Raw genomic sequence first — 57,671 nt, 5'->3', positions numbered from 1 at the left:
TCGGATTCCTGCAACTTGCCGCTCGCCACTTCGCCCTCCGCTTTAATGACGGCGCGGTTATAGGTGCTGCCGTACCAGGCCTCCCCTTCGTAGGCCGCCCATTCTTCGCCTCGCGCCCTGACGTACTCCAACCGGTCGAAGTAGACCGAACCGAAGTTGTGCATGTCCGACATGATCAGCGTATCTGAGGGTGGTAATGCATACTTGCCCGCGTTACGCACATAGCCATCGGAGTAAGCATCCGGATCGCGGGCATCGGGTGGCGCCGATCCGCCTTGCATCTGCATATCGCCGTGGTCCATTTCGCCACCGCTCGTATTCATTGCTCCCATATCGTGAGCAGTGGCCGTTGGCGCTGTGTTGGCTTCTCCATGGTTCATACCGGGCATGGCCTCTGCTGGCTTAGGCGAGGTAGTTGACTTCATTTTCATCGTGTCATGGTCCATGCCAGGCATATTCATTTTGCTGTGATCCATGCCAGGCATGCTTGCTGCATCGGCAGGAGCCGAGCTGGCCGGCGTGGCAGTATGGCCACTATGGGCGTCATGTGCTTGGGCGTAGGCAAAAAGCGGAGTGGCGCCGAGCGTTGCGATGGCGACTCCAAGAATGCGTTTTTTTATATGGGTATTCACGGTCAAGATTCCCTTTTTCTCGTTTATTGAGCTCATGCCACCACCACTTCGCGAAACATCCCCGCATCCATATGCAGCATCAGATGGCAGTGCCAAGCCCAGCGACCCAGTGCATCGGCGGTCACGAGAAAGCTGATGCGTTGCGCTGGCTGCACCGGAATCGTATGGCGCCGGGCCTGGAAGCTGCCGTTAGGCGCCTCCAACTCACTCCACATGCCATGCAAGTGCATGGGGTGTGTCATCATGGTGTCGTTGTGCAAAATAACCCTGACCCGCTCGCCGTAGCGAAAATGCACAGGTGTCGATTTTCCATATTCAACGCCGTCGAACGACCAGGCATAGCGTTCCATGTTTCCGGTCAGATGGAGCTCGATTTCACGCTCTGCACCGCGCGGATCCATCGCACCTCCCACAGTGTGCAAGTCCGACAGCGTCAATACGCGGCGGCCGTTGTTGCGCAGCCCAATGCCGGGATCGTCCAGATTGGTGCGCGGCATGTCGACCCGCATATCGATACTTGGGCCATACTCGGTCTTGGCGTGGCGCACTTGGGTGCTGGCGCCAGCCGCTGCCATTGCGCCATGATCCATGCCAGCCATGCCAGCCATGCCAGCCATTCCAGCGTGATTCATGCCCTGCATGCTGCCATGGTTCATCCCTGCCATATTGCCGTGGTCCATACCTCCCATGGACGATTGGCCGGGCGCGCCATGATTCATTCCTGCCATGCCCCCACCCATTGAGCCCATCATGTCCGCCATGGTGAGCCATTCTGCAGGGTCCAGCGCCGGCACGGGCGCTTCGAGACCGGCACGCGTAGCCAGGGTGCCGCGGGCATATCCCGTGCGGTCCATGGCTTGCGCATATACGGTGTAAACGTCGTCTTTAGGCTGTACCAGCACGTCATAGGTCTCCCCAGGTCCGAACCTGAACTCATCGACCGTTACAGGCTCTACGTTCACGCCGTCAGCCTGGACCACGGTCAACTGAAGGCCGGGAATGCGTATATCGTAAAAGGTATTGGCTGCACCGTTGATAAAGCGCAGGCGGACCCGTTCTCCGGCTCGAAACAGCCCCGTCCAGTTGCCCGCCGGTGTCGTGCCGTTCATCAGGTAGGTCAGTACGTTCGCGGACAGGTCAGCCAAATCGGTCGGGCTCATGCGCATCTCGTTCCACATCTTGCGCTTGTCGATAGCAGCTTTCAGGCCATCTCGCGAGGCATCCTGGAAGAAATCAATGGCGGTGGGTTGGTTGTAGTTGTAGTAGTCGCCTTGCATCTTGAGTTTGGCCAGGACTCGCATCGGATCCTCGTCGGTCCAGTCAGAGAGCTGAACGACGTACTCCCGATCCGCCCGTATGGGGTCGGTTTGTGCCGGGTCGATAATGATCGCCCCGTAAACGCCGGTCGCCTCCTGCATGCCAGAATGGGAGTGATACCAGTACGTGCCGCTTTGTTCGACTTTAAATCGGTAGGTAAACGTTTCCCCTGGGGCGATGCCCGCAAAGCTAATGCCTGGCACGCCATCCATTTGGAAGGGCAGGATGATGCCGTGCCAATGGATGGAGGTGGCTTCCTTCAGGCGGTTCTTGACGCGAATAGTGATCGTATCGCCTTCGCGCCAACGCAACGTTGGGGCAGGAAGCGAGCCATTCACCGTCGTCGCCATGCGAGGGTTGCCGGTGAAGTTGACGGGTGATTCACCGATCTCCAGGTTGAACTCGGTCCCCGTCAGCACAGCGGCTGAGCCGGTACTCGTCTTGGCGGACGGACTTCCAGCAGCTCGGGCAAAGGGCGATAAGCCCAACAATACGCCGCCGGCCGCTAGGCCCTGAACGAATCGGCGACGGGGCAGTATAGGTAGTGCAAGCGAGGACGGTAGCAGGTGTTTCACGTGAGCGTATCCCAAAGTCGAAAGAGGTAGACATCAATCATCCTTCGATGATCAAAGCCTCAAATTAAATTGATGACTAGCACTTTAACGAAATGCGCATGTCGTCCCAATGACGCTGGCATTACATTTTTGTAATGCAAAGATATTCTTGAATTTAAATTGGGTTGTGTGATTGCATTCACGATGTTGGGGAGAATAGGGTGGCCATTAATAATCGTGTCACGTTCACATCAAGTGCCCATCATCCAAAACATCATGGCTCCCATGCCGACAAGAGCAAAAACGGCTATGAGTCCAATCGCCGCCAGCGCGATCACAATGATTTTTATCAGTTTATTGCTCATGGAATTGTTCAAGCCATTTGATGAGAGGGGGATGCTAAAAATTAGAATGTCGGACCTTACTTATCGCGCGTCGTGCCACCGTTAGCGATTTGTGTCCACGTTACACCTCTATTTTGTGTGACATAAGCGCTACCTTTGAAGGTCGCGATAGCAAGTTCTTCGTGGCGGGCAGGGTTTTGAGCAATAAAGGCTACCGCGTCTTCGTCCAGTGCTGGAAGCTCGACCCTTTCTATAACTTCGTCGTTCTTCAGGCCCATGCGACTCAGCTCGGGGGCATTTGCATAACTGCTAACCCAAAGATGCTCGCCATCCAGATCGAACCACTGCGCGAGTACCTGCGTGCTCCGAATCAGTGGCTCAAAATGGTTGCCTGTGTCATGAGACAAATACAACCCGTCAGCAGCGCCCACGGCAACGACGTTGACATCGTGCGGGTGCACCGCCAAGCTGTTAGCTTTGGCCTTCAGGCCGTTAGCTGTTACTCGCGTCCACGCTAGGCCGTCTGTTTGAGTCATATACAGCCCCGGTTGAGGCATCCGGCTATTAGGCCCATAATTCAGGACGTACACTGCACCTGTTTCATAGCTTGTGGCCAAGGTATGAAAATCGGACTCTCCTCCCAGGCCCAGTTGTCGCCAGGTTTTTCCGATATCCGTACTTTTGATGAGACCGAACGGATTAATTAGGTTCGAGTCAGCTGCGGGATGTCCGCTGCTGTAAAACGCCTCGCGGGTGGTGGCAAACCCCATGTAATCATGCTCAGGTCCGGCCATCCTTGTCCATTGACCATTCGTATACGCCGCGATGCCATGATGACTCGGGATAAGCAACTGTTTACCGTCTGTGCTATAGGCAAGGCCGTGCACGTGCGTGAGTTCAATCGGCGCGGCCTGTGCCAAAGTCTTTATGGCTTGTGTATTGGCTACGGATGGATCTGTACTTGCTACGCCGTTTCCGCCGAACATCAATAAGGTGGCAACGCTTGTTGCCGCCAGGGTAGTAAAAATTGCTTTAGAACTCATCACGTGATATCCGTAAATCTAAGTGCTACCCAATCATGAGTCCGCTATGGGTAGGGTGCGACGGCTGCGAGCCGGCTAGTCTTTGAGCGGCGAGTGTCCGACCGATGGTGTGGAGGGAGCTTTGTCGGCTTGGGCTTTTTCCGCCCTTTGGTCCTTGTCGCAGGAGTGCATACCTTTCATCATGAAAAACATCATCAAGGGACAAATTAGAAAGAACAAAAATGGGGCGCTGGCGGCAAGCCATTCACGGGCGGCGGGCAAAGTTGCGTACGCCACGGCAATGGCGACAGCTAGGCCAAGAGCCGCCTTCAGCATGGTTTTCATATCACATTTCATCTTCTTATCCTTCAAATAGGCGGGTTGATCCATATCCGCTCGGTAGCGCTGAGTGACGGTAGCGAATTCACTGTAGCGAAGTCATGCTGTCAGTCCGATTACGTCGTGATTACATTTATGTCATGCACGCGTTGCGTTTCCCGGTAGTCAAGCAACATATTGTTATTTAAAGGCAAAAAGAATAGCGACGGCGGTCACTCGCGAGGTGCAAACGTGTGAACTGATTGCCGAGGAAACCGGTAAATGGCGCGTTGGACCAGCTTGACATTGCCGTAATGGCAAGGTTTAGTATTGTTATGCTGCATTACCTAAGGAGACAGCACTATGATTGAGTTTGAAGTGATGGATATGACTTGCAGCCATTGCGTGGATACGATTACGCGCGTGGTCAAAGAAACGGCACCGACGGCCAGCGTTAGGATTGATCTTCCCGCGCATTTGGTTCGAATCGATGGAGAGTCCAATGCAGACGTTATCGAACGTGCCATTCGAGAAGTTGGCTATACGCCGGTGCTCAAACTTTAGGGTCGGACGCTGTTAAGCCGCAGAGCGCTAGGCGTTTTCCATGCTTTAGCGCGTTTTCGGCACCATGCTCCTAGTAACTCATCTGAGGCGAGCCACATTCTTGGCGAAATGGCTCGCAGATGCTCGCAATTATCTGATAAAACGTTTGGGTAAGTTCACTGCAGTCTTCAATGTACCTGGCCCCGCAGACGAAATGCTTGTGCGTAATCGATGTCGAGCTTAATGAAAAGTTCCATGTTTTTATATCTTGTTTTTGGGCAGGATACTTCGCAGTGACCACAAGGGCGTCTAAAAATGAGCTCGTCGGAAATATCGTTGTATTACAGTTTTGTAATCTGATCGTCATCGTGCTGTCAGTTTGACGCGTGTAGAGTCTTACTATGAGTTCTGACGCTTCTACGTCAGGGGTGGTCCCTTAAGTCAGACACAAAACTGAAGTACATCGCAGGAGCGATCCCATGAAATTGCTCGTCGTCGAAGATGAGATAAAAACTGGCGAATATATACGCCAAGGGCTCGTCGAGTCCGGCTTTATAGTCGATCTGGCCCGCACGGGTCTGGACGGGCACCACCTCGCCCTGACAGAGGATTATGATTTGATCATCTTGGATGTCATGCTGCCAGATGTTGACGGCTGGCGTATTGTTCAAGCGTTGCGCGAAGCGAAGTCGGCTACTCCAGTATTGTTTTTGACGGCACGCGATAGCGTGGAGGATCGCGTTAAGGGCCTGGAACTAGGCGCCGATGATTATTTGATTAAACCTTTTGCTTTTTCGGAACTGCTTGCACGAGTCCGTACGTTACTGCGTCGAGGAACCGCGCCGGTCTTTAATGATCAGTTGCAGGTGGCCGACCTGGTGCTGGACATTCCGCGTCGGCGGGCGAAGCGACAAGAGGTACGTATTAACCTGACAAACAAAGAGTTCGCACTTCTGGAGCTTTTGGTGCGCCGCCAAGGCGAGGTGTTACCACGTTCTCTGATTGCCTCCCAAGTGTGGGATATGAATTTTGACAGCGATACCAACGTCATTGATGTGGCGATTCGGCGCCTGCGTGCCAAAATCGACGACGCCTTTGAGCCCAAGCTAATTCATACCGTTCGCGGCATGGGTTATATGCTTGATGTCAGCAGCGTGAGCTAAAAAGAATGGCACGCCGCCCCGCGTCCTTGGCCCTGCGCCTGACCGTATCCATTGGAGCAGTCATAACAGTGGTGCTTCTTACGTTTGGATGGATGGTCCAACGATCCATTAATAGTCACTTCGTTCAGCAGGATGTCGATGAGCTTAATGCTGTTGTTCAATCGCTGACGCAGTCGCTCTCAGAGCCGCCAGCTGCTCAGGAACCGGATGCATTGAAGCGTCGATTAGCGGCTGCGATTTCAGGTCATCGTAATGCGCAGTTTCGAGTATCGGATAGCCATGGAAGTGTGATTTACGCTACGCCTAATTCGGATTTGGATGGTTTTGCGCGGTTGACTCCCTCTACGGGCGTGATCACCATCGACTCGGTAAAAAACTGGCGGGATAAGGGAGAGACCTATAGAGGAGCTGTTGTGCAGCTAATAAACAAAGGTCTTCCAGGTGGCGAGCCTTTAACTTTAGCTGTGGCCACTGGCATCAATTTTCACCTGCACTATCTTGAAAGCTTTCGCAGTTACCTGAGAATTATTACGGTCGCGGCCTGTCTGATTGCCATTCTGGCGACATGGTTTGCTGTGTATCAAGGGCATGCGCCGATACGGCGCATCAGCCGAGAGATTCGTCGAATCAAATCTGACCAGCTTTTTATTCGGCTTGTTCCTGATACGGTTCCAGTGGAGCTAACTGAGCTGGCCGTGTCATTCAACGACATGCTGGATCGTATTGAAGATGGTTTTCATCGCCTCTCGAATTTTTCGGCTGATATTGCTCATGAGTTGCGTACGCCCATAACTAATTTGAAGACGCAGACTGAAGTCGCTCTCTCTCAATCGCGCGATATTGGGCAGTATCGAGAAATTCTATATTCCAATTTGGAAGAATACGAACGTATGGCCAAAATGGTCGGTGATATGCTGTTTTTGGCACAAGCCGATAATAACCAGCTCAAACCGGAGCTGGTCAGCGTGAACTTGGTCACGGAAGTGCAGGCGCTATTTGATTACTTCGAAGCGTGGGCCGAAGAACGCTCTGTTGCTTTGATACGCAAAGGTCCCGTTGTATGTGTTCAGGGTGATAGATTGATGATGCGCCGCGCGCTAAGCAATCTTTTGTCCAATGCCATACGTTATACCCCTCCGGGGCGAGCAGTCACCGTCTCACTAGCGGCTAACAGCAATGACACGGTGGTTATACGTGTTGCGAACCCGGGGTTAGCAATCAATCCCGAGCATCTTCCAAGGTTGTTTGACCGGTTTTATCGCGCGGATCCTTCACGCCAACGCAAGGGCGACGGAGCCGGTTTAGGTCTAGCCATTGTCAAATCGATTATTGACACACATGGCGGCACCATTGCTGCAAAAGATGAGGATGGACAAATGGTTTTTGAGATCACGCTTCCTAACGCCACGCTTTAATTGAATATTAATTATCACGAATACCAATACGGTTGCGAGCGAGCTTTTGTTCCAACGTGAATCACGTATTGCTCGCCTAGGCAATGATGACGGCTTTATAGCCACCGATAAGTTCGACTGCTCCGACGGTCGATGTGCATGCCTACAGTTCCCGACCAGACGTTCGTGCAGAAGGCTTACCAAAAGCTTGATGAAACAGATCGCATGAAACCATCCTCATCCAATGATTGTGTTATCGATGTAATGGAAGAGTTATTCCCTCGTAGCTAAGATCTAGCATTTCCGGTCTGTCCTAATTCAGACCGGAGTGAACCATTTCGGCGTGGGAGTCACTTATGCATTTCAGAGCGAAAGAGGAAGGCAGCGAGGATCCCGAGGAGGATAGCGCCAGCGCCGAACACGTGGAGTGCCGTTTCGATGCCAAACGGCAGCATCGCACCAAAAAGTAGACTCCCGCTCCCGAAGCCGACGAACAGGGTGAACACGTTCAAGCCCATCGCTTGCCCGCGGTTTGGCCCCAAGTCGGTCACGATGCCGGCCAGCAGCGGTTGAGTTAGGTCGTAGCCGACCGACAGCAGTGTTACTAAGATGGGCGCCCCGATCAGGGGCATGTCGAGTGAGAGCGCGGCGGCGCTGGCGCCGGCGATGAGCAATCCTACGGGGATCAGTTGGCTTCTGCCGTAGCGGTCGGCGAGCCGCCCGATAACTGGGCCGAGTAGGAAGCCGGGAATACCGTAGCCCAGAAGTGCAAGGCCGATCCCGACGTCGCCTAAGCCATATTTGCGCGAAAAATACACGCCGAGCCAAGTGAACACGCCGGAATGAAACACCGCATTGAGCGCAACGTAGGCATAGGTGCGCTGACCACGTGAGCTGCCCAGCAAGGTACGATAGCCGGCAAACAGGGTGCCAAGCGTTGGCCTCGCGGCGCCGCTTTTGTTGCCCAACAGATCACGATAAGGCAACAGAAAGGCGAGGACCATTGTAGCGGCTGCGGCCACGCCAAAAAATAGGCCGCGCCACGTGATGAACGGCTCGAGCATCACACCCGCGACCGCGCCGACCGCCATGCCGCCGGCCATGGCACCAAATAGCCAGCCAAGCGGGCGGCCCCGTTCACGGTAGGGGAACAAGTCGCCAATCAGTGCGAGAGCGAGCGGTACGACGCCGCTGGCCCCAAGGCCGGTCAGTAGACGCACGGTCGTTAATTGCTCAGCTGATTGGGAAAATCCCGTCAGAACGGTCAGAAGAATAAACGCCGATAGCGAAGCGATCATGATCGGACGTCGTCCGATCCTGTCAGATAGCAATCCGTAAAACAACGTCGCAACGCCATAGGCAATGAGATAGGCGGGCACCATCAAACCAGCCATTTCCACAGACACATGAAATACAGCGGCCAAACGCGGCAGCAGTGGTGCCACCATATATGCCTGGAAAAAGATAAGAAATGTGGCGCCGGTGAGAATCCATAGCAATCGTTCACTGCGCGCATTACCTCCCCGGTAGTGAGCGCTCCACTAGTGCTTGTGGTCATGTTTAATTGCCTCTCATTGGATTTTGATGTCGTTAGGATGGACTTTCCAATTGTGGCAAGGTCAAGCACTTGTTGACGCTGGAAAGCACAGAGACGATTAAGTCCAGTTGCTCGTTCTTCGTTGTTACCAGTGTAGAAGCCACGATATTGTCTGAAGCTACATCAAGGTTTGATACAGAGAAATACGGAGCCCCCATAACGTGTATTCCGGAAGTCATCAAGTTTTAAATTACCTCCATTACAGATTTGTAATCATGCCGTCACCACTGTGTCATCGTCGTGTAGGTAGAGTTTTGAGGTGGCGTTCATCGCCGCCATCCTCGCGGCACAGAGGCTTGGTCTAACAATATGCGACAGTGTCGGAGAGGTTAACGAGACACTTGTGGTGTGGGGATGCGTTATTTACATAATTTCATTGTGTTCGATGAGGAGCAGAACTTTCATTAGACGGCGGATCGGGCGCACATCGAACATCATCTTGAGCAAGACGACGAGCGCGGAAATTGGCCGCGTTTGTGACTTGTTACTGTCGAAGGCTGAGAATTGAATAGACGTGGCCAAGCGTAGTATGGGTGAGGCCCTTTGGGCTAATGCTTTGGTTGTTAATGAGCAGTACATAAGTTCGAGGCTGAAAGAGAATGGTTTTAACGTTTCGATCTTCAAATTGTGCCCGCAGTTCGACATTCTCCGGCGCATCGTATATTACAAGCCGATCAAGAGCATGATCAAGCAGTCGTCATTCTTTGGCTGCCGGACGGTGGCGATTTAGCATGGAACTACGCCATCTACGTGCCTTCATCGTACTGGCTGAGGAGCTGCACTTCGCCCGTGCCGCTGAGCGGCTGAACATTGAGCAGTCACCGCTGTCGCGCACCATCAAGCACCTAGAGGGCGAATTGGGCGTGCTGCTGTTTAAGCGCGATCGACGTGGTACGCATCTGACCCTCGCTGGTGAAGTCTTTCTGCAGAACGTGCGTCGGGTATTTACCAGTCTCGACCAAGCTACGGCGAGTGCTAAGGCAGCGGCAGCGGGTTATCGCGGCACGCTGCGTATTGCCGTCTCTGATGGAGCTGCGGAACCTAGACTGGCAGCGCTGTTGGCGCGCTGCCGTGAGGAAGATCCTGAAGTGGAGATCCGCCTGTTCGACGTACCACTAGCCGAGCAGTTGCGAGGGTTACGAAAAGGCGCGTTTGATGCCGGGTTCGCTCGCTCCTCCGAAACGGGAGACGATATCGTTGCTTATTCTGCCTGGAGTGATCCACTAGTAATAGCCATGGCCGCACGCCATCCTTTGCTGATGCATGCACAGATCCCGGTGGAGGAGTTGTTGCGCTACCCGTTGGTGATGTGTCATCCCCATGAGTGCGAAGGCTACCTGCAGCAGATCGTCAAACTACTGCGTGGGGTGAATGTCGAGCCCATTGTGATCGCACAAGCTAGTTCCTTAAGCATCGCTTTGACGCTGGTGGCCGCTGGCTATGGTCTGTGCTTTGCCACTGCCACCCAGATCGGCATGTACAGACACCCGGATGTGGTGGCTCGGGCTCTGGAAGGGCCGCAAGGAGAAGCGACATTGATGACCTACCTGCTATATCCTCGGGCTGGAGTTTCTGAACCATTGAGTCGATTTATCGAGCGAATTCAACTTGGAGAGGCTGACGGCATGTCATTGCTGTAGCAATATTACCCGTCGTTTTCGTTGGCTTCAGTCTGTAGGTTTTTCTCAGTGGCCGCTATCAGTTCACTCGCGCTTTTGTTCAGTGCCCTGGCGATACGCAGAATAATCGCCAGGTTCGGCATATGTTCGCCACGCTCAATCTTCCCCATATGCGAACGTTCGATGCCTGCTAGGTGGGCGAGCGTTTCTTGGGCGATGCCCAACTCTGTTCTTGCTGCCCGAACGGCCATGCCAAACGCAATGGCTGGCCCTGCTTCATAGGTGGTGGTGCCGGTCGGCCGGCCTCGTTGGATAGTACGCTTCTGCATCAGCAAAAGCTTCGTACGACACCGTAAATCAAACCACGTTAAATTTAACTCATGGTAAGATTTAAGCCTTATTTTTTGACTTAGGCTGTCGTTCTCCGCTAATTCCTGGACTGTCGCCGTTAAACGTGGGCTCGTCCATTAAATCCCGGACTCGGAAATGAAGCGTAGAGGATGTGAACGAAGTGTTGAACTAGCTTCTTGTTTTGAGGAGAAGACATTAGGCGGTAGTTGGAGGCATGAGCTGCCCCTCATCCAGATGTCGGCCGTCCGGCTAGTTCAGCTTTAGCGAAGACTTTGGCACTATTCCGGCTTTTAACGAAGAACGACAGTCCTCTGCGAATAAGGAGAACAATATGCCCTCCAACGCTGATCGGCGACCTTTGCGAATCGCCGTATCGTTTGGCGCGATCCACGCACAGCTGGCAACGCTTCTAGCTCGCCAGCGCGTAGAGGAGCCTGAAACGCCCGTCGCACTGTTTGAGGTTGCCCTGGCAGAGCAAATCGAGGGTCTGAAAGGCGGCCGCTACGAACTCGGATTTACCCTTGATGGTGGGGGCGAACACGGCCTGAAGATGCAGCCGCTCTGGCATGACGAACTGGCGGTCCTGGTGCCAGCGCGCTCACCACTACTGACCTATGCAGCCATCCCGTTGTCTACACTTGCGGACTATCCGGTGGTGATGTGGCATTCCGAGGTCTGCGCGGCCATGCACTATTACGTGCAAGCCTTGTTCGTGAAGGCTGAAATGACACCACACGTTGCAGCTCAGGCGCGCAGTTTTGAGTTCATGGCAACTGTGGTAGCGGCCGGCTATGGTGTCGGGCTGGCCGCATGCTCCCGGATTGATGCGGCGCGAGACGCCGGTATCGTTGCGAGACCTCTTCACGCAGACGATCACACGATTACAACGTTCCTGCTTTATTGCGACGGCGCTTCGGAGAGGGCCAAGCGGTTTATCGAACGGGCGCGGCGCTGTGCTGGCACGGCCTCGCTTCGTGGCGTGGTGGGTTAAAGCGGCAGTTCTCGCCGTTTGCTCCGAGATTGACTACGAACTTATCCCCGCTCTATAACGCTCAATAATACTGTGCGTCGCTCTGGCATTGGTCTACATGTTTTCGATAGCGTTGTGTAGAACTCGACGGCGCTCTATGGCCTTCGCCAGACTTCGCGTATTATAGTGGTCGTGGATGGGTACGTTATTGGGTACATCCGCACTATTCGAACTGAATAAAACCTTTGTTAATCAAGGGGGTAGGCGGGCTTTACTGTTTCCTTCACCCGCTCCACACTGGCTCCACTGTGCTGCGTGACCACGGCATTGCTCAGCTTGCGCCCTTGTAATCATCGAATATCTTCATACTTGGGGCCGAACTCCAAATGGCCCGCGCAGACGTCTACCCGATGACCTCTGCAGCCGCCGACTACAGCGTGCTCCGCAGGCTCGCCTGCGTAACGCTGGCACCAGGCGCCACGTCTTCGGTGATCCAAACGTTCCCACCAATAACCGCGCCTTTGCCCAGCGTGACTCGTCCCAGAATCGTCGCACCCGCGTAAATGATGACGTCGTCTTCGACGATAGGGTGACGAGGCAGTCCTTTTTCGAGATTGCCTTCGGCATCGGTACTGAAGCGCTTTGCACCTAGGGTTACGGCTTGGTAGAGCCTGACTCGTGCACCGATCCGTGCCGTTTCGCCAATAACAACCCCGGTGCCGTGGTCGATAAAAAAGCTGGCTCCGATTTGTGCTCCTGGGTGAATGTCGATGCCCGTTTCGCTATGTGCAAGCTCGGTAACGATGCGCGCCAGTAAGGGTAATCCGAGCAGGTAGAGTTCATGCCCCAGGCGGTAATGGATTAATGCCAACATACCCGGGTAGCACAACAGGACTTCGTCGACGCTGCGTGCGGCAGGATCGCCTTGGTAGGCGGCGAGGACATCGCTATCGAGCAGGCGGCGAATACCGGGCAAGGCTGCAGAAAACTCACGCACCGCAGCCAATGCCTGTGCTTCTATTCGGGAGCAGTCGGGCGGGGCATGACGGGCACCGTAGTGAAGTTCGAGTTTGGCCTGCGTCAGCAAACCATGCAGCGCCGCATCCAGGGTGTAACCAACGTAGAATTTTTCATTTTCGTGCCGCAGGTCTTGTGGGCCCAGGCGCATGGGGAAGAGCGCGCCTTTCAGCTTCTCCATGATGCCTTCCAGCGCAGTGCGGGAGGGAAACTCACGTGCACCGGAGTCACGCGAACGCTGTTGCGAATCGCGCCATTCGCCGCGAATATCTTCCAGCTCTTTGACGATACAGTCGACTTCAAAAATTGCCATGTGTTCCTTCTTTGGTCCGGACGACGGACGGCGTTAGACCGCCGATCTAGGGCAGGAGCGCCCTACGTGCGGCCGCGCTTGCTTCCTCAGGGATGGGCTGCGGTGGAGCTTCTGAGACTTTATAATCTATAGTGGGCAGATAGATAACTAAGAGCCCGTTGCTCTTTATAAGTAAAAGGGGCTGTTGCGTCAAGTAAGCTCGCGCGTCTGGAATGTCGAATCAGCGGTAATAGGTAACGATCCCTTTGCCGCCTAGCTGGTTCAACGATTTACTCAAGTCATTTTTATTCAACAAGCTTCACGTAACAATAGCTGCAGTACAGGATCCTCGGGAGCAAGGGTATGAAACCGGGCTTGAGCACGGCTTGATAGCCGTTGATACCCCCATCTGGCCCGCTTCAACGTGCTCTGATAGCCTTCCCGCTCATAGTAAAATGCCAGATTGTGGTCAAAGTAGGACAGGCTGTCGGCGTCCTTAAGCACATCGCTGCGGGCATCTCCGCCATGCTCATGATGTTCAACCAGCCGTGCGCATTCATTGATAAAAGCCTGGCTCAGTGGATAATTGCGTAAAAGCTCGCTTAGCCTGAGCGAGCCTTCTCTGGCGTGCGCGCGCTTAAAGTCGTCATAGTTGGCGAACATATGGCGCTGATAACGATCAGGCCTGGCGCGTTCTATATCATGCGCATAGGCGGCGACCATCAGCGCGTGGTCGGCATCGGGGTTAAGCCGAAGAAGCCACTCCAGGGTGTTCTTGGCGTGGCCCAAGTCTTCAGGCACGGGGAGGCATCCAGGGTGCGATGCACAGCACTCAGCAGCAGATGTAGCGTTGTTGGCGCAATGTCCAGGGGCTGTGGTGTCATAGTTCACGCTTTCTCATGCTCAGTATGCGGTGAACGACTGTCAGGTTCATCAGTAATGCGACCACCCATAGCACAGGAAGTACAAGATTGCTGATGGCTCCAAGCATGATCAGGGCACTACGCGTGTCGCGGCCCATGCGCCATCGGCTATCAGTGGATTGTAAATCCGCTTTATGTGCACTGTAGCTGGCTGCGAAGCTTCCCGTAATAGCCAGTAGGCCAGCCATAAATGCCCATCCTGTATCGTGAATGCTCATTGCATGCCAAGTCAGGCCAGCCAGGATTGCTGCGTCAGCGTAGCGATCCAGAATCGCGTCAAACCAGCCTCCGAAGCTTGAGCTACGCAAGTGCAGTCGGGCGACCTCTCCGTCACAGCCATCAATGACCGATGCCAGTTGCACCAGCACACCGCCTATTAACAAGGAGCCATAGCCGCCCCGGCTCAACAGCCACGCCGCCAGGATACCGGTGCAAAAAGCAATGACTGAAATAAGATTTGGGCTTAAGCCATACTGCGCAAAATATCGGCTGATGGGACGGGACAGGCGTCGATTAAGGTGTTTGGCTACAGGGCCATCTGCATGTTTCCGGGTAGCGGAATCAAGCAGCTGGGCTTCAGCTAAGGTGAAGCTGGCCGGTGTGTCTACGTCTTGCCAATAGCAATCGCCGATGTCATAGGCTGTTAATTGTTGAGAGTCAATCAGTTTGCGCATGATGTGACTCAAAGAGCTCTGGCCTTCCTTTGCAGTCTCCAGCGCTGTTTTCAACATGCCTGGCGTACATAAGAACGCACCTGTATCAAAGGCGTTGAAGTGTGATAACGACTTGGAAATTTGACTGATATAGCGTTCATCCACCTGTACCTTCGTGACATCCTGCAGATCAATGTCGTGGCGGGAGCAGCGCTTGTCTACAGCTAAAACGGCACCGTCAGCAGGGGGCGTGGCTGCGCATAGGCCTTGCAACAGCGCCACGTCATAGACATGATCCGCCATCAACAAGATAAAGTGGCTCTGCACTATCGGGGCAGCCGCGATCAAGGACTGGCCATTTTCGGTGCTGGCCCAGTCAGGGTTGTGTATGGTTTGTAGACGAGCCGAGGGCAACTGTTTACGAAGCGCAGCCAGCTCTTTTTCGAGGGAAGCGGCTTCATGACCGGTCACGATGACGATATCGCTGACACCGGTTTGTATCAATGCACGGATATTTCTTTCGATCAAACTCATGCCCAGGAGCTTGACGAGCGGTTTGCTTGAGCCTAGCGACTGCAGGCGTGTACCCCGGCCTGCAGCGAGAATGACTGCTTGCATAAATACAGGTCTCCTGATTACTGTAACCGCGCTACGCCCCAGACTGAGGAGCAGCGCGTCATGGTTTCATTAAAATCAGGCGACTTCAGCCGTTGTCACTGGGGTGCTTATAAAACGCTCTACCTCAGCGTAGGCAGCGTCGTCTGTCAGTTGCCGAGGGGGATGCTTGCAGAAGAAGGCAGAGGCCCCGGCTATAACACCACCCTCGCCATTCAGAAGCGCGAGCTTGGCGCAACGGATCATGTCAATGGCGACACCTGCGGAGTTGGGGAGTCTTCAACTGAAAGCCGAAGCTCTAAGTTCATGGGAACGTCACCAAATAACTTGCCCTCCATGCGGATAAAGCAAATCTTGTTATCTTTTTGCCAGGCGACATAATCGGACGGCCCTACATGTATGTCATCGTCGTGCAGCCTTGTTGCCGCCGCAGCCTGGACAGCCTCGGTTTTGGATTCACGTTTGGACGCCAAACGATCCTGGTTCAGCATATTCATGAAGTCGGTATTACCGCCAGTATTCAACTGATAGGTGCGTTCAAGACGTACACCTCGGCGTGCGAATAAGTCGGTCAGTACCCGGTGAGTGATAGTGGCGCCTAGCTGAGCTTTGATATCATCGCCAATCAGTGGAATGCCGCGATCAGCAAATTTCTTGGCCCACACCGGGTCACTGGCTATGAATACGGGGATGCAGTTAATGAAGGCGATGCCGGTTTCAAGTGCGCAGTCGGCATAAAAACGTGTGGCCTCTTCAGAGCCTACCGGGAGATAGTTCAGCATGATTTCAGCACCCGATTCGCGTAATAGCTGGATGACTTCCTGACGGCTGGGCTCTATGGCGTCTGACTTCAAAAACTTTGATGTGCAGGATGGTCTTTCATGTGTTCAGAATAACCGTCCAGCACTGGTCCCATCGATACTTTTACGCCACTGCTGGGCATTTCCGCCTGGAAAACTGTAGTGCAGTTCGGAGCCGAGAAAATTGCTTCATTGACGTCTAGGCCTACTTTTCGCGCATCAATATCGAATGCAGCCACAACGTTAATGTCACCGGGACGATAACCAGCAATTTCCCAGTGCATCAGCCCGATGGCATCTTCTGGGGTTTTATCGCGGTAATACTCCAGTCCCTGCAATAGCGAACTGGCGCAGTTACCCATACCGACGATTGCGATTTGTATAGGGTTCATAAATCATACCTCCAAGAGAAGATGGTTATTGATTGCCAATCAATAAAACAAAATGGCGTCGCGCAGTCATCGGACTGGATTGAGTCCGACAAGAAATTTGCGCAAACGCATAGCACATAGAAGCTGTACGACAGAAACTGAAATAGGGCTCTATGTGCGTGAGCTCAGGGGCTCAAATCAGGGGAGCAGCGTATGGCGACGTGCGTCGCTATTGCACCCGCTTCGTTACAGAAAACAAAAAACGTAGAAAAAACCAAGAAACCACGGAGCGCAAGGCACAATCAAGCCGTGTATATACGCTCCTGCTGGAGCTAGATAAGCCAAGTGATGCATGAGATAGCCACCTTGTTCAGAACGTTGCTAAACGGCTGGGGCTAAACCGGTTTTGTTGATTTTTATTTTTTGACCGAGTTGATGAATCATATATGACAGTTATGTGAATGTCAAAATGAATAGCTAAATCAAATGCTTAAGCAATCTTGGATAAGCTCTGAGAGCCAGGCTACATCCTGTTTCTATGTATATTGGTGGCGGAATCGGCACGTGGCAGTTGGAATATGAGCCTGAACGCCGTAAATTAACAAGGGGTTCAGGCTCTAGCTCTACCACAAGAAACTACCTTTAAGGTCGGCGTGAAACGACGTTAAGTTGAGGTGGTGGGAGCCTGAATGATGAGGGGTAAGCGCTCACGGTTTGCAACTCGTGCAGAGCTGTACTCCATGATTCTGGCTACTTCATCGCTCGTGTCCTCACTCAGAAAACGTTCTATTAGGTAAAGAGTGAGATCGATGCATAAACTAACCCCTCCGCCAGTGATAATATTTCCTTCATCAACCAAGAGAGCGGCTTGTACTTGGCAGGTAGGCTCGATCGCAGCCAATGTCTCCAGCGGGGGAGATTCGGGCTCAGCATAGACCGCTTTCGTTGTGGCTTTACAGTTACGTAGCAAACCGGCCGCGCCCAGCAGTAACGCGCCGGTGCAGACACTTACAAGTGTGTCTCCTCGTTCGTGTCGTTGTTGTAGGAAGTGTAGTAGTTGCTGATTTTGTATTTGTGTTTGCCAGCCTGGGCCACCTGTAATGAGCGTGATATCAGCTGCTGGTGCCTTCTGCGAAGCTGAAATCAGTTTCAATTTTCAGGCCATTTCGCAGTGTGACGCTTTGCCCTTCTTGGGAGATAGTGTGATAGCTAAGCTCGGGCGCTATTCGACGCGCCATAGATAATGTTCCTAAGATGCCAACTTCGATGGGCTCAACGTCATCATAAAAAATAATACCGATACGCATAGAAAACTCCTTTTGTGTGTTTCCTAATAGTGATGCGGAGTTTCCTTTTTGTCAACGTAGTTTGTACGTTAAAGAGCTCTCATTCGTCTGTTTCTGTGATAACCACAATAGCCTGGGCTTCCCCCTCTAATGCGCGTCCGCGATGAGGGGTACTGGATTCAAAATAAACACTATCGCCTGCCTCTAGCAGGAAGCGGGTCAGTTGCCCATGAATCTTGAATTCGAATTCTACCTTGCCAGTTAGCAAATAGATGAACTCTTCCCCAGTGTGTTCAAAAAACTCATGTGTTTCCGTGGTTTGCGGATAAGTGAAAATGAATGGATCCATGCTGCGGTTGGACTTTTTATGGGCCAAACTGACGTAGTCATACCCATACTCTGTACCTCCACGGCTGACGGGCTTGCGTTCCCAACTGTGTACGACTGAAATGGGGGAGTCTGGGCTGAGTAATAGCTGATGCTCATTAGCACTCTCATCGACGAAAAATACGCTTAAATCTACACTCATAGCCCGGGCGATACGAGCTAATGTACCGATGGGCGGGGCTTTGGTACCATTCTCGATTTTTGACAAATAGCCTTTGGTAAAGCCAGAGCGCTCGGCTAAAACATCTAGTGTTAGGCGGCGTTCTTTACGTAATTCACGTAAGCGTTGGCAAACCGCAGCTTCTTCTTCCTCGGGAGTCTCGTTAATGTCAAGAATATCGTTAGTTTGAGTCATTTGTTAATGTCCTCTTTCATGCGCCGCCTAAGGTTTTAATGTTATGAGTCAGCCAGAGCCCACGCGCTTTTATAAGGGTGAGCAAGCCCGCGAGATGAAGATAAGCCATTGCTGAGCTGTGTCAGAAGGGAAGGCTTCGCGTCAAATTATAACGCATGAGGTGGAGTGGGGCGGGCACTGCTAGAGAGAGCCGGCGGTGCTAGAGGCGGAATTAAAGTAGATGATGTTTGTCGCTTTGAGTGGCCCAGTAGTCGGCATCAGGCAGGGCTGGGCTACCTTCTTGCGCTACAGGCCATATGGCAGAAAGCTCCTTGTTTAACCGAATATAGTCGTGCTTGTCGGATACAAGGTCGTAGTCATTCACGATGGCTTGGGTAGGGCAGGCAATAATGCATAACGTACAGTTTATGCACGTATGAGGGTTAATAACCATAAAATTTGGTCCACGATGAAAAGCGTCTGCCGGGCAAATGTCCTGACATTTACCATACACGCAGTTAATGCAGGCTTCTGTGACGACACAACTCATGTCAGCTCCAAGAGTGGCAGGGCAATTGCCCTGCCAAATTATAATTATGAGGCTGCCCTGAAACCGGCTGTGCCAAAAAACACATTTGGTTTACGGTAGACAGCTAGCAGTAGGCACCCTTCGTCACTTCGTGTTTCATGCAGTGAGCCTGGTCGGCGCCACACATATTGGCCAGCACGGCAAATGCCGTCGTGGTCATAGAATGAGCCTTCCAATACAAAACTCTGCTCGATTTCCGGATGACGATGGAAAGGTAAAACCGCGCCTGGCTCCCACTTTAGTAATACCGTCATTTCGCCTTCATCATCATTTCGATACAACACTTTCATCGAAATTTTCTCAAATTGTGAGGGCTCCCATTCAATAGACTCTGGATCTATATAAATCGAGCCCCCTTCTGTCGGCTCCAGCTTGCCTTGTAGTCGTTCGGAAAAATGTTTGTTCTGGGAATCCGTTGTTTCCTTAACTTGGGTACTCATAGCGTCTCCTTGGGTTGAACCGCTTAAAACAGGTGAAGCGGATGATTTAAATTTAATCACTTATTTCATAATAGTCAACTTTTTATGTAAATTCAGTATAAAGTTTACTAGTAAACCCTTATTTCGCGATTAAAAGTTTCCTTATAGTATTTTCTTACCGTGAGTGATTTGCGGTTAAGCAAAGGGGCGCTAGTCCCGAACGAGGAGGTAATGATGAGCGTGATAAATGAGGCAGCCTTAACCGCGACTCTTGCAAAAGACGAAGATAAGTCTATGCGTCGTGTGGTCATGGCTAGTGTGATAGGAACGACTGTAGAGTGGTATGACTTTCTGCTTTATGGAACAGCTGCTGCGTTGATATTTAATCGTCTTTTTTTCCTGCCTTTGATCCAATAATGGGGACATTAGCCGCATTAGCTTCATTTGCGGTAGGCTTTATTGCCCGACCGCTAGGAGGGGTGATTTTTGGACACTTTGGTGATCGAATCGGTCGCAAGTCGATGTTGATGTTGACGATGTTTTTGATGGGGGTGGGACCTTTGCTATTGGTTTGCTTCCGACCTATGAGAAAATCGGCATCTGGGCGCCTATTGCACTGGTTTTACTGCGTGTGGTTCAAGGCATCGGTATTGGTGGCGAGTGGGGAGGGGCAGCCCTCATGGTTATTGAGCATGCGCCAGCGAAGCGGAGAGGCTTTTATGGCAGTTTAGTGCAGGTGGGTTTCCCGCTAGGGATGTTGGCATCTACCGGTATGATTGCTTGGCTTAGTCTAATGCCTGACGAGGATTTCTTAAGTTGGGGTTGGCGTGTGCCGTTTCTGTTAAGTATCGTTTTAGTGGCGCTCGGTTTCTACATAAGAATGAAAGTTGTGGAGTCCCCTGTTTTTGAAGCTAGCCAGGAAAAAAGCGAGGCTAAAGAAGAAAAGGCGCCATTATTGCAAATATTGGCCGAGCACAAAAAGAACTTAGCCTTGAGTATCGGGCTTAAAGTGTGTGAAGTTGCCTGGGTGTATATTCTGACGGTGTTTGTCATCGTATATGGAGTCAACACTTTAGGGCTTTCCCGAGAGGTAATCTTAAATGGTGTGCTGTTAGGTGCGGCATTAGAGATAGCTTTCATACCATTCTTTGGGTGGCTATCCGATAAGTGGGGGCGCCGAACGTTGTACTACATGGGCACAGTCTTCGTGATGTTGTCTGTTTATCCACTGTTTCTATGCCTTGAAACCCGTGATCCGCTTATCATTATGGGGGCAATTGCGGTGTGTATGGTTTTCGGCCATGGCCCTATGTATGGACCCCAAGCGGCTTACCTACCCGAATTATTCGGCACGCGCGTACGCTATAGTGGAGCCTCTTTAGGCTGCCAAATCGCAGCTGGCGTCGGCGGGGGAATAGCACCTATGCTGGCAACTTGGTTGTTGGCGCTACATGGACATTATGGGGGTGGTCATTATGGTTTTTGTGCTCTGTTTCATTACTCTATGGGCTACGTACGCAAGTCCTGAAACCAATAGAGATGACCTGAATTCACAGCCTTAATCTCAGCCTTCACAATCGTGCAAGAGGCATTAAATGGACTGGGTTTAAGCTGTTTAATCCTCAGTCCATTTTTCATTTAAGGTGATTTTAAATTTCTGATACCTCTTGAAATTTAAAGTGGGACAAAGGCAGGTCGCGTATCCGCTCGCCGGTGGCCGCGAAGATGGCGTTACACAATGCCGGAGCAACGGGTGGGACAGGTGGTTCCCCCACCCCGCCTGGCGCTGCAGCGTGGTTGTCATTCACTAAATGCGTGCGAATGATGCGTGGCGAGGCGGCGTGACGCATGACCTCGTAGTCATGGAAGTTGCTCTGTTTCACGCGACCCTTTTCGAAGCTGATTTCGCCGGACAGGGCCAGGCTTAAACCCATGACGGCGCCTCCTTCCATTTGGGCACGGATGCGCTCGGGGTTGACCTGTGGTCCGCAATCAATAGCCATGTCCACGGCCACAACGCGCAGTTCACCTTGATCGTCCACGGCTACTTCAACCACGGTAGCTGTGTAGCTCATAAAACTGTAGCAAAAGGCTAATCCCAGGCCATGACCTTTGGGTAGCGTACGCCCCCAGCCAGCACCTTTGGTGGCGGCCTCGATTACATCGCGCAGACGACCGGTGTCGTAGGGGTAAAGCTCGGGTGACTCATCGTAATTCCAGGTGTCCGAGATGGTGCCTGGATCAAATGTACGTGCCGGGCCAATCAGATCCAGTGCGAATTCTTTGTGGTCTTTTCCCGCACGATCCGCCAGCTCGGCGATAAAGCATTGCGCAGCAAAGGCGTGTGGAATGTTGTAGACCGAGCGGAACCACCCAATACGGGCGTGGGCTTCTACTTCGGCGCTTTCGATGCGCACGTTGGGGACCAGATAGGGCATGTTGATGGCCGACATGGCGGCCTCGAACACTTGAAGGCCTTTGGCGCCTTCGGCAAAGAGTGAGCTGATTGTGGGCGCGGCGCTGCGGTGCAGCCAGGTCTCGGGTTGACCATCTTTGCCAACGACCGCCTCCAGGCGCTCGACGGCGACCGTATGCAGATAGTCGTGATGAATGTCATCTTCGCGCGTCCATACCAGCTTGACCGGTGTGCCGGGCATGGTTTGTGCCACGATGGCGGCTTCGTCCACATAGTCGGGCTTGGACTTGCGCCCGAAGCCACCGCCTAGCAGCAGCACATTGACCTTGATGTTTTCAGGCTTAAGCTTAAGCCGGGCAGCCACGACGTCCAGAGCCGCCTGCGGGTTTTGCACCGAAGTCCAGACTTCACATTGCTCACCATCGACCACGACGGTTGCCACCGGCGGCTCCATCGAAGCATGGGCCAGATGAGGCAGGTAATATTCAGCGGCGAAACGCTTGGCCTCGGGTGCCTTGGTCCAGGCTTCGCTTACGTTACCGTCGTTACGCATAGGTTTGCCGGGCGCACGGGCGGCGGCTTCCAGAGTTTTACGATAGGCTACAGAGTCGTAATCGGCGTTAGGTCCATCGTCCCACTCGATTTCGAGTGCGGCGCGGCCCTGCATGGCTGACCAGGTATTAGAAGCGACCACTGCTACACCACCCAAAGCCTGAAAGGCCGGGGCACCGCTATAAGAAGGGATTTCAACCACTTTCAGTACACCAGGTACCTGCAGCGTTTTTTCGCTGTGTACGCTACGCAGTTTGCCACCTACCACTGGGGGACGGGCGACGACGGCGTAGACCATGCCAGGCAGGTGCATGTCCATGCCATAGATAGCTTGTCCCTTACCGATGGCTTCCAAGTCAACTAATCGTACGGCTTCTTTACCAATGTAACGGAAATCAGCGGGCGATTTAAGCTTAAGCGCTTCGTTCTTGGGTACAGGCTGCTTGGCAGCGTCGGCAGCCAGTTCACCATAGCCCAGGCGTCGCCCGCTGGGGATGTGCTCTACTTCGTGCCGCACGGCGCGGACTTCGGAGGCGGGGACCGACCAGCGCTCGGCAGCGGCGGCCTCAAGCATTTGGCGAGCGGCTGCGCCAACGCGTCGCATCGGTTGCATGAAGTGTCGGACGCTGCGCGAGCCGTCGACGTTTTGGTTGCCATAGCGAGCCTCGTTAGCCTCGGCCTGCACCACTTGTACACGATCCCAGTTGGCTTCCATCTCGTCGGCGACGATCATGGGCAGGCTGGTACGCACGCCGGTTCCCATCTCGGCGCGGTGCGCGACGATGGTGACAATGCCGTCAGGCGCAATGGAGACGAACACCAAGGGATCGTCCACTGCTCCGCCGGGCATGGCATCACCACCGTATTTTTTGGCATCTGCCGCCCAGACGACTCCGTTGGCACTGACCGCCAGAAACAGGGCACTAAGGCTGCCTTGTAAAAAGTACGGCGGGAAAAGTTTTGTGTTTTTGTAGTCATTACTTGTCCCCTTGTGCCAGGTGACTGGCGGCTTGCTGGATGGCGGCGTGGATGCGCGGATAGGTACCGCAACGACAGATGTTGCCGCTCATGGCTTTATCGATTTCGAGCTCGGTCGGAGTGGGCGTGGCCTTAAGCAGGCTGACAGCTGTCATGATTTGTCCTGCCTGGCAATAGCCGCACTGTGCGACGTTGTTCTCAATCCAGGCCTGTTGCACGGCTTCACCGACTGGATCGTTCTCGATGTTTTCAATAGTCGAGACGGCGCGCCCGGCCACGGCTGAGATGGGCGTAATACAGGCACGGACAGCCTGACCGTCGATATGTACCGTACAGGAGCCGCACAGCGCCATGCCACAGCCGAATTTAGTGCCAGTCATGCCGAGTTCGTCGCGCAGTACCCAAAGCAGAGGCATGTCGTCGGGGACGTTGACGTCCCTGGTCTGACCGTTAACATTAAGTTGTGTCATGGTGGAAAATCCTGAGTTAAATGGAAAAACGCTGTGCGAAATGCCAGTCGGTCTGAGGTAGATCATCAAAAGCAAATAGTCTTTTTTGGCCAACTACGCAGATTAACGATGTCGAGATGATGTTAGGCGATACCACCGGCTAAACACCCATCCATACACCATAGTATTGCCAACGATCAATGCTGCCGCAAGCCATACCTGAATTTGGCGAGTCAACCCTGGCGGATAGTCAATCTGGACTCGCTCACCCCTCGGGTGCACGATGGTTACTTGCATGTCAGCGATATGCAAGGTAGCGGGTACGGCGATGTGCTGCTGGGCGATACGCAGAATAACGTCATTCGCGGTGGCGCTGGCAATGACCGCATTGTAGGCGGTGCAGGTAATAACACACTTGACGGCGGCCTGGGCATTGACACAGTGGATTATGCACTCAGTAGCGCCGGGGTGGTCGTGAATCTAACAACGGGTGTCGCCAGCAATGGCATGGGCGGTATTGATCAACTGCAGGGCTTCGAGAACATCATCGGTTCCGCCTATTCCGATTTACTCACAGGCGATCGTTACTCGAATGTTCTGGAAGGCGGAATGGGCGATGACACGCTGGATGGCGGCTCGGGCAATGATACCTTGATTGGCGGCGCAGGCAGTGACCGATATGTGTTCACGGTAAACGGCGGTGTAGATCGGGTAATTGAAGAGATCGTGCCTGGGGACGAAGACATTGTCTTGTTTGGCACGAATGCATACGATCAGCTCTGGTTCCGTCAAGTAGACGATGATCTGGAAATCAGCGTTATTGGCACTGAAAACAAGTTGATTGTAGACGACTGGTATCAAGGTGATCTTGGCCGTATCGAGAAGTTCCAGGCTGGCAGCAGAACATTGCTTGATACGCAGGTAGACAATCTGGTGTCCGCCATGGCGGCCTTCGCGCCACCTACCAGTGGGCAGACTAGCTTGCCACCGGACTACCAAACAGCGTTGGCACCGGTGATTGCGGCTAACTGGCAATAAGGACGGCTTTAGTATGAAAAATCGTCTTTAATTTCACTGTGAACTGTTGGGGCGTCAGGCTAGATAACAGCATTGGCATAATATGCCAATGCTGTTATGCTTTCTTTATTCCATGAATCTACTATGGGGAATGACATGCCCACGCGTAATGTAGTGCTCAGTGAACACCAACATGAATTCGTTGACATGCTGGTGCAGTCCGGTCGCTACCAGAACGCCAGCGAAGTGCTGCGGGAGGGCTTACGCCTGATTGAAGAGCGCGAACGCGTTGAAGTTGCCAAACTCAACGTACTTAAACAGGCTGCCAAGCAAGGCTGGAACGACATAGCAACCGGACACTACACTGTGGTTGACGACGAGCAGCTCGACGACTTCATTGGGCAGTTGGGTCTGCGAGCTGTACGCCAAATATAAATAGTGGTTTGATGCTGCAATATCAACTATCGACTTCCGCGCAATCAGATATCATCGATATTCTTGCTTGGACGCATAGGCAGTTCGGTGAAGTGGCGCGTAAGCGTTACGAAGCGTTAATTGTTGCGGCGTTGCGTGATATCGCTGCACAACCTGATCGGGTGGGCAGCATCAAGCGCCCTGAGCTAGGCGAAGCAGTCCGATCGTGGCACTTGAGTTTAAGCCGAGAACGTGCCCGTTTCGAAGGTGGTATAGTGCGCAATCCCCGTCATTTTATAATATACCGTCAACAATCTGCTCTGATTATGATCGCTCGAGTGCTCCACGAGGCCATGGAACTGGCGCGGCACCTGAAAGCGGAAACTTCATGGGAGTAGTCGACGCAATAAGATATTGAACGATTAGAATCTTTCAGGCGAAGGGCTCGATGGAGACTCCCACTCCGACTCATGTTCGGTATACAAATCGGGTAATGCCTGTTCGCAATAGTCTGAAAAAGAGATGGAAGTACACGTCTTTTCGTCAGAAGAAAGTCCGAAGATTGAAGCCATTGAGTCGAAGCTCATGGCTCCTGTGCTGCGCCCATCGGGTTTCTTAAACCTAAGAAATTCTTCAATGTAAATTTTAAACACTTCTGGCTTTACTCCGTGTTCGAAGACGTCCATAGCGTTAGAACTTTTGCTGGAAAAGTAAGTTTGTGCATGTAAATCTAGCTTGCCATCATTACAAACGCCATACACAAGGAAATGATGGCCGTCGATGTCATTGAGTGTTTGCTTGGCCTCGTTGTAGTTTGACCCAAACTTTTCGAATTCTGAAGTGAGTTCATTTTTACTGCATTTGAATTCGATAAGGATGATCTTCGAGTTTTTTGCGAAAATACCGTCGCCGCACCTTTCTGGAATGCCGGACAATGGTGCTGCAAAATCTAAATCTTTGGTACTAGCAGCATCTAGAATGAATCTATATTCAACGGTTTTTTCCCACCAAATAGGTTGTGAAGGCATAGCTATTCCTTGTCTTTAATGACGATCCAACGATTTGACCGACATGGCGATCGGCGGCAGGAGGCTATATCTTTATCTATTGAATTGCTCTATCAGTAGATTAGTTATGCTGCCGTTCTTAAAGCTCTTAGGATAGCAACAGGCTATGACTTTCTTGTTACAGATATGTAATGTTCCCGCAAAGTCCGTTCACTATCAAACCAACCTTGCCGAAATTTCCTCGCTTAGCGCCTGATACGCCTTGCTGGCAGCGCTGTTTGGCGTTGTTGCCATAACCGGAGCTCGGTGTACACCCATGCGTTCGACATCCGATGCAAAAGGGACCTGGGCTTTCAGGAAGCGTCGCTTATGGGCCGCGTTCATGGTGAAAATAGTGCCAGCATGCAGGGTTTTGACGCTTTGCACCATGGAGAAAAAACCATGCAGCTTTTGCGGCGGAAGCTTGTTTTTTTGAAGAAGGCAATAAGCTGCTCGAAAGTACGCTACGAAAGCGTGGTGGGAATGACCGGTACCAAAACTGCATCAGCACATTTAAAGACGTTTTCGGAAAGCGTGGAGATCGTCGGTGGACAATCCAGAATGATTACGTCGTAGTCTTTTTTGACACTATTTAAGGCTTTTTTCAGTCGCGAGCGGCTGTCACGCATGCGCGACAGGAAAATGTCGAAGTCGCGAAAGTTCATGCTGGCTGGCAAGATGTCCAGATTGTCGTAATCGCTGTCGCGGATTGCATCGGTGAATATTTTGACGTCTTTGAAAAACGCTTCGTCCGTTAGTTTTTTTGATGGCTTTACGCGAAAATAGAAGCCTGAGGCGCCCTGTGGGTCGAGATCACAAAGCAGGGTGCGTTTGCCAGCCGCAGCCATGGCATAGGCCAGATTGACCGCAACGGCTGTCTTGCCGACTCCACCTTTGTTTGAATAGCAGGCGATGATCTTCATGGGTTTTCCTTGCGAGGTTGAAATAGCATGCTGAGTGGCTGTTGTGTTGCCGGGGAATCGGCTTGTTAAATCTTATCTACGCAGACGAAGAAAAGCCGATCATTTCACGTGTCATGATCGGCCCCTTTTGCTGTACCTGTTGCAAATGACGTATTAACTGATGCGCATACCCGGTGTCGCGCCCGGCCATGGCTCAAGAATATAAAGGCCTGAGTCGACCTTGTCGTCGGCGTGGCTGGCTGCCAGCACCATGCCTTCGGACACGCCAAAGCGCATTTTTCGGGGGCCAGGTTGGCAACCAGAACGGTTAGCTTGCCCACCAGGTCGTCGGGTGAATAGGCCGACTTGATGCCAGAGAAAACGGTGCGTAGGCGGCCTTCACCGGCATCGAGTTCAAGGCGCAGTAGCTTGTCGGACCCCTCCACATGCTGGCAGTCTACGATTTTTGCAATACGCAAGTCGAGCTTGGCGAAGTCTTTGATATCGATGGTGTCTGCAATAGCCTCGCCGCCAGGTGTTGCGACTGGCTCGGGCGGGGCTTCGAACAGCGCATCGAATTGTTCAGAGTCGACGCGTTGCAGCAAATGTTTAAATGCAGAGATTTTTGTAGGCAGTTCGGCAGCATCAGACCACAAAAAGCCACGGTCGAGGCCGAACAGTTCAGTAGCAACACGGTTGGACAGGGTGGGAGTGATAGGTGCCAGCATGATTGACAAGGCTTTGAAGCCTGCCAGGGCACGCGAGCAGATATCTTGCAGTGCGTCTTTCCTGCTTTGCTCTGCGTTGGACCAGTCTTTGGCCAGCAACCAGGGTTTAGCCTGGTCGAATTGCTGGTTGATGGTGTCAGCCAATGTCATGACTTGACGTATGGCACGGCCGTACTCACGCAGCTCAAGGTCACTTTGAACCTTCTTAGCCACGGCTTTGAACTGATTGTTCATTTCTGCCGTGTCGCCCACATAGCCCAGGGTACCTTCAAAGTACTTGGCGATGAAGTTGGACGCGCGACTGGCGATGTTGACGTACTTGCCGATCAGGTCGCTGTTGACCCGGGCCACGAAGTCGTCAGGATTGAAATCCAGGTCTTCGACATGCGAATTAAGCTTGGCCGCGATGTAATAGCGCATCCATTCTGCATCCATGCCGATATCAAGGTAGCGCAGCGGAGAAATACCGGTGCCACGGCTTTTGGACATCTTCTCACCGCTAAGCGTGATGAAACCGTGCACAGCCAAAGAGTCAGGGGTTTTACGGCCGGAGAATTTCAGCATTGCTGGCCAGAACAAGGCGTGGAAATACACAATATCTTTACCGATAAAGTGAATTTGTTCGGTGTCGCCAGCAGGATCCAGCAAGGCATCGAAATCGATATTCTGTTTTTTACAGTACGCGTTCAGCGAGGCCAGATAACCGACTGGCGCATCAAGCCAAACGTAGAAAAACTTGCCTGGAGCATCAGGAATGGGCGTACCAAAATAAGGAGCATCGCGAGAGATGTCCCAGTCGTTCAGGGTAGCTTCGTCACCTTCTTCAGTACCTAGCCACTCGCGTGTTTTGGCCAACACTTCGGATTGCAGGCGGGGGCGTCCCGCACGATCGTTAGAGGTGGTCCATTCTTGCAAGAACTTTACGCAGCGCGGGTCGGATAGCTTGAAAAAGAAGTGATCCGAGCTTTTTAGCACGGGCCGTGCATTGGTTAGCGTTGAATACGGCTCTATGAGTTCTGTTGGAGAGTAAACAGCACTACAGGCTTCGCACGAGTCACCGTACTGGTCTTTGGCGTGGCAAGAAGGGCACTCGCCCTTGATGTAGCGATCAGGCAGAAACATGCCTTTGACCGGATCGTAGAATTGTTCGATGCTACGGCTTTCAATAAAGCCTGCATCGCGCAGCTGGCAATAGATTTCTTGCGAAAGCTTGACGTTTTCTGGCGAGTTGGTACGGTGCCAATGATCGAATTCGATATGAAAGCCGTTTAGATACTTGGGGCGTTCGGCCGAAATGCGTTCGACGAGTTCGTCAGGGCTGATTCCCTCAGCTTCGGCTTTCAGCATGATAGGCGCACCGTGTGCGTCATCAGCCCCTACGAAGTGCACGGTATGGCCCGACATTCGCATTGACCGAACCCAAATATCAGCCTGGATGTATTCCATGATGTGGCCGATGTGAAAAGAACCGTTGGCGTAGGGTAAGGCGGTAGTGACGAATATCGTGCGCGACATATGCTTCTTGGTGAGAGGAAAAAACGAATTTAAGAGTTTCTGGTACGAAAGCGTCAATAGCGATGACGGTTCACAAAGAAAATTTTAAACCAGAAGAGCTAAATGGTAAGGGGATGTAGCAGCGAGCCACATCTACTTTGCCAGCCTAATCCCTCAAGGGATCAAGGGTAGACGAGTGAGCATAGCAGATGCTGTGGTAAAAATTAGGCTTAGTTGATTTCCCGCATCTCGATGTCACTGACATTTTGACGTTTAGCCGCCCCCTGGGGACGGTTAGCATGGGTACGCTGTTGAAAGGCCTGTGCCGGATTTGGGCGGCGGCGGCCATTCCAGTATGACTTTATGCCAAAGGGTCGGCCACTAAGGCGCGCAACCACATACAGGATAGCAATGGCAAGAGCAGTAGACGCCATGAATATAACGGCCATAATCATGCCGATAATAGTTAGTAGCGCGAAGAGTACAGCCCGGATAATCTGGTTAAATGTATGCATAGTGTTAAGTATGACAGTTCTAGATAAAAAAATTCCCCATGATCCGCTATTCTTATTGTTAACGGACATTGTAGTTATTATTTTGAGCAGGGCCTATTAATGAGTTTGAATTCTGTGATGGTGCTAAATGCACTACGTGATATTACCGACCCGTTTACGCGGAAAAAGCTGGATGTCAGCCCAGAGCGTTGCACGATTACGGCCGAAGGTCAAAAGGTAAGTGTAGAGCTAAAGCTCGGCTACCCAACCTTAGACCCGGACGGTGTCATACGCGAGCGTATAGAGGCAGCCATTAATTCAGTTGGGGGCACTTTGGCTGAGTTAAAGCTTGGGCTGAAAGTTGCGACCCATGCTGTGCAGCCTAGCCTGCGTCCTATGCCTAACATTCGCAATATTATTGCAGTGGCTTCTGGTAAAGGCGGCGTTGGTAAAAGTACAACGTCAGTAAACCTGGCTTTGGCATTGCATATGCAGGGCGCACGTGTCGGTTTGCTTGATGCTGATATTTATGGACCAAGCGTACCGATCATGCTGGGCTTAAGTGGCAGACCCACAACGGTTGATAACAAAACGATGATTCCAATGGTGGGGCATGGCCTACAGGCCAACTCCATTGGTTTTTTAATTGACGACGATTCTCCCGCTATCTGGCGTGGGCCAATGGTCACGCAGGCGTTGACACAGCTGTTGACACAAACGGCCTGGATGGATCTCGATTACCTTATTGTCGACATGCCTCCAGGTACCGGCGACATTGCCCTGACTCTCTCGCAGAATGTGCCAGTAACAGCAGCTATCGTGGTTACTACACCGCAAGACATGGCCTTGGCTGACGCTCGCAAAGGGTTGAAGATGTTTCAGAAGGTTGATGTGCCTGTGCTGGGTATTGTCGAGAATATGTCAGTGCATATTTGCAGCCAGTGCGGGCACGAGGAAGCCATTTTCGGGCAGCACGGCGGACGGGATATGGCCGAACAATACAGCGTCCCCTGGCTGGGCGCCTTGCCGCTGGCCATGAGCATTCGTAGCCAGACCGACTCGGGCGTTCCTACCGTCATTGCTGCACCCAATAGTAAAGAAGCGAAAATTTATCAGGACATCGCTAGCCGGGTGGCGGCCAACGTGGCGATACTGCCTGTTGATACCTCTGCTCATCGTCCCAAAGTAGTACCTCGCCCTTTATAAATTGATCCAGAGACCCATAGGCACTGACTCACTATGTTTGTCCGCAGAGCTTGGCTCGTACTTAGCTTGTTGTTCAGTCACGGCGTGACTGCGGCTGCAGTTCCAGAGGTCATTATTGACCCGGGTGGGGTGGGGCCTGTCTCTTTGCGTTCGATTCACCGCGCCGTTGATGCCATTACCCGTCTTGCTGAAGACCAAGATCTTAGCGAGGTCTCCAGGCTTCGGCGGCGTGCGCATGATGCCACTGTTTCGGCGCTGCAGACGCAGGGTTATTACGATGCGGTGGTCACTCTTGAAGTGGGGCAACTCGGTGAGCAGGAAAGCTGGGATATTATTATCAAGGCGGGTGAGCGTACTGTCGTAGACAAAGTCGATTTAACGTTCAGAGGGCAAATTACCGACCCGGAGTTTAAGGTGCGGCTCGAAGGTCTGCGCACCGATTGGCCATTGCAGCAGGGCGAAATCTTCTTGAACGATAGCTGGGCCGATGCCAAGCAGGAACTACTGACCAATGTAAAAAGCAAAGATTTTTATTTTGCCCGTTACGAGCGTACTCGTGCCATTGTGCAAGCCGATGAGGCCAAGGCTGATCTCGAACTAGACGTACAGAGCGGGCCTCGCGTTCGTATGGGCGAACTCAACACTTCGGGTCTGAAACGGGTACCGCGCAGTCTTATTGACCGATATGTGCGTTATTCGCCGGGCGATCCCTATGATCAGGACAAGCTCGACCAATGGCAGCAAGCCCTGCAAAGCACCACCTTTTTTCGTGGGGCCTTTGTAACGCTTGATAGTGAACCGTCCCAGCAGAAAGTACGGGCAGATGGAGAAGTCGAAATTCCGGTCAATGTTCGGGTAACGGAAGCCCCCGCACGACGATTCACGGGTTCGCTGGGAGCTGATAGCGATCATGGTGTACGTGTTGAGGGTCTTTACCGACAAAATATTGTCTTTGGTCAGCCAGTCTGGACAGAAACCGGTATTGGTGTTGATAAAGATCGCCAGCGGTTTTTTCGGATTTGTATTTGCCCCCCACCATCAAAGGCTATCAAAGTAGCGTGGGCGTCTTGTTCCAGCATGAAGATATTCAGGGGCTGGACACGACTCGCGCGGCACTGGGCTGGAAGTTACGCCAAGAGCGTCAAAATAGAGACGGGGTTGATTACCAAACTGAATGGAGCGTGATTACCGCCTGGGACGAAACGAAAATTGACGGAGGGCCTCGCTACGAGGTGCCTTCGTTCATTGGTACATGGCAGTGGCTGCGGCGTAATGTCGACGATGTCTACGATCCTCGTAAAGGTAATCTGATTGACCTGGGGCTGGGCGCTGGTTTAACCATCGACAAACAAGAGCCGTTTTATCGGGCCGGAGTTAGGGCGCAGCACTGGTGGACAGTCAATGGCGATGATGTGCTCACACTCAGAGGTGAACTGGGCAAGGTGTGGACGAATACCGATCGCGTTCCGCCTGACTTCGGTTACAGAACGGGTGGAGCACGAAGCATTCGGGGCTATGGCTACCAGAGCATTGGAAGGCAGCGGGGCCGGGCGGTGATCGGCGCACCAGCCTTGGCAGTAGCCAGTATCGAGTACACCCATTACATCACCAGCACCTATGGCATTACAGGGTTTGTGGATGTCGGCGATGCGGGCGAATCCTTTGGCGATTTGACGCCACACCTTGGCTACGGGCTTGGTGCGGCCGTTCGTACTCCCGCAGGCCCTTTCTTTGTCAGCTTGGCCTACGGGCAAAAAGAGAAACGAATCCGATTGCACTTTAATTTAGGAATTGCGTTTTGAGCCGTCCCAAAAAAACTTTCTCCGGCGTTTTTTTATATGGCTCGGGCCACTGCTCGTACTGCTTGTGCTTACGGTCAGTGGTTTCCTGTATTGGCTGCTATCAACTGAAACAGGCGCCCAGTGGCTGATTCGTACTGCTGCACATCAACTGGACGGAGAAAGTCGGGACATTCGTGGCAACATCTGGGAGGGTTTGCAAGTAGGCAGCTTCGAAGCCAATTTACCTGATACCTCTATCTCGCTTAGCAATTTAGCGTTGCGTGTTGACTGGAAGGCTTTGTGGAACAGTCAGCTACACGTCCACGAGCTCTCGGTGGATCGTCTGTCCTTGCGCCTGGATGGTGAGTCTGAGCCGGATGGCGAGCCCTTCAAAATGCCGGCCTTGCCGGTCAGCATTCAGATTGACCGTCTGGCCCTGGGCGAGCTAAACCTTGTCCAGCAAGGTGAACCTTTGCCCATTACGGTGGCCGATCTGGTTGGCGACCTCACCCTCGGGGACAATCAGGGTATCGCCCACATTCATCATCTTGACGTTGGCTACGAAGAGATTCATGCACAAGCGCAGGCAACAGTGGTGTTGGATGCATTTGAGGCACCCTGGCCCATGTCCGCTGAGCTGCAGGTCAAGGCATACGGCACTAACGCCGACTCAATGCTGTGCGCCGACCGTTATTTGCCAGGTCTTAATGTAAGCACGCCGAAGGAAGTAGTGCCCTCCGGGCCCGCATCGACGCCGGCATCAGCATCAGCCACGCCTCCCCTTGAAACAGGGCAAGGGGAAGCAGACTTTGCAGAGCTTGAGCAGCTCATTGAAGAAACCAATACTGACGAACAGTATTGTGCCTTCAGCTTGCAAACGACAGTGCAAGGCTCTCTGGATTCCCTTCAGGTCGCTCTGGCAGGGGAAGGCCAGGGCATTTCTATCAATGGAAAGCTGAACGCGGCACCGACTGCAGCATTTCCGTTGCGTGATACTCAGATCGCAATACGCTTAGGCGAGGACACAGCGCTTGAGGTAGACCTGGACTGGGCTCAGGAAATCATCGACGGCACGGCCTTTGATCGGGTACGAGGCAGTTTGCATAGCAAGAATATAAATGTGGGGGCGTTGCTGGCAGACGAGTCCTTGCCGGCAGTTATTAGCGCTGATGGCACCTATGATGTGCTGTTATCCGAAGGCTTCACTCCACGTACGCTTAAACTGGACCTGGACATTGCCGAGCCTACGTCATGGAATCAGCAAACGCTGGCGGGCCATGCCAGGGTCGATCTTGACTTGCACGAGGTCGAGGCCGGTGTGCCGTTCTGGCTGGGTTATATCTTGAACGACAGCGATGTGTCGCTGCGTTTAGGCTCTAACCTGGTAGAACTCAAAGGGAAGCTGGGGCAGAGCGATGATCAGCTCACTATCAATATCGATGCTCCTGCATTAGCTCAGGTCAGCGAGGCTCTGTCAGAAATCGGTGCGCTGAACGCCGGGGGGACGGTTAGCGGCTCGATACTCAGGCACGTTGTCGATCTCAATGTAGAGTACGCCTTGACGCCGGAGAACACTGGCACGGTGGGGGAGGGTAAGGTTGAGGCAGCCGTGCAGGCCAGCGGCGAGTTTAGGCCGGCTTCTGATTCACAGCCCGCCCAGTGGAAAGGGTCAGTGTCCGAGCTTGTTGTTAACCACGCAGGCATTGCGGTGGCGGCCTTGGGGCCATTCGATTTGAGCCTGGCCCTTCCCACGCCTGATAAAGGCCTTTCATTGTCTGTGGCCCCGCTGCGTTTACAAACTTCGCTCGATAACCAGAACTGGTTCGTGCTGGACCACGGCGGATCCAGTTATGACGACGAGGGCTGGCAAACCCAAGGCAGTATCGACCCTATCGCTATTGCTCCCGCCAGAATCGCCTTGCTACGTAAAAAGCTGGGTATGGACGAGGTTCAGGAACAGCAAGGTGGCGTAAAAGATCGGCGAACCGCCCCAGCACCGCTGGCGGATTTGGTTATTGGCCTTGACTGGAACTTGAGCTTTAAACAAGCCTTGGCAGGGACGCTAAACGTAAAGCGTATCTCGGGCGATATCATGGTCCCGGCTGAACCTGCTTTTCCATTAGGTTTAAATGATCTCTTCCTGACGGTGAAGATCACGCCCGGCAGTGGTTCTAACAGTCAGGTAAACGCCAGCCTGGTGGCGGAAACGCAAGAGATGGGACGCATTGAAGGCAAAGTCGAGAGCATTTTGCGCTACAGTGCTGACCGGAGCTTTCATGTGCTGGAGTCTGACATAATCCAGGCGAACCTTAAAGCCGATATCGACGATCTGGGCTGGACCAGCCTGTTCTTGGGCGATGCCATGGAGCTTGGCGGTACCTTAGACGCCGACCTGAACCTTGAGCTGCGCACCAATGGCGACTTTACAAGTCAGGGTCACATACGCGGCGACAATTTACGCTTAACACGTCTGGATGATGGGATCCGTCTGTTGGATGGCACTCTTGAAGCTCGTCTGGATAACGATGTGTTTGTTCTCGACCGGTTGTATTTTCCGGCCGTGTTGCGGGTCGAGCCTAAAGAATGGCGCACAGCGACCTGGGTAAGTGAAGATCCCGATGCGCAAGGTGGTAGCCTCACGCTGACGGGGCAGTGGAATTTACGGGAATCTACCGGGCAGTTTGTAGCTGACCTGCACCGTTATCCTATTTTGCAGCGTGCCGACCGTTACGCCATGGTCACAGGCAAGCTAAATGCCAATATCGTATTGCCTCATATTGCGCTAAGCGGAAAGATCGTGGCCGATGCAGGGTGGTTCAATCTGGATATGCTGGGGGGATCCCGACTATCGATGGCGATATTGTCATTCTACGGGCAGGAGAAACCCTAAACGATGACGACGTCGAGGCCCCCACCGATATCACCATTGATCTTGATCTCGACCTGGGGAGACGTTTTTATTTAACGGGCTACGGTGTGAACTCCGGGCTGGTAGGTCAACTGCGGGTTTCAATGGCTGATGGTGCGCTTACGGGGGTAGGCGCGCTAAGCACCCGTGGAGGGGCAATAGAACAATACGGGCAGCGCTTGCAGCTGCGTCGCGGTACTATTACTTTCCAGGGCGACATCGCCAATCCTATCCTGGACATTGAAGCCTTAAGAACCGGACTTGCGGTACAAGCCGGTGTTAAAGTGGTGGGTACGGCACGCAAACCGAAGATTGATCTGGTTTCATATCCCGATGTAGACCATGTAGAGAAACTATCATGGTTGCTGTTTGGTCATGGCTCAGATGATTCATCAGGCGATATGGCGTTGCTATTTTCAGTGGGCTCATCGTTCCTGGGGGTGACGAGCCGTTTTACCGACAGTTTGGCATTGATGAAGTCGCGATGCGTTCCGGAGAACTGGGTAGTGCAGGTAGTATTTTGCCAGTCGAAAGTACCGTCAGCGGCCTCGATGCGTCTACCAGCGACGTCGAACGGCAGTTTTTACAGATCACCAAGCAGATAAGTGCTGATATTACCCTTAGTGCGCAGCAAGCCTTGTCCGATACAGGTACTGTTGGTCGTGCAAGCTATCGGCTTGCCCGCGGACTGACTGCTGAGGTCAGCGCAGGAACCGTTAATGGTTTAGCCTTGATTTATCGTTGGTTCTCCCGTGATGAATAAAACTATTACGACAAATTTGCGCTTTGCTGTCGCAATCTTCAATTAAGTGAATAAAATAGCGCCTTACGCTTAAGAGGTACCCATGAGTATTAAAAGTGATCGCTGGATACGCCAGCACTCAGAGCAAGGTATGATCGAACCCTTCGAGCCCGGTCAGGTCCGCTCTATCGATGGCCGTAAAATTGTCAGCTATGGCACCAGCAGCTACGGTTACGATGTACGTTGCGCTAATGAATTTAAGATTTTCACCAACATCAACTCCACTATTGTGGACCCCAAGAATTTCGACGAAGGCTCATTCGTTGATTTTGTGGGGGACGTCTGCATTATTCCGCCTAATTCGTTTGCCTTGGCGCGTACGGTCGAGTATTTTCGTATTCCCCGCGATGTGCTGACAATTTGTCTGGGTAAAAGTACCTATGCCCGTTGCGGCATTATCGTAAATGTGACACCGCTTGAGCCCGAGTGGGAAGGTCATGTAACGCTCGAGTTTTCGAACACCACTCCTTTGCCCGCAAAAATATATGCCGGAGAAGGTTGTGCACAGATGCTGTTTATAGGCGGCGACCAAGTCTGTGAAGTGTCTTACCGTGATCGTGGTGGCAAATACCAAGGTCAAACCGGTGTAACCCTGCCTCGCACCTAGGAGCTGTGGCATGAAATTTCGTTTTCCGATCGTCATTATTGACGAAGATTACCGTTCTGAGAACGCCTCAGGCCTGGGCATACGAGCATTAGCCGATGCCATAGAAGCCGAAGGAGTCGAGGTTCTAGGGGTCACCAGTTACGGTGACCTTAGTTCTTTTGCACAACAGCAAAGTCGTGCCAGTGCCTTTGTATTGTCAATCGACGACGAAGAGTTCGATGTCGACTCGCCGGAAGACGTTGCCGCTATCATCAAGAACTTACGTGCTTTTATTGGCGAGCTTCGTTTCCGCAACGAAGACATTCCTATTTATCTGTACGGCGAGACCCGTACATCCCAGCACATTCCCAACGACATTCTGCGTGAGCTGCATGGCTTCATTCATATGTTTGAAGACACGCCTGAGTTCGTCGCCCGGCATATTATTCGCGAGGCACGGTCCTACCTCGAAAGTTTGGCGCCACCTTTTTTCCGCGAACTCGTAAAGTATGCGTCAGACGGGTCGTATTCGTGGCATTGTCCAGGGCACTCAGGGGGCGTAGCGTTCTTGAAAAGCCCGGTAGGCCAAATGTTTCATCAGTTTTTTGGTGAGAATATGCTGCGCGCCGATGTGTGCAATGCGGTAGACGAGCTGGGGCAATTGCTTGACCATACTGGTCCGGTGGCCGAAGCTGAAATTAACGCCGCACGTATTTTTCATGCCGATCACTGCTTTTTTGTCACCAACGGCACCTCTACCTCGAACAAGATTGTCTGGCACGCGAACGTTGCCAATAACGATATCGTGGTGGTGGATCGCAACTGCCATAAGTCAATTCTGCACGCCATCACCATGACGGGTGCTATCCCCGTGTTTTTACGTCCTACGCGTAATCACCTGGGTATTATTGGCCCAATCCCGCTCGAAGAGTTTTCGCCAGAAAGTATCAAGCGAAAAATCGAGGCCAATCCTTTTGCCAGTTTGGTGCCGAATAAAACGCCACGTATCCTGACGCTCACGCAAAGTACCTACGACGGCGTCATCTATAACGTTGAGCAAATTAAAAATGAGCTTAGCGATACGCTTGAAACACTGCACTTTGACGAGGCCTGGCTTCCCCATGCGGCGTTTCACGAGTTCTATAAAGACATGCATGCCATAGGCCCAAACCGGCCGCGCAGCAAGAACACCATGGTGTACGCAACGCACTCCACGCATAAGATGCTGGCCGGACTGTCGCAGGCATCGCAAATCACAGTGCAGGATGCAGAAGAGCGCAAGCTAGATCGCAACGTTTTTAACGAAGCCTATCTGATGCACACCTCAACGTCACCCCAGTACGCAATCATTGCTTCCTGTGATGTGGCAGCGGCCATGATGGAGCCTCCGGGTGGCACGGCCCTGGTCGAAGAAAGTATCAAGGAAGCCCTGAACTTCCGACGCGCCATGCGCAAGGTTGACTCCGAGTTCGGTGATGACGACTGGTGGTTCAAGGTCTGGGGCCCCGATCAGCTGGTTAGCGACGGCATAGGACAACGCGAAGACTGGTTGCTTGAGTCAGGCGATGAATGGCATGGTTTTGGCGAACTGGCTGATGGTTTCAACATGCTGGATCCAGTCAAGGCTACGGTGGTCACACCAGGTCTGGATATTTCTGGAACCTTTGCCGAAACTGGAATTCCTGCTGCATTGGTTTCCAAGTACCTGGCCGAGCATGGCGTGGTGGTCGAGAAAACCGGTTTGTATTCTTTCTTCATCTTGTTCACCATTGGCATCACCAAGGGGCGCTGGAATACTCTTCTGACTGCGTTGCAGCAATTTAAAGACGACTACGACCGCAATCAGCCGCTATGGCGCATCTTGCCAGACTTCTGCAAGACCCAGCCCGGCTACGAGCAGTTTGGCTTGCGCGACCTGTGCCAGCGTATTCACGAGGTTTACCGCAAATACGACTTGGCCCGCTTGACCACCGAAGTGTATTTAAGCGATATGGTGCCAGCGATGAAGCCTTCAGACGCCTATGCCAAAATGGCTCATCGGGAAATCGAGCGTGTCACCATTGATGATCTTGAGGGCCGTGTCACGGGCGTATTGCTGACGCCGTATCCACCCGGTATTCCGCTGTTGATACCCGGCGAGCGCTTTAATCGCATGATTGTTGATTATCTGCAATTTGCACGCGAGTTCAATGCGCAGTTCCCAGGCTTCGAGACTTATGTGCACGGGCTTGCTCAGGATATCGATGATAGGGGCGATCTTCGCTACTACGTAGATTGTATTCGCGAGTAGTACATGGCAACTAGTCAGTACGACGTTGCCGTCATTGGTGCCGGAGCAGCCGGCATGATGGCGGCCAGCGTGGCCGGGCAGCGCGGTCTTCGTGTTGTATTAATCGACCACGCCAAAAAGTTAGGCGAGAAAATACGAATATCGGGCGGGGGCGCTGTAACTTTACGAATATTGGCACGACCCCTGCCAATTTCCTCTCTCAAAATCCCAATTTCTGTCGCTCAGCGCTTTCCGCTTATAGTCCACGCGATTTTTTGCAGTTGGTGAATACCTATCGCATTCCCTGGCATGAAAAACACAAAGGCCAGTTGTTTTGTGATGACTCATCCGAATCTATCATCGAGTTATTGCGCAGCGAATGCACTAAAGGAGCGGTTTCATGGCGCATGCCGTGTTCAGTCAATGCTGTGGCGGCCCTCAATGAAGGCTTCGAGCTGCAGACTTCCCAAGGGCTGATTCGCGCATCCGAACTGGTCGTGGCGTGTGGAGGCATGGCCATTCCGCAGCTGGGCGCTACTGATTTTGCGCTCATCCTGGCCCGCCAGTTTGGTCTCAAAATTATCGAGCCTCGCCCGGCGCTTGTGCCGCTGAATTTCGATAGCCAGCTCTGGAGCTCATTTTCGCCGCTCAGCGGGGTGGCAGCGGAGGTGCTGCTCTACAATCAGGACTCGACAAAAAAGCGCGTGGAATTTAGTGAGGATTTACTGTTTACCCACCGTGGCTTGTCGGGGCCAGGCATATTGCAAATATCCAGCTATTGGCAGCCGGGCGAACACATTATGATTGATCTGGCACCCAATGTGAATTTGCCTGCTGTGCTTGTGGCCGCCAAGCAAGGGAATCGTCAGCAACTGGCCACCGTGCTGTCTGAGCTCTGGCCTAAGCGTTTAATCGAGCAGTGGTTAGACGCTAATGAAAACATACCCAAGGGCCTGGCCCAGCAACGCATAGCCGATGTTCCAGATAAAACCTTGCGCAGCCTGGGCGAACAGATTCATCAATGGACTTTATATCCTGTGGGCACCGCTGGCTATAAGAAAGCCGAGGTCATGCGTGGCGGGGTGGACACCAAAATGCTTAATCAGAAAACCCTGCAGGCCAAAAGTATGAAGGGGCTGTACTTCATAGGTGAGGCTTGCGATGTGACGGGATGGTTAGGCGGCTATAATTTTCAGTGGGCGTGGGCCTCAGGTGTGGCATGTGGCCGCGCAGTGGGTGCTCAGTAGTTTTTATATATATCACGGTCACCTGTAGGCCTGACCACTCAGTTATTATTTTATCTTCTGAAGGTATTTCGATGAGTCTTCCTAACGATCGTACGTACGCTAAAACCCACGAATGGGTATTACCCGAAGGCGATTTATTGCTGGTAGGTATTACTGATCACGCACAAGAGCAATTGGGTGATTTGGTTTATGTGGGTGACTTTACAACCGGTGTGAAACTGGGCGCTGGCGATACGGCTGGTGTGGTTGAGTCGGTAAAAGCCGCTTCTGATATTTATGCGCCAGTGGCCGGCGAAGTGGTCGAGTTCAACACAGCCCTGACAGATCAGCCTGAGCTATTAAACACCAGCCCCTACGAGAGCTGGATTTTTAAGTTGCGCCCGACGTCAATGGCCGACATAGAAGGTCTTTTGGATGCTGATCAGTATGATCAGCAGAAAGACGATAACTGAGACCTTGGGCTTTTCGCTGAGTTATTACGGCTTATTCAGGTGTGCGGGGCTTTACGCTGGTATACCACGAAGTCATAGCGGTAGCCATTTTCTTCGGCTTGCGGCTGCCGTGCTGATTCGGTCCACAGTTCTGCTGCTAAGGCAGGGAAAAAGGTATCGCCCTCGATCTCAGCATGAATTTCAGTAGCGTAAATCTCATCTGCAATAGGCAGACCCAGTGCAAAAATTTGTTGTCCACCGATAATGCAGCAGATCTCAGTGCCACTGTCGGAGCAGGCTTGCAGGGCATCGTCGACTGAGCTGTAGACGGTGGCCCCTTGCGCCAGATAGCCCGGGTCCCGGCTAACCACCAAATTGAGACGGCCCGGCAGGGGGCGGCCGAGAGACTCCCATGTTTTACGCCCCATGATAATGGGGTGCCCAAGGGTAACCCGCTTGAAATGAGCGAGATCGGAGGGCAAATGCCAGGGCATGCTGTTGTCTTTGCCAATACAGCGATTGGCAGCGTAGGCGACTACCATTCGAATTTTAGGTTTGTGAGCGCTCATACGGCAACGGGTGCTTTAATGTGAGGATGTGGATCGTAATTTACGATCTCGAAATCGTCATAGTTATAATCAAAGATTGAATCAGGCTTGCGCTTGATATCCAGTTGCGGATAGGGGCGGGCTGTGCGCGAAAGCTGTAGCTCGACCTGCTCGAAGTGATTGCTGTAGAGATGGCAGTCGCCACCAGTCCAGATAAAATCACCGACCTCAAGATCGCATTGCTGTGCCACCATGTGCGTTAGCAGGGCATAGCTGGCAATATTAAAAGGTACTCCCAGGAAAATATCGGCGCTGCGCTGATAGAGCTGGCATGACAGCTTGCCTTCGGCCACGTAGAACTGGAAAAAAGCATGGCAGGGCGGAAGGGCCATATTGCTTATCTCAGCGACATTCCAGGCCGAAACAATCAGTCGCCTTGAGTCCGGATTGCTTTTTATCTGGTCGATAATCTGGGTGATCTGATCAATGTGGCCCCCGTCGGGCGTAGGCCAAGAGCGCCATTGGGCACCGTATACAGGGCCCAGGTTGCCGTCGGCGTCAGCCCATTCGTCCCAGATCGATACGTTATTGTCATTAAGCCATTGAATATTCGAATCACCTCGCAGAAACCAGAGCAGTTCGACAAAAATGCTTCGGGTATGTAGCTTTTTTGTGGTGATCATGGGGAAGCCCTGGCTTAGATCAAAACGCATCTGATAGCCAAAGACGGAGCGAGTGCCGGTGCCTGTGCGGTCGGCTTTAGTTACGCCATGCTCGTACACATGGCGCATCAGTTTTTCGTATTCGTTGTACATAAGGTAGGGCCTTGGCGCAAAGCGGTTTAAGCTTCGCGTATTTCAATAGATTTGGTAATTACCGCTGTTTTCCCTAGCATTGCCGTAGCAGAGCAGTATTTGTCATGTGAAAGGGAGACAGCCCGTTCGACGGCGCTTTCGAGCAGGTCTTTTCCAGTAACGACAAAGCTGAAGTGCAGCTTTTCAAATACTTTGGGATCGGTCGCAGCGCGTTCGCCCGCAACCCGCACCTGACACCCTGACACAACATGCCGGCCACGTTTCAAAATTAGCACAACGTCGTAGGCCGCGCATCCACCCGCGCCCGCCAGCATCATTTCCATGGGGCGGGGAGCGAGATTATGGCCACCGCCTTCGGGGGCTCCATCCATTGCGGTGACATGGCCGCTGCCCGTTGTTGCCACAAATAACATCCCATCAGGGCCGCCCCAATCAATAGTACATTCCATACGGTAGTCTCCTGAAAAGTTGATATTTGGAACAGGGAAGATCCAGCATTCCATTGTAGCGATTTTTTGCGGTCTGCCTGCGCTTGAGTACGTAGGGCATGTTGGGCAAATTACAACGACTGCAGGGATATGTTAGCAGTGTGCTATTTACAAGACGCGTCTAATGGTTCACCCTATATCAGTTTTGCGTTATCTCCGTATTGTCTTAAGTCAATAATTCCATATTTATCTAAGGGTAATTCTGGAGGTTGATGCTTAAATGTTTTAAGATTCCGATGCTTGCGGCCTTTAAGGTCGCTAGTCGTGTACGTCTATTTTCCTGCAGCACTGCTACCACCAACTTTCGTATTTGGTCCAGCTAGTTGCGTTATTTGCTTCACATTTACCAGACCTGGATCATTGTGAATACCGTATCCATACTGCTTTTAGCATTTATTCTGTCCGTCACCGGACTCTTCGTTTTCATTTGGTCGTTACGTTGGAGGCTTTTTGATCCCAACCCGCACGCTGCCGAAGAAATATTTTCCGAGGGCGAAGTTGGCCAGGTGGATGAACCGTCTGCAACGCCAGCGCAACGCCAGGCCCTGCAGGACGAAATGGGCCATCAGCCCGAACTTGGCGAGGCCGCTAAGCTTACGCTGACGCAAGAGCTGGCCGAGCGAATCGAAGCTGACCGTTCCTCAGCCCTCGTGGCCTTCATGTTCATTGCCTGTGCTGTCGTTTGGCTGGTCGTGGGATCGGCTGCTGGTCTGATCAGCTCCATCAAGCTGCATGCCCCTGATTTTATGGTGAGCGAAGCATGGACCACCTTTGGCCGCATGCGCACCTTGCACCTTAATATTGTTGCTTATGGCTGGGCGCCGATGGTTTCTTTCGGGCTGGCCATGTGGTTGCTGCCGCGGTTGCTAAAGACCAAGTTGATTGGCGCACGTTTCGCTATCCTGGGCGGTATGCTCTGGAACGCTGGTCTCATTGCCGGGCTGGGTAGTATTGCTGTGGGTATCAACGATGGGATGGAATGGCTGGAGATGCCATGGCAAGTTGATATTCTGCTTGTTGTAGGCGGGGCCTTAGCGGCTTTGCCGTTGGTATTTACCTTGCAGAATCGCCGTGTTGAGCACCTGTACGTGTCGATTTGGTACATGGGTGCCGCTTTGTTCTGGTTCCCGGTGCTGTTCCTGGTGGGTAATATGCCTGCCATTCACATCGGTGTGGAACAGGCAACGATGAACTGGTGGTACGGCCACAACGTCCTGGGCTTGTTCTTTACGCCTATGGCGCTTGCGGCAGTGTATTACTTTTTGCCAAAAATCATTGGCAAGCCTATTGTTTCCTATAACTTGTCGTTGCTCGGATTCTGGGGGCTGGCCTTTTTCTATGGTCAGGTGGGCGGTCACCACTTGATCGGTGGTCCTGTTCCGGGCTGGATGGTGACTCTGTCTATCGTACAGAGCATCATGATGATCATTCCGGTGTTGGCATTCTCGATAAACCAGCATCTGACCTTATCAGGACACTTCCGTACCTTGCTGCATTCGCCTACCCTGAGGTTTATCGTGCTGGGAGGAATGATGTATACGGTAAGCTCCGTACAGGGGTCTTTCCAGGCTCTGCGTAGCATCAATACCGTTGCTCACTTTACGCACTTTACGGTAGCGCACGCACACATTGGGCTTTATGGCTTCTTTACTTTGGTGATGTTTGGCGCAATCTACTACGTGATGCCCCGGGTGTTGTCGTGGGAATGGCCATATCCTAAATTGATTTCCTGGCATTTCTGGCTCGTGTTCGTAGGTTTCGGTATCTACGCCATCGGCCTGAGCATTGGCGGCTGGTTACAAGGGTTGTATATGCTCGACGCCACGCGCCCCTTTATGGATTCTGTAAATGTCACTATCCCGTATCTGCAGTCGCGTACGGTAGGTGGCAGTTTGATGACCATAGGACATTTGGTTTTCGCATTCCACTTTGTTGCCATGGCCTTGCGCCACGGTCATCGTCGTGTTGGCCCTGCGCTATTTCACGAAGATAAAGTTAGTGGTCATGTAGCGGGAGCCCAGTAATCATGAATAGCGAATACAAATTATTAGTGGGTGCCATGGTCACATTGGCACTGGCAACCTCAGCATTGGTCGTGGTGCCTCACCTGCAGGTTTCTAAGGTCGAGCCGCCCGAAGGGCTGAAGCCCTACACCTCAATCGAGTTGCGTGGACGTCAGCAGTATATTGTTAACGGCTGTGTGTACTGTCACTCGCAGCAGCCCCGAAGTCAGGCTCAAGCGCCTGACTTCCAGAGAGGCTGGGGACGTGCCTCAGTAGCAGGCGACTATTACTACGACAAGCCCCATCTGCTGGGCACCATGCGTACAGGTCCCGACCTGCTCAATATTGGCGCTCGTCAGCCTAGTGTTGACTGGCAATTAGGTCATTTGTATCAGCCCCGTGCCTACACGCCGGGAAGCAATATGCCTTCTTATCCGTATTTGTTCGAATTGAAGGACGAAGCGGAAGAGGGGGATAAAGTGGTTAATTTGCCGCCAGGCTTTGCGCCTGAGGCTAAAGTGGTGGTGGCCAAGCCCGAGGCACTTGATCTCGTGGCTTATTTGCTAGCGCTCGACCGTACTTATCCTATAACGCCTTCCTATGGCGAAATACGTGATTAATTCCAGGCTGCCCACGTGGCATCCTGATGACAGGGCCACCGGAGATGATGAATGACAGACAAGAATGAGATTCAAGCGCAATTGCGCGAAAAAAGTGACCCGCAAGAGCAGGGAATGCCAGTACCTATGGTGGTATTGCTGGTCATCGGTGCGTTGTTTATGTGGGGAATGTATTACATTTTCTCAAGTGACTTACGTAACAGCGCAGATATGGGCGACAACCGTGTTGCCGTTGATTTTAAGATTGACGAGAGTGGCATAGTAGACGGCGGGCAGCTGTACACAGCGCACTGTGTGGCCTGTCACCAGGCGACCGGAACGGGTGTGCCGGGCGTGTTTCCACCTATAGCCGGGTCAGAGTGGGTGGTGGGTAAACCTGAGATCCTTGCGCAAATCATGCTGCATGGGATTACGGGTGAAATAACCGTAATGGGCAATACTTATAACGGCGCCATGCCCCATTTTGACGACAAGCTGAATGATGCTGAAATTGCAGGGTTGATGAATCATTTACGTACGAACTTTGATAATGAGGCTGAAACAGTTGACGCCGCTTTTGTTCAGGCTCAACGAGAGGAAACTGCTGATCGTACTACGCCCTGGAACGGTGACGCTGACCTCGAAGCAATGAAGTAAGGGTAACCGGGTGCGTCTTTTACTTTCGGTGTTACTGGTGTGTGCAACAGCCTTTGCGGCTTTGTATCAGTTGACCGAGGGTTTTACTGCACTGACCGCCGAAACAGCACGTCGCAATAGCGTGGCTCATGAACCACGGACCTTGCCTGAAACCAGGGTGATAGCCCGTGATGCAACAGTGCAGTCGCTGGACTCGGTGCTTCGTGACGATGGGCGTACGCTCATCGTCAATTTTATTTATACGCGCTGTATCACTCTTTGCCTGGCGATGGGAAGCGAACTGCAGCAACTGCAGGCCGCTATTCTAGAGCGGGGGCTGGACACGGAAGTTCGTATTGTCAGCATTAGTTTTGACCCCAGCGATACGGCCGATCGGCTACAGCGTTATAGCCACTTGATGCGAGCCCAGACAGGCTTATGGGACTTTTACACCATTCAGGATGCCGAGCAGCGGGACAAGCTGCTTGAGGCCTTCGGAATAATCGTGATTCCCGCGCCCTATGGCGAGTTTGAGCACAACGCAGCCTACCATGTGGTTTCTTCCCAGGCGCTGTTGGGCCGTATTGTCGATTACGGCGAAGCAGAATACGCCCTGGCCTACGCTCTACAGCTTGCTCGTTCCGACACATCGTCCGCTGGGGCCCTCCACGCTGAGTAAGGCTGTGCATTTTCTGGCTGCCATTCTTCCCGTTGTATATCGGCGCCTGCTGAACCACTGCGTGTCCTTGCAATCAAGGTTTTAGAATGATGCGATTTTCAAAGCTATACCCATGGCGGACTACTCTGTATGGTTTGCTGTCGGCTATGCTGTTTTTTACTGCAGCGTGGGCCAACAGCTGGTTCACGCAGTACATGTCTGTGCATATGCTGGTGCATATTCCCTGGATAATGGCTTCAGGCGTCTTTGCCGGCCTGGCGCTGTCAGCGGCTGAGATCTCGCGCAGCTATGTGGGTGGTGCCATGTACCATGGGTACGGTTTTTTTAATAAGTATGGTGTGCCTGGTTTGCTGTTTGCCTCCTTCGCAGCTGGCTATTGGATGATTCCCAAAGCGCTTGACGATGTGCTGGTGTCTCATACCATGCAGTTGCTGAAGTTTGTGGTGCTGTTTGTGGCTGGCATGGTGCTGGTAGAATCGTGGCGACGTGCCCATCTTGTTATCAAACTGTTTTTTCTGGGTAATTTTTCCTGGATGGCCGCTATTGTGGGCATGCTGTACCAGGATGAGCCTGTCAGGCTATGTAACTTCTACCTGCAGAGCGATCAGGAAATTGCTGGTATTGGTTTGGTGATCATGGCGATTGCCTTGCCTTTGCTATGGTTATTGACCGAAGTCAGAGCAGTGCTGCACTATTTGAAGCAATAATAGAGTCACATTTCGCTTGCCTAAGGATATTTATGACTAACTCATCGATTACCGACGTTGCTGCAGGGTCTCAAGCTCACCTAGCAAAGGCAGTACATCCTGCACTAGAGCGCCGGGTTAATGTGCTGGATAATTTGATTACCGAAGCGGGACGTGCCATGCATGTGCTCAGCCGGTCCGCTCTGGCCACCCGGCCCAATCCTGCTGGTCGCAATACTGGCGATGCCGACGCTTCTCTGGATACAGACGAGATACAGCACGCAGCAGGCCTGATGCGTGTGAACCACGTAGGCGAGATTTGCGCCCAGGCTCTCTATCGTGGTCAGGCATTGTTTTGCAAGGATCAGCAAGTTCAAGAGCTGCTCTACCATGCAGCTACTGAAGAAGTTGATCATTTGGTCTGGTGCGACGACAGGCTTAAGGAACTAGGCAGTAAGCCTAGCGTGTTTAATCCGCTTTGGTACGCCGCCTCGTTTGGACTCGGTGTAGTAGCCAGTCGAGCGGGAACACCTTATAACCTGGGGTTTATGGCGGAAACCGAGCGTCAGGTCGAAGAGCATCTGGACGCGCACCTTAAAGACTTGCCTCAGCAAGATTTGCGCTCACGGAAAATTGTGGTGCAAATGCGTGATGATGAAATTGGCCATCGCACGACCGCCGAGGACAACGGAGCCACAGCATTGCCCGCGCCCGTTAAGCTGGCGATGAAACTCATGTCCAAAGTCATGACTACATCTGCCTACCGGGTGTAGGTCTGAGATCAGTGTGGATCAGGCTGTTTCTAAAGCGTAGGCTCTATAAACCACTTGCATCACATTGATGGTATATTGATTAAAACCATTGTTTGAAATAAGCTGCGCATGGGCGCTATAGCTTAAGATGCTCTAAGTGTGATGGCGCTTTTATACGACATTTACAACAAGCTTTATTGATGTTCTTGCATTGCACAAAATAAAGTTATACACTTTAGTCATTGGATGTCGAAAGGAAGCAAGGGTAATAACCCTAATTTTATTCCTTGGCTCAGGTAAACCCTTAGCAGCCCGACATGCCCCGGTTGTCTCCTCCACCCTCCTCCTTTGGTGGATTTAGCCCGAGATCTTTGGATCTCGGGCTTTTTTTATCTTTTTTTGCTGAGTCTTTGTTCGCGGGTGTTGGACATACTCTGTTGAAATGCTACGGAATCGTTGCAACGTGCAGCAGGTTGGTGCTTCCGCTATGTCCAAATGGTATGCCGGCAATAATCACTACCGTGTCGCCTTTGTTGGCAAACTGATGGCGCTCCGCGATTTTTGTGGCGTGTAACACCATTTCGCTGACATCGGAGACGTGTTCGAACGGAATGGCATGTATGCCCCAGGCGATCGCCAGGCGGCGAGCGGTGTCCAGGCTAGGGGTCAGCGCCATGATGGGTGCAGAGGGACGCTCGCGGCTCGCACGCAGCGCACTGAAGCCACTTGTGGTGTAGGCGATGGTGGTTGCCGGTTCAAGAATGTCGGTGACACGACGCAGTGCGCAGCAAATGGCATCGGGGGTGTTGGCTTCTGACGGAATATGGCTGCTTTCCAGCCCTTTGCTCCATTCAGGGTCGTTTTCTATTTCACGAATGATGCTGTCCATGATTCCCACGGCTTCCAGCGGGAACTCTCCGGATGCCGATTCTGCTGACAGCATTACGGCATCGGCGCCTGAATAAATGGCGGTCGCTACATCGGAGGCTTCTGCCCGGGTAGGTACTGGCGAGCTGATCATGGATTCAAGCATCTGTGTGGCGACCACCACGGGACGGCCATGGGTGCGTGCCGATGTAATGATCCTACGCTGCAATACAGGTACAGACTGCGGTGGAACCTCTACGCCCAGGTCTCCGCGGGCGACCATCACGCCGTCGCACAGACGTACGATGTCATCCAGGTGCTCCATGGCAGAAGGCTTTTCAAGCTTGGCCATAATCCAGGCTTTATCCCCGATCAGTTCACGTGCTTCCGTAATGTCGGAGGGACGCTGAACAAACGATAGGGCAACCCAGTCTACCCCCAGGGATAGACCAAACTTCAGGTCGTCCAGGTCTTTAGGGGTAAGGGGTGAAATGGGCAGGACCACTCCAGGAACATTCACCCCTTTACGGTCAGAGAGCGGACCACCGACCATGACAGTGGTCTCAGCGTGATCCTCAGCAAAGCTGTCGACGCGCAGACGTAGCTTGCCATCATCAAGCAGCAAATCAGTACCTGCCTCCAGTGCGGCAAATATTTCCGGATGAGGAAGATTGACGCGCTGGTTGTTGCCTGTTGTGGCATCAAGGTCAAGTCTGAATTTCTGTCCGGTTTCAAGCTGGACCTTACCGCCTTCGATTTGGCCTACTCGTAGTTTTGGTCCTTGCAAATCCATCAGCACGCCGATGGTCCTGCCGCTTTCTTTTTCAAGCTCACGAATGATTCTCAAGCGTTCAGCATGATCGGCCTGTGTGCCGTGGCTGAAGTTGAGGCGGAAAACATCAGCCCCGGCTTCGAATAATTCGCGGATGCGCTCAGGTGTGGAGCTGGCAGGCCCCAAGGTGGCCAAAATACGGGAACGTCGCTGTCGTCTCATGCTTTATCCTTTGTTAAACAACCGTGTCGAGCAATGCCTTGATACCGGCTTGTGCAATTTGGGCATCTTCAGGGGCTTTAACGCCTGATACGCCCACCGCTCCGATAACGAGGCCGTCAATCAAAATAGGTTCCCCGCCTTCCAGTGTTGAGATAGGCATGGCCAGACCTGCAGTACGGCCGTTGTTGACCATGTCTTCAAATACCTTGCTGGGCTTGCCGCTCAAGGCACTGGTGCGTGCTTTGTCAGGAGCAACCAGCGAGCTCATGGCAGGGGCACCATCCAGACGTTGATACCAGAGCAAATGACCACCGGCATCACTGATGGCAATGGAGACGGCCCAGTTGTTTTTCAGGGCTTCGGCTTCGGCTGCGCTGGCGATGATTTTCAGGTCTGCCAGGGTTAATTGCTTTGTTGCTTTCATGATGAATCCTTGTGTATTAAAGGGATGATAAAGAAGGTTAAAGGATTAAGATGGCGCGGAAGTCGTTGACGTTGGTGAGGGTTGGGCCCGTGACCACCGAGTCGTCCAGCGCCTCAAAAAAGCCGTGACCATCGTTGTTGTCAAGATAGTCGCGCGGATGAATGTCTTGCTCCCAGGCGCGGCTCAGGGTGTCGGGGGTACACAGGGCGCCGGCGATCTCTTCCTGTCCGTCAACGCCATCAGTATCGCCTGCCATGCCATAGATGCCGTCGGCCTTGTTCAAGGCGATTGCAGCCGCCAGGAGGAACTCTACATTTCTGCCGCCTCGGCCATCGCCGCGGACGGTGACTGTGGTTTCTCCACCAGAGAGCAAAACGCAAGGGGGTTGTACGGGCTGGCCGTGCGCACGTACGCTTAAGGCGATGCCCGCCATGACTTTCCCTACGTCCTTGGCTTCACCTTCGATACTGTCGCCTAGCAGAACGGGATTGATACCGGCTTTTTTGCGACTTCAGCAGCGGCTAACAGCGCTAACTGGGGCGTGGCAATGAGATGCGTACTGACCTTAGCCAACCGAGGGTCATCTGTTTTAACGGTTTCCCCTTCGCCGGACTCTAATAATCGACGAGCACCTGGAGGCAGTTCGATGTTGTAGCGACGGATAATATCCAGCGCATCGGCGCAAGAGCTTGGATCACCCACAGTAGGGCCAGAAGCAATGTCCATCGGGTTATCGCCAGGAACATCCGAGATGAGGAGGTTCAGCACTTGGGCTGGATGGCAGGCGGCTGCGAGGCGGCCGCCCTTGATTCCCGACAAATGACGGCGAACGCAATTCATTTCGGTGATGTTGGCGCCGGACTTCAAGAGCGCGCGACTGATGTCTTGTTTGTCTTCCAGGCTTACGCCGTCGGCCGGCATGGGCAGTAGCGACGATCCGCCACCTGAAATCAGGCAAATGACTAGATCATCTGCGCTCAAGTTATTAACAGCGTTGAGCAGTTCTTTTGAAGCTCGCAGCCCGGCATCGTCGGGAACCGGGTGCGCGGCTTCGATTATTTTTATACGCTTGCACGGAACAGCATGCCCGTATCGCGTGACGACAACGCCTTCGAGTGAGCCCTTCCAGTTGGTCTCCAGTACCCGCGCCATTTCGGCCGAAGCTTTTCCTGCTCCAATAACGATGGTTCGGCCTTTAGGTGGCCTGGGGAGAAAAGGGGGATGCAACGTTCTGGCTGTGCGGCTTTCACTGCGGCGTCGAACATATCCTCAAGCAGTTTACGCGGCGCGATATTCATGTAGCAGGCTCCTTTTTTATTCTACGGATGCTTTTTGCCAAAGCTTGATAATACAGTACGGTCTGGTGTCTGTTTGCCGACCTGGCCATGCTCTGGCCTGTTGACGCTTCTTATCGCTGAGGGCGACGCCTCTCAGCAAGGTATTATTGCCTAATACGTTAAAAAGGCGGGTACTACCCGCCTTTTTGTACTGCTTGATCTTATTGGCCGATCTCGTAGTTAGCCATGATTTCGAGAGCACGAACCAGCGCAGAATGGTCCCAGGCGGCTCCGCCATTGGCAGCGCAAGAGTTGAACAGTTCTTGAGCGTTGGCGGTATTCGGCAAGGAGACACCGACTTGGCGGGCAGTAGTAAGTGCCAGGTTCAGATCTTTTTGATGCAGCTCTATACGGAAGCCCGGGTCAAAAGTGCGCTTAATCATGCGCTCGCCATGAACTTCAAGCACTTTGGAATTAGCGAAGCCTCCCATTAGCGCTTCGCGAACCTTGGCGGGGTTAGCTCCCGCTTTGGCGGCCAGAAGCAAGGCCTCGCCTACGGCTTCGATATTGAGGGCGACGATGATCTGGTTGGCTACCTTGGTGATTTGTCCGTCGCCGTACCCGCCTACCAGGGTAATGTTTTTACCCATGAGCTCGAACAGAGGCTTAACGGTTTCAAAGGTCTGGTCTTTGCCGCCTACCATGATAGTGAGTGAAGCGGCCTTAGCGCCAACTTCGCCGCCAGATACGGGAGCGTCGAGGTATTCAGCGCCCAGCTCGGTGATGCGCTTTGCAAACTCTTTAGTGGCGACTGGCGAGATAGAACTCATGTCGACAACGATTTTTCCTGCGCTCAGGCCGGCTGCTACTCCGTTTTCGCCGAAGAGAACGTCTTCGACATGAGGAGTGTCGGGAACCATGGTGATGATTATGTCTGCCTGACTGGCAACTTCGGTGGCATTCCCGCATAGCGTTACACCTGCTTCGACCACCGTTTTTGGGGTCTCGCCGCGCGTGTAGGTGTAGAGTTCGTGTCCGCCTTTAGCCAGGTTGACCGCCATTGGCGCGCCCATGATGCCCAATCCAATAAATCCGACTTTTGCCATGCTTAAATCTCCAGTATGAATATGATTGAATGAATTTCGTTATGTTTAGCTAGACAAGGCTTTGATCCAGCCCAGACCGTCTCGAGTCGCCGCGGCTGGCTTGTATTCACATCCGATCCAGCCGTCGTAACCGGCGTTGTCAATGTGTCTAAACAGCCATTCGTAATTGATTTCGCCAGAGCCAGGCTCTGCGCGGCCAGGATTATCCGCCACTTGAATATGAGCTATGCGCGGCAAGTGTTTTTTTATCGTGTTGGCCAGCTCACCTTCCATACGCTGTGCATGGTAGATATCGTACTGAATGTAGAGATTGTCTGAGCCAACCTCATCGAGCAAGGCAGCAGCCTGCTCGGTACGGTTTAGATAAAAACCAGGAATATCAAAGGTATTGATAGGCTCGACTAACAGACGGATATCGGCGTCTTTAAGCTTATTCGCCGCGAAGCGCAGGTTATCGACAAAAACTTGCTGTAGCTTGTCGTCATCAACGCCGTCGGGACGTATACCGGCCAGGCAGTTAACTTGCTTGCACTCTAAAGCAGTTGCATATTCAATTGCCTGCTCCACGCCTTGCTGGAACTCGTCGATACGGTCGGGCAAGCAGGCAATGCCACGCTCGCCGCCAGCCCAATCGCCAGCTGGCAGGTTGTGCAGCACCTGCGTCAGCCCGTGCTTTTGCAGCAATTCTGCCAAGGTGTTTTTATCGAAGTCGTAGGGAAAGAGGTATTCCACGCCTTTGAAACCGGTATCGGCTGCGGCCTGAAAGCGCTCTAGAAAATCGACCTCATTGAATAACATGGTCAGATTGGCGGCGAATTTTGGCATAGTTAGAACTCCTGAATAAAATGCAGATTATCTGATAGGCAGTGTAGCTGTAGGCGCATCGGCAGCGGAAATTGCCAAATCTTCGAATTCATTGACATTGCATAGTTCGGTACCCATGGCAATGTTAGTAACGCGTTCGAGAATAAGCTCAACCACAACAGGAACCTGAAACTCTTTAATCCATTTACGGGCCTGTTCGAAAGCGGGCTGAATTTGCTCTGGCGAGTGTACACGTATGGCCTTCACACCCAGCCCTTCGGCGACTTTCACGTGGTCGACGCCGTAGCCGTTGGTTTCGGGGGCATTAATGTTGTCAAAGGCCAGCTGTACGCAATAATCCATGTCAAAACCACGCTGCGCCTGGCGAATCAGGCCCAGGTAGGCATTGTTAACCAGAACCTGGATGTAGGGCAGTTTGAATTGGGCACCTACGGCGAGCTCCTCGACCATGAACTGGAAGTCGTAGTCACCTGAGATCGCCACGACTTCTGCTGTGGGATCGGCAGCAACTACACCCAAGGCAGCCGGAATGGTCCAGCCCAAGGGGCCAGCCTGACCGCAATTAATCCAGTTTCGAGCTTCATATACGTGCAAGAACTGGGCGGCGGCGATTTGCGATAAGCCGATGGTGCTGACATAGCGCGTATTGCGTCCAAACACCTGATTCATTTCTTCATAAACGCGCTGTGGCTTCATCGGCACGTTATCGAAGTTTGTTTTGCGCTGCATGGTGCGCTTGCGTTGCTGACATTCTTCAGCCCAGGCGCTGCGGTCTTTTAGCTGGCCGTTGGCTTTAAGCTCTTTGGCTACGTCAATGAGCAGATCCAGGGCTACTCCTGCATCCGAGACAATACCGAAGTCAGGCCCAAATACACGGCCAATTTGTGTGGGTTCGATATCAATGTGAACGAACTTGCGTCCTTTGGTGTATTCCTCAACGGAGCCGGTGTGGCGGTTAGCCCAGCGATTACCGATACCGATGACAAAGTCGGAAGCCAGTACAGAGGCGTTGCCGTAGCGGTGTGAGGTTTGCAAACCGGCCATTCCCGCCATCAGAGGATGATCATCAGCAATGGTGCCCCAGCCCATTAACGTTGGGATCACCGGTACACCGGTGAGTTCGGCAAACTCCTGCAGTTTTGCGCTGGCGTTGGCATTGATTACGCCGCCGCCAGATACGATCAGCGGGCGCTCGGCAGCGTTGAGCATTTCCACAGCCTTGGCAGCCTGGGCGCGGGTAGCGCTTGGGCGATACACTTCCAGTGGCACGTAGGTGTCGATATCAAATTCAATTTCAGCCAATTGTACGTCAAGCGGCAAGTCAATCAGCACGGGGCCGGGACGGCCCGAACGCATAACGTGAAATGCCTGCTGGAATACAAAAGGCACCAAGGCAGGTTCGCGCACGGTTACCGCCCACTTGGTGACCGGCTTTGCAATAGATTCAATATCTACTGCCTGAAAGTCTTCTTTGTACAGACGGGCCCGGGGAGCCTGGCCAGTAATACATAGAATCGGTATGGAGTCGGCTGAAGCAGAGTACAGACCGGTAATCATATCCGTGCCTGCCGGGCCTGATGTCCCGATGCAAACACCAATGTTGCCTGGTGCGGCCCGGGTGTATCCCTCGGCCATGTGTGAAGCTCCCTCGACATGGCGCGCCAGAATGTGATTGAAGCCACCATTCTTATTCATGGCGGAATATAGTGGGTTAATAGCGGCACCTGGCACGCCAAAAACGGTAGAAACACCTTCCGCGCGAAGTACGGCTGCTGCGGCGTCAATAGCTCTCATTCGGGCCATTCAAGTCTCCTAGGGTATCGAATCAACTGAAAGTAGTTGTATTCATGATAAAGAGAGCAGGGCTACCTTAGAAATAGTGATAGCATTGCTTCTATCGATACTTGGAGTATTGAATGAGCCGATATACAGAAATCCGAAGTTTTGCATTGGTGGCCGAAAAAGGCAGTTTTGCCGCGGCATCAGTGGTTGAGGGGGTAACTCCCGTCGTTATGGGGCGTCGTCTTGATACATTAGAGAAACGCCTGGGCGTGCGCCTCATGCATAGGTCGACGCGCGGGCTAACACTAACCGATCTGGGCGAGCAGTTTTTAGAGCAGTGTCGTCAGATACTCAAAGACTTTGACGAGGCCGAGGCCAGTATTAGTGCGCAACGCAAGGTTGTGCGCGGACATCTGGTGGTGTCGGCACCAGCAGCGTTTGGCCGCCGACATGTGGCGCCTCATGCCTTGCTGTTCAAGGAGCGCTATCCCGAGCTTAAGCTCTCGTTTAACTTCACGGATAGCGTTGTTGATCTGGTGCGTGAAGGCTATGACATGGCGATACGAATTGGCGAGGTCACAGACCCCAATTATGTTGCGGTCAGGCTGTTTCCTAACAGCAGGGTAGTCTGCGGGACTCCCGCGTATTTTGAGCGTTACGGCGTGCCCAGGGTGCCCGAGGACTTGGCACGGCATAATTGCCTGGCATTTAATCTGCAAGGAGGGCAGCAGCGTGGCTGGACCTTCATGCGCGATGGCAAGCCCTTTGCGGTACGGGTTGATGGCGATCTGGACTGCAATGATGGCGAGCTGCTATATGGGTGGGTAAAGCAAGGCTGGGGAGTAAGCTGGAGGTCAACCTGGGAGATTCAGGCCGAGCTGAAGCGTGGTGAACTGGTAACGGTTCTGGACGACTACGCTTTGCCCAGTTACGACATACAGGCTGTTTATCAGCAACAGCGATATTTACCAGCCAAGGTCAGGCGGTTTATTGATTTCCTGCGTAATATTTATAATAAGCCGGGGTATTGGGAAGGCGAAATTTTGCCTTAAGCCTATATGCTTTCTTAAGGTCAGCTAAGGGCTTATTAAGGTCAAATAAGTATCGACTGGGCCTGTATGCCAGCAAAAAGGGCCGCAGTGTGAATTGCGGCCTTTGCTATTGTTCCTGGATAGCGTATTTCAGTGCTAAACAGACCACGCTGTGGGCAGGGGGCTGTTCATGCCGAAAGTGCTAAAAGTGCCACTCGACTTGCAGGGTAGGGGCGTTGGTACGGATGCCGGCTTTTTTGGTGCCATCTCCGTAATAACGGTTCCCAAACTTGTTATTCCAGAACTCATAGCCTACACCTACCCAGAGGGTATCTTTTTTATCAAAGGCTAGCTTACCGACGTCTGCCATTAGCGACGTGCGTACCAGAATCTCAGCTTTGGTTTTTACGCCCACATAGTCTTTGCCTTTAGGTCCCACCCAGTTGGCGAAACCTTGAAACTTAAGCGGTACTGCGCCGGCGTCGAAAGGGATCCCCCATGCGAGACTGGCAATGAACTGGGAATCAAAGGTGATACGGCTTTTTTCGCAGGCGGGGGCGCCCAGTCCACAGTGATTCCATTCTTTACCGTAGAGCAGGCTTAGATCCACAAAACCCTTGGGTACATCAAACCTTAAGGTGGGACCGACTACCAGCAATCGTTTGCGTGAAGCGAAAGTATTGTTTTTGGTATTGAGGTCGAAGCCCGCGGTCAGGCCTATGTCTTTAACAGGACCAAAGGACAAGTCTTTGTCGAGTACCTTTCCTAAATGAAGCTGATGCCGATAGGTAAGATAGGCCTCAGTAGCGCCGTTATCCCCGTCTGCTCTGGTCGGATCTTTTTTATCGGATTGAAGCACATCGATATTCAGGAAGTTTTGCCCTATTGAATAACCACTGACATGTGTGAGTTGTAATACGTGCTTTTTA

At 52.6% G+C, this 57,671-nt stretch carries 54 protein-coding genes and 4 pseudogenes (2 of these 58 running past the window's edge); 25 read left to right on the top strand and 33 right to left on the bottom strand.

Annotated elements, in window-relative coordinates; genetic code table 11:
* The 4 genes from L1889_RS11770 to L1889_RS11755 form a co-directional block, all read right to left on the bottom strand.
* Positions 1–668 carry the 5' portion of a copper resistance protein B gene (locus tag L1889_RS11770; RefSeq protein WP_238665282.1) on the bottom strand. Its footprint begins 469 nt before the window's first position, so the window shows 668 of its 1,137 coding nt (coding positions 1–668); the start codon lies at positions 666–668; the stop codon falls past the left edge of the window.
* Positions 665–2,524 carry a copper resistance system multicopper oxidase gene (locus tag L1889_RS11765; protein WP_238665281.1) on the bottom strand — a complete coding sequence of 620 codons (1,860 nt, stop codon included), beginning with the start codon at positions 2,522–2,524 and terminating at the stop codon, positions 665–667. The genes L1889_RS11770 and L1889_RS11765 overlap by 4 nt, the downstream gene beginning before the upstream one ends.
* Positions 2,525–2,924: 400 nt before the next feature.
* Positions 2,925–3,890, bottom strand: coding sequence for a F510_1955 family glycosylhydrolase (locus L1889_RS11760; RefSeq protein WP_238665280.1), 966 nt, complete (start codon positions 3,888–3,890; stop codon positions 2,925–2,927).
* Positions 3,891–3,965: 75 nt separating this feature from the next.
* On the bottom strand, positions 3,966–4,259 hold the full coding sequence (locus tag L1889_RS11755) for a DUF2933 domain-containing protein (RefSeq protein ID WP_238665279.1): 294 nt from the start codon (positions 4,257–4,259) through the stop codon (positions 3,966–3,968).
* A gap of 291 nt (positions 4,260–4,550) precedes the next feature.
* On the opposite strand from L1889_RS11755, the gene L1889_RS11750 reads away from it, so the two are divergent.
* The 3 genes from L1889_RS11750 to L1889_RS11740 all read left to right on the top strand — a co-directional run bounded on the left by L1889_RS11750 (position 4,551) and on the right by L1889_RS11740 (position 7,308).
* The gene (locus L1889_RS11750; RefSeq protein WP_238665278.1) at positions 4,551–4,751 is read left to right on the top strand and encodes a heavy-metal-associated domain-containing protein; all 201 of its coding nucleotides are present in this window, start codon (positions 4,551–4,553) and stop codon (positions 4,749–4,751) included.
* 458 nt (positions 4,752–5,209) lie between these two features.
* Positions 5,210–5,893 carry a heavy metal response regulator transcription factor gene (locus L1889_RS11745; protein WP_238665277.1) on the top strand — a complete coding sequence of 228 codons (684 nt, stop codon included), beginning with the start codon at positions 5,210–5,212 and terminating at the stop codon, positions 5,891–5,893.
* 5 nt (positions 5,894–5,898) lie between these two features.
* Positions 5,899–7,308, top strand: coding sequence for a Cu(+)/Ag(+) sensor histidine kinase (locus L1889_RS11740; protein ID WP_238665276.1), 1,410 nt, complete (start codon positions 5,899–5,901; stop codon positions 7,306–7,308).
* Between the two features lie 329 nt (positions 7,309–7,637).
* Here the strand turns inward: L1889_RS11740 and L1889_RS11735 are convergent, their stop codons facing one another.
* Entirely contained in the window at positions 7,638–8,786 is a 1,149-nt protein-coding gene (locus tag L1889_RS11735) for an MFS transporter (protein WP_238665275.1), read from the bottom strand.
* Positions 8,787–9,615: 829 nt separating this feature from the next.
* Here L1889_RS11735 and L1889_RS11730 point away from each other — a divergent pair.
* Positions 9,616–10,524 (top strand): LysR family transcriptional regulator, encoded by a 909-nt coding sequence (locus L1889_RS11730; RefSeq protein WP_238665274.1) that lies wholly within the window; start codon positions 9,616–9,618, stop codon positions 10,522–10,524.
* A gap of 5 nt (positions 10,525–10,529) precedes the next feature.
* On the opposite strand, the gene L1889_RS11725 is transcribed toward L1889_RS11730, so the two are convergent.
* Positions 10,530–10,832 carry a helix-turn-helix domain-containing protein gene (locus L1889_RS11725; protein ID WP_238665273.1) on the bottom strand — a complete coding sequence of 101 codons (303 nt, stop codon included), beginning with the start codon at positions 10,830–10,832 and terminating at the stop codon, positions 10,530–10,532.
* A 353-nt stretch (positions 10,833–11,185) separates the two neighbouring features.
* Between L1889_RS11725 and L1889_RS11720 the strand changes: the two genes are divergently transcribed.
* Positions 11,186–11,845, top strand: coding sequence for a LysR family substrate-binding domain-containing protein (locus L1889_RS11720; protein ID WP_238665272.1), 660 nt, complete (start codon positions 11,186–11,188; stop codon positions 11,843–11,845).
* Positions 11,846–12,254: 409 nt separating this feature from the next.
* Here L1889_RS11720 and epsC read toward each other — a convergent pair whose 3' ends face one another.
* The 10 genes from epsC to L1889_RS11670 form a co-directional block, all read right to left on the bottom strand.
* Positions 12,255–13,154 (bottom strand): serine O-acetyltransferase EpsC, encoded by a 900-nt coding sequence (gene epsC / locus L1889_RS11715; RefSeq protein ID WP_238665271.1) that lies wholly within the window; start codon positions 13,152–13,154, stop codon positions 12,255–12,257.
* A 288-nt stretch (positions 13,155–13,442) separates the two neighbouring features.
* Positions 13,443–13,934: a DUF4202 family protein gene (locus tag L1889_RS11710; protein ID WP_238665270.1), complete on the bottom strand. Its 492-nt coding sequence runs from the start codon at positions 13,932–13,934 to the stop codon at positions 13,443–13,445.
* Between the two features lie 79 nt (positions 13,935–14,013).
* Positions 14,014–15,327: an NTP transferase domain-containing protein gene (locus tag L1889_RS11705; RefSeq protein WP_238665269.1), complete on the bottom strand. Its 1,314-nt coding sequence runs from the start codon at positions 15,325–15,327 to the stop codon at positions 14,014–14,016.
* Between the two features lie 239 nt (positions 15,328–15,566).
* On the bottom strand, positions 15,567–16,178 hold the full coding sequence (locus L1889_RS11700) for an inositol-3-phosphate synthase (RefSeq protein WP_238665268.1): 612 nt from the start codon (positions 16,176–16,178) through the stop codon (positions 15,567–15,569).
* A complete protein-coding gene (locus L1889_RS11695; RefSeq protein ID WP_238665267.1) occupies positions 16,175–16,516 on the bottom strand; it encodes a hypothetical protein in 342 nt (113 codons plus the stop codon). The genes L1889_RS11700 and L1889_RS11695 overlap by 4 nt, the downstream gene beginning before the upstream one ends.
* Before the next feature lie 643 nt (positions 16,517–17,159).
* Positions 17,160–17,648: a DJ-1/PfpI family protein gene (locus tag L1889_RS11690; RefSeq protein ID WP_238665266.1), complete on the bottom strand. Its 489-nt coding sequence runs from the start codon at positions 17,646–17,648 to the stop codon at positions 17,160–17,162.
* A complete protein-coding gene (locus tag L1889_RS11685) occupies positions 17,608–17,802 on the bottom strand; it encodes a type 1 glutamine amidotransferase family protein (protein WP_238665265.1) in 195 nt (64 codons plus the stop codon). The genes L1889_RS11690 and L1889_RS11685 overlap by 41 nt, the downstream gene beginning before the upstream one ends.
* Positions 17,803–17,881: 79 nt before the next feature.
* The gene (locus tag L1889_RS11680; RefSeq protein ID WP_238665264.1) at positions 17,882–18,523 is read right to left on the bottom strand and encodes a helix-turn-helix domain-containing protein; all 642 of its coding nucleotides are present in this window, start codon (positions 18,521–18,523) and stop codon (positions 17,882–17,884) included.
* 211 nt (positions 18,524–18,734) lie between these two features.
* Positions 18,735–19,052: a DUF3470 domain-containing protein gene (locus L1889_RS11675; protein WP_238665263.1), complete on the bottom strand. Its 318-nt coding sequence runs from the start codon at positions 19,050–19,052 to the stop codon at positions 18,735–18,737.
* A 44-nt stretch (positions 19,053–19,096) separates the two neighbouring features.
* On the bottom strand, positions 19,097–19,531 hold the full coding sequence (locus L1889_RS11670) for a cupin domain-containing protein (RefSeq protein ID WP_238665262.1): 435 nt from the start codon (positions 19,529–19,531) through the stop codon (positions 19,097–19,099).
* Between the two features lie 213 nt (positions 19,532–19,744).
* On the opposite strand from L1889_RS11670, the gene L1889_RS11665 reads away from it, so the two are divergent.
* Positions 19,745–19,927, top strand: coding sequence for a hypothetical protein (locus tag L1889_RS11665; RefSeq protein ID WP_238665261.1), 183 nt, complete (start codon positions 19,745–19,747; stop codon positions 19,925–19,927).
* A 154-nt stretch (positions 19,928–20,081) separates the two neighbouring features.
* Positions 20,082–21,038: an MFS transporter gene (locus L1889_RS11660; RefSeq protein ID WP_238665260.1), complete on the top strand. Its 957-nt coding sequence runs from the start codon at positions 20,082–20,084 to the stop codon at positions 21,036–21,038.
* Positions 21,039–21,159: 121 nt separating this feature from the next.
* On the opposite strand, the gene L1889_RS11655 is transcribed toward L1889_RS11660, so the two are convergent.
* Both L1889_RS11655 and L1889_RS11650 read right to left on the bottom strand, forming a co-directional pair.
* Positions 21,160–23,328 (bottom strand): xanthine dehydrogenase family protein molybdopterin-binding subunit, encoded by a 2,169-nt coding sequence (locus L1889_RS11655; RefSeq protein ID WP_238665259.1) that lies wholly within the window; start codon positions 23,326–23,328, stop codon positions 21,160–21,162.
* A gap of 127 nt (positions 23,329–23,455) precedes the next feature.
* Positions 23,456–23,926 carry a (2Fe-2S)-binding protein gene (locus L1889_RS11650; protein ID WP_238665258.1) on the bottom strand — a complete coding sequence of 157 codons (471 nt, stop codon included), beginning with the start codon at positions 23,924–23,926 and terminating at the stop codon, positions 23,456–23,458.
* A gap of 204 nt (positions 23,927–24,130) precedes the next feature.
* Between L1889_RS11650 and L1889_RS11645 the strand changes: the two genes are divergently transcribed.
* The 3 genes from L1889_RS11645 (at position 24,131) to L1889_RS11635 (ending at position 25,734) form a co-directional block, all read left to right on the top strand.
* A complete protein-coding gene (locus L1889_RS11645) occupies positions 24,131–24,943 on the top strand; it encodes a calcium-binding protein (protein ID WP_238665257.1) in 813 nt (270 codons plus the stop codon).
* Between the two features lie 135 nt (positions 24,944–25,078).
* Positions 25,079–25,357: a type II toxin-antitoxin system ParD family antitoxin gene (locus L1889_RS11640; protein WP_238665256.1), complete on the top strand. Its 279-nt coding sequence runs from the start codon at positions 25,079–25,081 to the stop codon at positions 25,355–25,357.
* Between the two features lie 11 nt (positions 25,358–25,368).
* The gene (locus L1889_RS11635) at positions 25,369–25,734 is read left to right on the top strand and encodes a type II toxin-antitoxin system RelE/ParE family toxin (RefSeq protein ID WP_238665255.1); all 366 of its coding nucleotides are present in this window, start codon (positions 25,369–25,371) and stop codon (positions 25,732–25,734) included.
* A gap of 24 nt (positions 25,735–25,758) precedes the next feature.
* On the opposite strand, the gene L1889_RS11630 is transcribed toward L1889_RS11635, so the two are convergent.
* The 5 genes and pseudogenes from L1889_RS11630 to L1889_RS11610 form a co-directional block, all read right to left on the bottom strand.
* Positions 25,759–26,364: a hypothetical protein gene (locus L1889_RS11630; RefSeq protein WP_238665254.1), complete on the bottom strand. Its 606-nt coding sequence runs from the start codon at positions 26,362–26,364 to the stop codon at positions 25,759–25,761.
* Between the two features lie 195 nt (positions 26,365–26,559).
* Positions 26,560–26,772 carry a ParA family protein gene (locus L1889_RS11625; RefSeq protein WP_238665253.1) on the bottom strand — a complete coding sequence of 71 codons (213 nt, stop codon included), beginning with the start codon at positions 26,770–26,772 and terminating at the stop codon, positions 26,560–26,562.
* Between the two features lie 74 nt (positions 26,773–26,846).
* Positions 26,847–27,305 carry a ParA family protein gene (locus tag L1889_RS11620; protein ID WP_238665252.1) on the bottom strand — a complete coding sequence of 153 codons (459 nt, stop codon included), beginning with the start codon at positions 27,303–27,305 and terminating at the stop codon, positions 26,847–26,849.
* Between the two features lie 153 nt (positions 27,306–27,458).
* Positions 27,459–29,527: pseudogene (gene metG, locus L1889_RS11615) on the bottom strand (methionine--tRNA ligase).
* 209 nt (positions 29,528–29,736) lie between these two features.
* The gene (locus L1889_RS11610) at positions 29,737–30,021 is read right to left on the bottom strand and encodes a hypothetical protein (RefSeq protein ID WP_238665251.1); all 285 of its coding nucleotides are present in this window, start codon (positions 30,019–30,021) and stop codon (positions 29,737–29,739) included.
* Positions 30,022–30,120: 99 nt separating this feature from the next.
* Here L1889_RS11610 and apbC point away from each other — a divergent pair, with 99 nt between their 5' ends.
* The 8 genes and pseudogenes from apbC to gcvH all read left to right on the top strand — a co-directional run bounded on the left by apbC (position 30,121) and on the right by gcvH (position 41,251).
* Positions 30,121–31,206, top strand: coding sequence for an iron-sulfur cluster carrier protein ApbC (gene apbC, locus L1889_RS11605; RefSeq protein ID WP_238665250.1), 1,086 nt, complete (start codon positions 30,121–30,123; stop codon positions 31,204–31,206).
* A gap of 33 nt (positions 31,207–31,239) precedes the next feature.
* A pseudogene (locus tag L1889_RS11600) lies at positions 31,240–33,008 on the top strand (autotransporter assembly complex protein TamA).
* Positions 33,009–33,072: 64 nt separating this feature from the next.
* A complete protein-coding gene (locus L1889_RS11595; RefSeq protein ID WP_238665249.1) occupies positions 33,073–35,877 on the top strand; it encodes a translocation/assembly module TamB domain-containing protein in 2,805 nt (934 codons plus the stop codon).
* Positions 35,799–36,500: a translocation/assembly module TamB domain-containing protein gene (locus L1889_RS11590; protein ID WP_238665248.1), complete on the top strand. Its 702-nt coding sequence runs from the start codon at positions 35,799–35,801 to the stop codon at positions 36,498–36,500. Before L1889_RS11595 ends, L1889_RS11590 begins: the two co-directional genes overlap by 79 nt.
* A 240-nt stretch (positions 36,501–36,740) precedes the next feature.
* Positions 36,741–37,304: a dCTP deaminase gene (gene dcd / locus L1889_RS11585; RefSeq protein ID WP_238665247.1), complete on the top strand. Its 564-nt coding sequence runs from the start codon at positions 36,741–36,743 to the stop codon at positions 37,302–37,304.
* Positions 37,305–37,314: 10 nt separating this feature from the next.
* Positions 37,315–39,573, top strand: coding sequence for an arginine/lysine/ornithine decarboxylase (locus tag L1889_RS11580; RefSeq protein WP_238665246.1), 2,259 nt, complete (start codon positions 37,315–37,317; stop codon positions 39,571–39,573).
* 3 nt (positions 39,574–39,576) lie between these two features.
* A pseudogene (locus L1889_RS11575) lies at positions 39,577–40,799 on the top strand (BaiN/RdsA family NAD(P)/FAD-dependent oxidoreductase).
* 71 nt (positions 40,800–40,870) lie between these two features.
* On the top strand, positions 40,871–41,251 hold the full coding sequence (gene gcvH, locus L1889_RS11570; protein WP_238665245.1) for a glycine cleavage system protein GcvH: 381 nt from the start codon (positions 40,871–40,873) through the stop codon (positions 41,249–41,251).
* 35 nt (positions 41,252–41,286) lie between these two features.
* Here the strand turns inward: gcvH and L1889_RS11565 are convergent, their stop codons facing one another.
* Genes L1889_RS11565 through L1889_RS11555 form a run of 3 tightly spaced genes read right to left on the bottom strand, consistent with a single transcriptional unit; the run spans position 41,287 to position 43,042 of the window.
* Positions 41,287–41,799, bottom strand: a complete 513-nt coding sequence (locus tag L1889_RS11565) for a dihydrofolate reductase (protein WP_238665244.1) — start codon at positions 41,797–41,799, stop codon at positions 41,287–41,289.
* Positions 41,796–42,593: a thymidylate synthase gene (locus tag L1889_RS11560; protein ID WP_238665243.1), complete on the bottom strand. Its 798-nt coding sequence runs from the start codon at positions 42,591–42,593 to the stop codon at positions 41,796–41,798. The genes L1889_RS11565 and L1889_RS11560 overlap by 4 nt, the downstream gene beginning before the upstream one ends.
* A gap of 26 nt (positions 42,594–42,619) precedes the next feature.
* Positions 42,620–43,042, bottom strand: a complete 423-nt coding sequence (locus L1889_RS11555) for an OsmC family protein (protein ID WP_238665242.1) — start codon at positions 43,040–43,042, stop codon at positions 42,620–42,622.
* 401 nt (positions 43,043–43,443) lie between these two features.
* Here L1889_RS11555 and L1889_RS11550 point away from each other — a divergent pair, with 401 nt between their 5' ends.
* From L1889_RS11550 to coq7, 6 genes are all read left to right on the top strand, one after another.
* Positions 43,444–45,105, top strand: a complete 1,662-nt coding sequence (locus tag L1889_RS11550) for a cbb3-type cytochrome c oxidase subunit I (RefSeq protein WP_238665241.1) — start codon at positions 43,444–43,446, stop codon at positions 45,103–45,105.
* Positions 45,106–45,107: 2 nt separating this feature from the next.
* On the top strand, positions 45,108–45,704 hold the full coding sequence (locus L1889_RS11545) for a cbb3-type cytochrome c oxidase subunit II (protein ID WP_238665240.1): 597 nt from the start codon (positions 45,108–45,110) through the stop codon (positions 45,702–45,704).
* 51 nt (positions 45,705–45,755) lie between these two features.
* The gene (locus L1889_RS11540) at positions 45,756–46,340 is read left to right on the top strand and encodes a c-type cytochrome (RefSeq protein ID WP_238665239.1); all 585 of its coding nucleotides are present in this window, start codon (positions 45,756–45,758) and stop codon (positions 46,338–46,340) included.
* 10 nt (positions 46,341–46,350) lie between these two features.
* A complete protein-coding gene (locus tag L1889_RS11535; protein ID WP_238665238.1) occupies positions 46,351–46,998 on the top strand; it encodes an SCO family protein in 648 nt (215 codons plus the stop codon).
* 86 nt (positions 46,999–47,084) lie between these two features.
* On the top strand, positions 47,085–47,705 hold the full coding sequence (locus tag L1889_RS11530) for a hypothetical protein (RefSeq protein WP_238665237.1): 621 nt from the start codon (positions 47,085–47,087) through the stop codon (positions 47,703–47,705).
* Between the two features lie 32 nt (positions 47,706–47,737).
* Positions 47,738–48,457 carry a 2-polyprenyl-3-methyl-6-methoxy-1,4-benzoquinone monooxygenase gene (gene coq7, locus L1889_RS11525; RefSeq protein WP_238665236.1) on the top strand — a complete coding sequence of 240 codons (720 nt, stop codon included), beginning with the start codon at positions 47,738–47,740 and terminating at the stop codon, positions 48,455–48,457.
* A 424-nt stretch (positions 48,458–48,881) separates the two neighbouring features.
* Here coq7 and pyk read toward each other — a convergent pair whose 3' ends face one another.
* From pyk to gcl, 6 genes and pseudogenes are all read right to left on the bottom strand, one after another.
* Positions 48,882–50,297, bottom strand: a complete 1,416-nt coding sequence (gene pyk / locus L1889_RS11520) for a pyruvate kinase (protein WP_238665235.1) — start codon at positions 50,295–50,297, stop codon at positions 48,882–48,884.
* A 13-nt stretch (positions 50,298–50,310) separates the two neighbouring features.
* The gene (locus L1889_RS11515; RefSeq protein ID WP_238665234.1) at positions 50,311–50,721 is read right to left on the bottom strand and encodes a GlcG/HbpS family heme-binding protein; all 411 of its coding nucleotides are present in this window, start codon (positions 50,719–50,721) and stop codon (positions 50,311–50,313) included.
* Positions 50,722–50,758: 37 nt separating this feature from the next.
* Positions 50,759–52,019 (bottom strand): annotated as a pseudogene (locus tag L1889_RS11510) (glycerate kinase type-2 family protein).
* Positions 52,020–52,219: 200 nt separating this feature from the next.
* On the bottom strand, positions 52,220–53,104 hold the full coding sequence (locus tag L1889_RS11505; RefSeq protein WP_238665233.1) for a 2-hydroxy-3-oxopropionate reductase: 885 nt from the start codon (positions 53,102–53,104) through the stop codon (positions 52,220–52,222).
* A 45-nt stretch (positions 53,105–53,149) separates the two neighbouring features.
* Positions 53,150–53,929 (bottom strand): hydroxypyruvate isomerase, encoded by a 780-nt coding sequence (gene hyi / locus L1889_RS11500; RefSeq protein WP_238665232.1) that lies wholly within the window; start codon positions 53,927–53,929, stop codon positions 53,150–53,152.
* 27 nt (positions 53,930–53,956) lie between these two features.
* On the bottom strand, positions 53,957–55,732 hold the full coding sequence (gene gcl, locus L1889_RS11495; protein WP_238665231.1) for a glyoxylate carboligase: 1,776 nt from the start codon (positions 55,730–55,732) through the stop codon (positions 53,957–53,959).
* Between the two features lie 113 nt (positions 55,733–55,845).
* Here gcl and L1889_RS11490 point away from each other — a divergent pair, with 113 nt between their 5' ends.
* Complete coding sequence (locus L1889_RS11490; protein WP_238665230.1) at positions 55,846–56,763, top strand: LysR family transcriptional regulator; 918 nt, start codon at positions 55,846–55,848, stop codon at positions 56,761–56,763.
* A 181-nt stretch (positions 56,764–56,944) separates the two neighbouring features.
* On the opposite strand, the gene L1889_RS11485 is transcribed toward L1889_RS11490, so the two are convergent.
* On the bottom strand, positions 56,945–57,671 hold the 3' portion of the coding sequence (locus L1889_RS11485; protein ID WP_238665229.1) for a hypothetical protein. Its footprint extends 152 nt past the window's final position; the window shows 727 of its 879 coding nt (coding positions 153–879); the start codon falls outside the window, past its right edge — the gene reads right to left on this strand; its stop codon occupies positions 56,945–56,947.

This window comes from Paenalcaligenes niemegkensis (assembly GCF_022230885.1).
In the GTDB taxonomy this organism is placed as follows: Bacteria; Pseudomonadota; Gammaproteobacteria; order Burkholderiales; family Burkholderiaceae_B; genus Paenalcaligenes; species Paenalcaligenes niemegkensis.
The sequence above is the reverse complement of the archived record's forward strand: the minus strand, read 5'-3'. Positions and strand labels throughout refer to the sequence as shown.

Excerpts from the sequence above, each read along its gene's own strand:
- L1889_RS11760 (WP_238665280.1), bottom strand. The coding sequence starts at position 3,890 with ATGAGTTCTAAAGCAATTTTTACTACCCTGGCGGCAACAAGCGTTGCC.
- L1889_RS11755 (WP_238665279.1), bottom strand. The coding sequence starts at position 4,259 with ATGGATCAACCCGCCTATTTGAAGGATAAGAAGATGAAATGTGATATG.
- L1889_RS11750 (WP_238665278.1), top strand. The coding sequence starts at position 4,551 with ATGATTGAGTTTGAAGTGATGGATATGACTTGCAGCCATTGCGTGGAT.
- L1889_RS11745 (WP_238665277.1), top strand. The coding sequence starts at position 5,210 with ATGAAATTGCTCGTCGTCGAAGATGAGATAAAAACTGGCGAATATATA.
- L1889_RS11740 (WP_238665276.1), top strand. The coding sequence starts at position 5,899 with ATGGCACGCCGCCCCGCGTCCTTGGCCCTGCGCCTGACCGTATCCATT.
- L1889_RS11730 (WP_238665274.1), top strand. The coding sequence starts at position 9,616 with ATGGAACTACGCCATCTACGTGCCTTCATCGTACTGGCTGAGGAGCTG.
- L1889_RS11725 (WP_238665273.1), bottom strand. The coding sequence starts at position 10,832 with ATGCAGAAGCGTACTATCCAACGAGGCCGGCCGACCGGCACCACCACC.
- L1889_RS11720 (WP_238665272.1), top strand. The coding sequence starts at position 11,186 with ATGCCCTCCAACGCTGATCGGCGACCTTTGCGAATCGCCGTATCGTTT.
- epsC (WP_238665271.1), bottom strand. The coding sequence starts at position 13,154 with ATGGCAATTTTTGAAGTCGACTGTATCGTCAAAGAGCTGGAAGATATT.
- L1889_RS11705 (WP_238665269.1), bottom strand. The coding sequence starts at position 15,327 with ATGCAAGCAGTCATTCTCGCTGCAGGCCGGGGTACACGCCTGCAGTCG.
- L1889_RS11695 (WP_238665267.1), bottom strand. The coding sequence starts at position 16,516 with ATGAACCCTATACAAATCGCAATCGTCGGTATGGGTAACTGCGCCAGT.
- L1889_RS11685 (WP_238665265.1), bottom strand. The coding sequence starts at position 17,802 with ATGCGTATCGGTATTATTTTTTATGATGACGTTGAGCCCATCGAAGTT.
- L1889_RS11680 (WP_238665264.1), bottom strand. The coding sequence starts at position 18,523 with ATGACTCAAACTAACGATATTCTTGACATTAACGAGACTCCCGAGGAA.
- L1889_RS11675 (WP_238665263.1), bottom strand. The coding sequence starts at position 19,052 with ATGAGTTGTGTCGTCACAGAAGCCTGCATTAACTGCGTGTATGGTAAA.
- L1889_RS11670 (WP_238665262.1), bottom strand. The coding sequence starts at position 19,531 with ATGAGTACCCAAGTTAAGGAAACAACGGATTCCCAGAACAAACATTTT.
- L1889_RS11665 (WP_238665261.1), top strand. The coding sequence starts at position 19,745 with ATGAGCGTGATAAATGAGGCAGCCTTAACCGCGACTCTTGCAAAAGAC.
- L1889_RS11655 (WP_238665259.1), bottom strand. The coding sequence starts at position 23,328 with ATGCCCGGCGGAGCAGTGGACGATCCCTTGGTGTTCGTCTCCATTGCG.
- L1889_RS11650 (WP_238665258.1), bottom strand. The coding sequence starts at position 23,926 with ATGACACAACTTAATGTTAACGGTCAGACCAGGGACGTCAACGTCCCC.
- L1889_RS11640 (WP_238665256.1), top strand. The coding sequence starts at position 25,079 with ATGCCCACGCGTAATGTAGTGCTCAGTGAACACCAACATGAATTCGTT.
- L1889_RS11635 (WP_238665255.1), top strand. The coding sequence starts at position 25,369 with ATGCTGCAATATCAACTATCGACTTCCGCGCAATCAGATATCATCGAT.
- L1889_RS11630 (WP_238665254.1), bottom strand. The coding sequence starts at position 26,364 with ATGCCTTCACAACCTATTTGGTGGGAAAAAACCGTTGAATATAGATTC.
- L1889_RS11625 (WP_238665253.1), bottom strand. The coding sequence starts at position 26,772 with ATGGTGCAAAGCGTCAAAACCCTGCATGCTGGCACTATTTTCACCATG.
- L1889_RS11620 (WP_238665252.1), bottom strand. The coding sequence starts at position 27,305 with ATGAAGATCATCGCCTGCTATTCAAACAAAGGTGGAGTCGGCAAGACA.
- L1889_RS11610 (WP_238665251.1), bottom strand. The coding sequence starts at position 30,021 with ATGCATACATTTAACCAGATTATCCGGGCTGTACTCTTCGCGCTACTA.
- apbC (WP_238665250.1), top strand. The coding sequence starts at position 30,121 with ATGAGTTTGAATTCTGTGATGGTGCTAAATGCACTACGTGATATTACC.
- dcd (WP_238665247.1), top strand. The coding sequence starts at position 36,741 with ATGAGTATTAAAAGTGATCGCTGGATACGCCAGCACTCAGAGCAAGGT.
- L1889_RS11580 (WP_238665246.1), top strand. The coding sequence starts at position 37,315 with ATGAAATTTCGTTTTCCGATCGTCATTATTGACGAAGATTACCGTTCT.
- gcvH (WP_238665245.1), top strand. The coding sequence starts at position 40,871 with ATGAGTCTTCCTAACGATCGTACGTACGCTAAAACCCACGAATGGGTA.
- L1889_RS11565 (WP_238665244.1), bottom strand. The coding sequence starts at position 41,799 with ATGAGCGCTCACAAACCTAAAATTCGAATGGTAGTCGCCTACGCTGCC.
- L1889_RS11560 (WP_238665243.1), bottom strand. The coding sequence starts at position 42,593 with ATGTACAACGAATACGAAAAACTGATGCGCCATGTGTACGAGCATGGC.
- L1889_RS11555 (WP_238665242.1), bottom strand. The coding sequence starts at position 43,042 with ATGGAATGTACTATTGATTGGGGCGGCCCTGATGGGATGTTATTTGTG.
- L1889_RS11545 (WP_238665240.1), top strand. The coding sequence starts at position 45,108 with ATGAATAGCGAATACAAATTATTAGTGGGTGCCATGGTCACATTGGCA.
- L1889_RS11540 (WP_238665239.1), top strand. The coding sequence starts at position 45,756 with ATGACAGACAAGAATGAGATTCAAGCGCAATTGCGCGAAAAAAGTGAC.
- L1889_RS11530 (WP_238665237.1), top strand. The coding sequence starts at position 47,085 with ATGATGCGATTTTCAAAGCTATACCCATGGCGGACTACTCTGTATGGT.
- coq7 (WP_238665236.1), top strand. The coding sequence starts at position 47,738 with ATGACTAACTCATCGATTACCGACGTTGCTGCAGGGTCTCAAGCTCAC.
- pyk (WP_238665235.1), bottom strand. The coding sequence starts at position 50,297 with ATGAGACGACAGCGACGTTCCCGTATTTTGGCCACCTTGGGGCCTGCC.
- L1889_RS11515 (WP_238665234.1), bottom strand. The coding sequence starts at position 50,721 with ATGAAAGCAACAAAGCAATTAACCCTGGCAGACCTGAAAATCATCGCC.
- L1889_RS11505 (WP_238665233.1), bottom strand. The coding sequence starts at position 53,104 with ATGGCAAAAGTCGGATTTATTGGATTGGGCATCATGGGCGCGCCAATG.
- hyi (WP_238665232.1), bottom strand. The coding sequence starts at position 53,929 with ATGCCAAAATTCGCCGCCAATCTGACCATGTTATTCAATGAGGTCGAT.
- gcl (WP_238665231.1), bottom strand. The coding sequence starts at position 55,732 with ATGGCCCGAATGAGAGCTATTGACGCCGCAGCAGCCGTACTTCGCGCG.
- L1889_RS11490 (WP_238665230.1), top strand. The coding sequence starts at position 55,846 with ATGAGCCGATATACAGAAATCCGAAGTTTTGCATTGGTGGCCGAAAAA.